This window comes from Herpetosiphon giganteus, from assembly GCF_016907925.1.
Taxonomy (GTDB): domain Bacteria; phylum Chloroflexota; class Chloroflexia; order Chloroflexales; family Herpetosiphonaceae; genus Herpetosiphon; species Herpetosiphon giganteus.
This window is the reverse complement of the sequence record NZ_JAFBCZ010000013.1, coordinates 115,344-161,649: the sequence shown is the minus strand read 5'-3', so window position 1 is coordinate 161,649 and position 46,306 is coordinate 115,344. Positions and strand designations below refer to the sequence as shown.

The window sequence follows — 46,306 nt, the reverse complement described above, 5'->3', positions numbered from 1 at the left end:
TAGAATTCCTCGGATCACTGGCTGCTGACACGTCCAGTATACGCGGATTCTCTGCCGTTTGTACATCGCATCGATTAACTACCTACCCTTGTAAGGAGAGGGGGCTGGGGGGTGAGGGCATGTCCTTGGTTTTCAATCCAATGAATGAGTAATATAGCCTTTTGACTTTTGACTTTTGCCCTTTGACTTTTGCCTCATCCTTCATCCTTCATCATTTCGCTGGGTGTTGGCTGAATAAAGCGTTGCTGCACATTCTTGCGGGTGAGGCCGATGCCTGCAATCGAGCAAAGCAAGCTGATCAAGACTAAAACAAGCACGAGGCGCAAGGCCCATGGGTTGGGCGGGGTTTTGGCTTCGCTTGGCTGGCTATGACGTGGGGGAAACAACACTTTGGGCGGGGCTAGCAAGCGCAATAATTCAGCGCGGGCTGCATCGCCAAGCTCGCCGCTTGGGTCGGCAAACGATACTTGCTCAAAATGGGCTTTGGCTTGTTCACGATCGTTTAATTCGGCATACAATCGCCCACGCTCAACCAGCGCCGCCAAATCAGCCTGATCGGCAGCGAGTAATTGATTCAAAATCCGGATTGCGCTGGCATAATCGCCACGCAAGCGGGCAGATTGGGCAGTTTCGAGCTTCATCATTTAAAAAAGCGCTGTGGTTTTTAGCCACAGCGCTGCTTGTAAGCAAACGAGCAATTAGAATTCGATCAAGGTGCGCAAGGTATCGACTGAGCTGCGAACCAACTCTGCTGATTTGGCCATCAAAGCCTTTTCGTCGTCGCTCAATGGCAATTCGAGAATCTTTTCTACGCCACCAGCGCCCAAGACCACTGGCACGCCGAAGTAGAGATCGTTGATGCCATATTCGCCTTCGAGGTAGGCTGCTGCTGGCAAAACGCGTTTCTTATCCTTCAAGATGGCTTCAACCATTTGGACGGTTGCAGCTGCTGGAGCATAGTAGGCTGAGCCAGTTTTGAGCAAGGAAACGATTTCGCCGCCGCCCTTTTTGGTGCGTTCGACAATTTCGTTCAAGCGTTCGGCGCTGATGAATTCGGTTACTGGAATGCCCGAAACTGTGGTGTAGCGTGGCAATGGAACCATTTCATCGCCGTGGCCGCCCATCAACATGGCTTGAATGTCTTCAACTGAAACATTCAATTCTTGGGCCAAGAAGGTGCGATAGCGCGCTGCATCCAACACGCCGCCTTGACCCATCACCCGTTCTTTGGGGAAGCCTGAGGCAACCCGGGCGAGGTAGGTCATCGTGTCCATTGGGTTGTTGACTACAATGATGCAAGCGTTTGGTGAGGTTTTGGCCACTTTTTCGATATTCGATTTGGTAATTTCAGCGTTGATTTTGAGCAAATCTTCGCGGGTCATGCCAGGTTTGCGGGGCGCACCTGAGGTCAAAATCACCACATCTGAATCGGTGGTTTCTTCATAGCTGTTGGTGCCGATTACGCTAACATCAAAGCCTTCGACTGGCCCTGATTGGAGTAAATCCAAGCCCTTGCCTTGAGGAATGCCCTCAACAATATCGACTAAAACAACATCGGCGAGTTCCTTGCTTGCCAACCAGTGTGCACAGGTTGAGCCAACGAACCCAGCGCCGATGATGGTTACTTTCTTACGATTAGCCACACATGCCTCCAAATATAAAGCTGTGGTTACGATTCAAGTGTCGGAGATGCGTCTACGACCCATCTCTCACGCTTGCTCCTTAACCGATTTTTTATTTAACCACGAAGGACACGAAGCGCACGAAGGTTTATTTGGCACAGATTTTTAGATTGATCATTTGGATTAAAGATCCTGATCCCTAACCTCCGACCCCTGATCCCGATTCGTGTTCTTCGCGCTCTTCGCGGTTATGGGTATTTATGCTTCAAGTGTTGCGAGCACGCTGCCTGCTTCGATGCTCTTGCCGACCTCGCCATTCAGTGTAGCAATTGTCCCAGCTCGTGGCGTTGCGATTTCGTTCTCCATCTTCATTGCTTCGACGACAAACACCACTTGACCGGCCTCGACGGTTGCGCCGACGCTGGTTTTAATCGCCACAATTGTACCTTGAATTGGGCAAATCACTGCATTCGGATCGCTCGCTACTTCGCGCTTTTTGTTGGCGCTCCGTCGCGTTGGCGCGGCGGCCTTGGTGTTGGCAACTGGCGCATTCAAGCCTTCGCCAGCAACTCGCACTGTAAAGCGCCGTCCGTTGACCTCGACCGCCAATTCGCGGCTTGGTTGCTCAGCGGCTGACTCGGCAGCGCTTGGCGTTGCGCTTGGCAATTGCTTGAGTTTTGCTTCCAAATAGCGTGGAATAAAGCTCACCGTCACATCGCCATGCTCAAAGGCTGGCTCGGCCAAAGCCAATTTATGAAACGGAATCACCGTAGTAATGCCTTCGATGGTGTAATCGTTGAGCGCACGCCGCATCCGTTGCAAGGCCTCGCTGCGGGTTGCACCCCACGTCACCAATTTGGCCAGCATCGAATCATAATATGGCGGAATGACTGTGCCTTGCTCAACCCCAGCATCAACCCGCACGCCATAGCCTTTTGGCTCGCTGTAGGTGCTAATCGTGCCAAGCGCAGGCCGAAAACCAGCTACCGCATCTTCGGCATTGATTCGGCATTGAATTGAGTGGCCGCGCAACTGAATTTCTTCTTGGCTGAACCAGAGCTTTTCGCCTTGAGCGATCCGAATTTGGGCTTGCACCAAATCGATGCCCGTCACCATTTCGGTCACAGTATGCTCAACTTGAATCCGCGTGTTCATTTCGAGGAAATAAAATTGGCCATCGGGAGCAAGCAAAAACTCCAATGTACCAGCGCCAACATACTTGGTTTCGCGGCACAAACGCAAGGCGCATTCGCCCATGGCGCTACGCAATTCAGGTGAAACTGCTGGCGAAGGCGTTTCTTCAATCAATTTTTGGTGACGACGTTGCACCGAGCAATCGCGTTCGCCGAGATAGACCACATTGCCATATTGGTCAGCTAGCACTTGAATTTCAATGTGGCGGGGATCAAGCACATATTTTTCAACAAATAATTCGCCATTTTTGAAGGCTGCTTCGGCCTCACGGCGCGCGCTTTCAAAGGCAAATTCAACTTCTTCGGCGCTATAGGCGACTTTCAAGCCGCGCCCGCCGCCGCCTGCACTGGCCTTGATGGCAATCGGGTAGCCATATTCTTCGCCAAGGCGCAAGGCTTCGGCAACAGTTTCGACCGCTTCGGTTGTGCCTGGCACGAGCGGCACATGGGCGCGCAAAGCCACTTGACGAGCGTGAATCTTCCCGCCCATCAAATCCATGGCATCAGCGGTTGGCCCAATAAAGGCAATTCCCGCTGCATCGCAGTTGCGCACAAAATCGGTATTTTCCGAGAGAAAGCCGTAGCCAGGGTGAACCGCGCCAGCGCCACTGCGCCGCGCCACATCGAGGATGGTTTCGGTTTGCAAATAACTTTGAACTGCTGGCGGGGGGCCGATCAAAAACGCATCGTCAGCATAACGAACGTGGAGCGCATCGCGATCCGCTTCTGAATAGACGGCGACGGTGCGTAAACCTAATTCCTTGCATGCCCGCATCACGCGCAGGGCAATCTCGCCACGATTGGCGACCAGCACTGTATCGAAACTCATATGCCGTTGCAACTCCATTGTGCTATGGCAAGTCTTTAATCATTGCCGTATGCGAAATTAGAGCCCCGTAATGCCGTAAAAACCGCCAGCTGCGCGGCGGCGCAGGCGTTCGATGGTGGCCCAGCGTGGTTGAATTCCAGTGCGCGCTGGGCGTAGGCCTTGGCGTGAAAGTTTGGCTGAGGCATGCCACGTATTAGCCGCGATTGCAATCGCAGGCTCGGCTTCGGCAGCGGCCAAAACGCTCACGACGGCCACACTGAGTGCCGCTAGTTCTTCATCGCTAGGCATTGTTGCGCTTGTCACAATCATCTTCATAGGGCTATTATACTGCACTCGGCGGACGCTGCCAATATACATCCAATGGCACAGGCTTTGCGTTGAAGTAATCAGAGCAAGTAAAAAATAGCGAAATAAGGAGTCTCTGATGAACAGCAAAGTTTTGCGCTTTGCCAATGTTGCGGCGATTATTTCCACAATTATTGTCAACGCTTTGGCCAATATCCTGCCGTTCAATGGCCTTGATACTGGCTCGATCTCCGATGGCTTTCCGGTGCGCTTTGTACCTGCTGGCTATGTGTTCAGCATTTGGGGCTTGATTTATTTGGGCCTCAGCGCGTTTGCAATCTACCAAGCGCTGCCCAAGCAGGCCAATAATCCTGCTGTGGCCAAAATTGGCTGGTGGTTTGTGGCTTCGTGTGCGTTTAATTGTAGTTGGCTTTTTGCCTGGCACTATTTGCAATTCCCCCTCACAATCGTATTAATCGTTGGCTTGCTGGTGTCGTTGATTACGATTTACCGCCGTTTGAGCAGCCTGCGCGCCAATGCTAGCACCGCTGATCGCTGGTTGATTCACACGCCGTTTTCTATCTATTTGGGTTGGGCAACGGTCGCAACCATCGCCAATGCCACAATTGCGCTTTATGATGCTGGCTGGCGCGGCGGCCCGCTCAGCGATTCAGTTTGGACAGTGATTTTGCTGGCAATTGGGGTCTGTTTGGCAGCCTTCATCACCTTGCGCCAACGCGACGTTGCCTATGATGCAGTATTGTTGTGGGCATTCATCGGGATTGCGGTCAAACAAGCAGATTTTCCGGTGGTGATGGGTGCTGCAATTGTTGCGGCTATGGCAATTGCGGTGTTGATTGTGCTAGCGGTGATTCGTAAATTGCCAACGCAAGGTCGTAAAGCACTGGCCTAATTGAAACCACGAAGAACACGAAGAGCACGAAGAAATCTTTGCATGAAGATCCTTCGTGCTCTTTGCGATCTTAGCGGTTCCTAGCTCTTTGGCAAATCCAAATCGCTGAGCCGCACGGTTTTGCGGGTGCCAAATTTGATTGTTTTTTGGCCTGCTGAGGTCATTTGACCATTCTGTTGCAAGTTTTCGATTTCTTGCTGCATGGTTTGGGCGAGGTCGGTTTCGCCTTGATTGAGCAAGCGCGTAACCGCGCCTTGCAACTTTTGGGTGGCCGCGCCAATGTTGCCCTCGGCCAAATCTTCTAAGGCGCGGGTTTGTAGCTTGTGGGCGCTGACTTTTTCGACAATGTTCATCACTTGCGGCACGACGGCAGTTGCTTGAGTTGGGTCGGCCACAAAATTCAACATCACATCGTAGCGGGCTTTTTCGCCCACAATTTGCATTTGGGGAATATCGTAATTGACTTCGATTTGGCCCAGCCGATATTGGCCAGCCTGCTTGGGATCAACCAGCATTTCGATCAACACCATGCGATGTTCGTCTTTGGAAACGTCGCCAAGGCTCACGCCAACCGCCCGATCGCTAATTGGGCGATAGGCTAATTGCTGAATTAATGGCGTTACCTGCCAGAGCGCCCGTGGCTCAACGCCCTGCACGAAGCGCAAGGTCAAAGCGGCGTTTTGCACCACTGCCGATTGGGCTTGCTGCACCGCACCTTGGAAGAACGACGCAATATCGTTGGGATTGCTGAAATACTCGGCGACCCCGCCCGAACGATTGGCCATTTCGATCAACAGATCTTCGTTCCAATCGTCGCCAACCCCAAGCGCGGTTAGGGGCACGTTGGCCTTGCCAATTTCTTCGGCCAAGCGCAAACAATCGCGTTCGCCCTCGGTTTGGCCGTCGGTCAGCAAAATAATGCGGCTAATCGTATTGGCATTTTGGCTACGGCGCACTTCGTTTAAGGCTGCTTCAAGCGCAGGCGCGATTTTCGTGCCGCCTGCATCCTTGATTTTGCCAACTTCTGCTTGAAGCGCGGCCACGTTATGCACTGGCTGGGCACTGATAATGGTTTCGCGGCGATGATCGAAAATCACCACCGAAACAATATCTTGTGGACCCATCAGGCCCAAGGCACGTTGGGTGGCTTCGCGCACACAGCGCATTTTATCGCCCTTCATCGAGCCGCTATGGTCGAGCACGAAGCCCACATTGACCGGCATTTGAACGTGGGCAACCGCTGGCGTTGCCGTAATATCCAGCAGCAAATAGACAACCTGCTGGGTTGGGAGCGCTGGCAACGCCGGACGAGCCAACGTACCAGTCAATTGAACTTCACCAGCCATGGTGATCTCCTTATAGAGAACAGAGAACAAAGAGCATAGAACATAGATTAATGGTTTATTGGATGCATGCCCTCACCCCCAGCCCCTCTCCCACTGGACGCGGGCGAGGGGAGTACGAATCGTGTGGTTCCCCCTCGCCCGTCGAACGGGAGAGGGGGCTAGGGCATCACACTATCGTTAACGTAATCAACCAATACACATAGGCATACGTTTAATATGTTCTATGCTCTATGCTCTTTGTTCTGCTTTAATCTTCGAGTTTTTGGGTCAGTTTGCGGGTGGCGTAGCGCAGGGCTTTTTGATCGGCAGCATCAATTTGGCCACCAGCCTCAAGCTGTTGGGCGCTTTGCTCCATCGTTTGGGCCAACTCGGTTTCGCCCAAATCGAGCAAGCGCGTTGCTGCAGCCCGCAGTTTTTGGGTTGCGCTGCCAATATTGCCCGCCTCGGCCTCGGAAAGTGCCCGCGTTTGCAATTTGAAGGCGGTAACTTTTTCGACCGTGTTCATAATTGGCGGATTAACCACGCTGGCCTTGGGATCGATGCTGAAGCTCAATGGAATGTCGATTTTGAGCTTGGCTTCTTTGATGCCCAGCACTGGCGCATCGTATTGCAATTCTGCTTGGGCGATGCGAAATGTGCCTGCTTCACGCTCTGGCAGCATCAAATCGACCAAGACGCTTGCGCCGTCGCCAGCGATTTCGCCGATACTGACGGTAACTTCGCGCTCGCCAATTGGCTTATAACCAAGGTTCGAGATGCTTGGCTGCACACGATAGACCGCTCGTGGTGTGACCCCGGGCAACAAGCGCAGCAACAAACGCGCATTGACCACGGTGGTGGTTTGGGCGCTTTGCAAGGTTTGTTGGAAATATTTGCCAATTTGGCTGGGGTCGGCAATATAATCCGATTCACCGTTAGATGCGGCGGCCAAATCGTCGAGCAAAGCTTCGTTCCATTCGGTGCCCAAGCCCAGCGCTGTGATTGAAACGCCGAGGTCGCCAATTTGCTTGGCAATCGCGCGGCAGGTATCTTCGTCGCCCCAAGTTTGGCCGTCGGTCAAGAGCAAAACCCGCCCAACCCGATCGGCGGTTTGGAATTTTTGCAACTCGGCGAGGCCTGCTTGCAAGCCCAACGACATTGCCGTGCCACCTTGTTCGCTGATCGATTCGATCGCGTTTTGCAAGGCTGGCAGATCGTCGGCCAAACGGGCTGGCACCAACACTTCGAGCGCATCATCAAACAGCACAATGCTGACCGCATCGATTGGCCGCAAATTGGCCACGATTTCGCGCACAGCTTCGCGCAAATGTTGAATTTTATCGCCAGCCATTGAGCCAGAGCGATCAAGCACCAAACAGAAATTGAGTGGCGGAGCCGCTTGGACAGTTGGCACATGCTCGGGCTTGGCCTGAATCAAAACATAATTTACTTGGCTTGTGCCGCTTGGCAATGGCTCGCGGCTCCAAACTGCTGAAAGTGCTACAGGTTCAGTCATTATTTGGTCCTCAACTTAGTGTTCTACGCTTGGAATGCTATCAAAACGTACCACGACCACGCTAATGTTATCTTCGCCGCCGCCAGCATTGCCCGCTTCAATCAAGGCATCGCAAAGGTCGGCGGGGTTGGCATGTTCAGCGAATAGCTCGGCCATTTTGGGGTCGCGCACCATCTCCCACATCCCGTCGGAGCAGAGAAACAGCGCATCGTTTGGCTGCAATTGCACCTCAAAGGTGTCGGTGCCAGGGTCGCCGCTATCGCCAAGCGATTTGAGAATTGCATTGCGTTGCGGGTGATTGTAAATATCATCAGGATCAAGCTGGCCAATATCAATCAGGCGTTGCACCAACGAGTGATCTTTGCTGATGCGCTGCAATTTGCCATCGCGATAGAGATAGGTGCGGCTATCGCCAACATTGCCCACAATCGCCCGATCGCCGACCACAACGGCCATCGTCAGGGTTGTGCCCATGTCGTTTTTGCGGCGCACGCTTTCTTCATAAACCGCTTGATTGGCTTGAAACGCCGCTTGTTTGACCAAATCGGCCAAATGTTTGCTCGAAACTGGGCCATTGTGCAATTGCGGGTCAAGCAAAGTTGTGACAAGCGTTTGGGCCGTAGTTGTGATGGCCAGACCGCTGGCAACCTCGCCGCCTTCGTGCCCGCCCATGCCATCAGCCACCACATACAAGCCAACATTGACTGGTTTGGCATCCCAGTTCAGGCGCAAATCCCAGGTCAGCACGCTATCTTCGTTGTGGTCGCGAATCATGCCAACATCGGTGGCATAGCCTGTGCGCACCCGCAAGCTGATTGGCGTGGCTTGTTCGGCCAATAAGGTTTCGAGAGCTTGGGCCAAAATGCTGGCATCGTTGATGCGTTTGGCCCGCAGATCGCTCAAAATTGTGGCAAACCCGCTATCGAGCGGCGAAGGATTGTTGGCATCGTCGAGGCGACGGGTATGGCGCTGAATGCCAGCCATTTTTTCGAGCACTAAGCCCAATTGCTCAACATCATCAAGCTGATCTTCTTTGCCTTGCGAGCGGCGAATTGCGCCAGCATCAGCGAGCTTAATTTCGCGCTTGTTGGTCAAGGCCAAATCGGCCAAGGTTACTTGGCCCAAGGCTAAACCATTGCGGTGCAAATAGGCCAACGCGCGCGAAACCTGAATTCCAATCTCAATGGCATCGGTTTGATCAACAAAGGTATTTGGCTCGCTGAGTAAGGTATCGAAGCGCACAAGGCTGGTGCCATCGGGCAGCACCGCAAAGCGTGAATCTTCGCCCACAAAAACCTCGCGCACAGTTGGCAGCACCGAGCGAGCGGGATCGTCTGGTAAATCATCGAGCAAGGCTGCGCCTATTGGCTGGGCGGCGGGAGTTTCTTGCAACAGAGCAGTTTGTTCTTCGACCTGCGACCCACACTCCTCGCAAAACTGATCGTTCGCTTGCAGGGCCGCCCCACAGCGAGCGCAATGATCCCATGGTTCCAGCAGCGCAACCCGATAAACGCGCAGGGTTGGCGTATCGGTCAACAAGGCGGTTACCCGATACACATCCTTCAAAATCGTGCCAATTGCAAAAGGTTCGTTCTCCTCTGAAAGGTTGGCAGGATTGAGGGGTTGGGTTCCACCAGTCATTGGTTCAGTCGGCTCAGACACAGGTCAACTCCTCTGAATAGGTCTAGAACAACAAAAAATTCCTTGTTCTTGGACGAATAAGCTTATCCGAATGTTTCTGATTATCGTTCTTCTGTCAATCTTCTGGTTGCATAGCGCAAGATTTTGGTTTGCTCAGGGTCAATTTGGCCAGTTTCTTGGAGTGTTTGTTGGGCTGCGGCGGCTTGTTCGGCCAATTCATGCTCGCCTAAATCGACTAATCGAGTTACTGCCGCTTGCAATTGGCGAGTCGCTCCCGCTTGATCACCTTGGGCTGCTTGCTCAAGCGCTTTGTTTTGCAAGCGCCATGCCGTCACCCGCTCCAAAATTGCCACAATCTCTGGGTTGAGCGCTTGGTCAGCCCGTGGATGATATTCGATCACAACATCACGATTGATTGGCTCCAAGCTTTGGCCTTGCGGATCGTCGGCCTGCAACGAAAGCCGCAACAAGCGATAAATATTTGGCACATGGTTAGGGATGCGCAGTTCGAGCAGCCAAGCTGCTTTGGCTCGTTGTTCGATTGAGCCTAAGCTTAAACTCCCCGATCCAGCCTCGAACTCGGGAATTGGCACGTCGCCCAAGGCTGGCCGAATGCGCAAAATCCGTCTGATTTGCACATCGTGGGCCAAACGTAAATCAAGCCGCGCCTTTTGGGCAATAATTGCATGCGCTCGGCCAAATTCAAGGTCAAGCAAATTGGGCAAGTCGCTGGGGTCGGTGATAAAGCTCGATTGACCGCCGCTCTGATCAGCAAAACTCATCAACAATTGCTCTTGAAACTCGACTCCCAAGCCAATTGTCGAGACGGGAATTGAACGGGCTGCCAGATGACGGGCATAGGCCAACGCTTGCTCATCATCTTCAACAAAGCCATCGGTGAGCAGCACAATTCGTTGCGAAAGGCCAGTGCTGGGCATGCTATCGAGCAGCTCAATCGTGTTGCGCAAGCCTGGAGCCAACCGCGTGCTGCGCCCAAGATCGCCACGTTCGAGGATGGCGACCGCGCCTTCAAGCCGCACCACATCGCTTGGCGATTTGGCTTTGAGCACGGCATGGGCTTTTTCAGCAAAGCCAATAATCGTAAGCTGATCATCGGCATTCAGCCGCTCAGCAGCTCCGCGCACTGCTTGACCAAGCCAACGGCTGGGGCTTTGTGCTCGTCGCCGCACTTCATCCATCAAATCGTCGCGAATTTTCCAAACTGGCACGCCATCGAGCATCACTTCGTGGGCGGCTCCACGGCGCATTAATTCGCGAAACAGCGTGCTATCGGCAATTGGCACGCGCATCGAAGGCGAACAATCGACCAACAAGACACAATGCACCGGAATGCGTTGATTGGCCTTGCCTTGGCCAAGCACTTCGGCCAACACATACAACACTTGCTCGCCGGTGTTGGCGGGTACGCTACTGCGCGAAAGGGTGAGCCTGAGATCTAAGCTCGTCATAGGCTTACTCGATTTCTAAACATTGCCGAAGCTTGGCAAAATCTGCTGGATCGCCACTGGTCAGCCATTCGATGCTGCCTGCTTCGCTTTGGGAATTAAGCAGATCATCGGCGGCCAGCAGGCGTTGGGTTTGGCGCGCCACTGCTGCCCCAGTATCAAGCAAGGCAATGTTTGGCCCAGCAACCTCGGCAATCAAGGGGCGCAAAAATGGATAATGGGTGCAGCCCAACACAATCGTATCAGCGCCTGCCTTGAGCAATGGCTCAACATAGCGCGCCACAGCATCGCGCGTTGTGGCACTTTGCAATTCGCCAGCTTCAATTAATTCAACTAAGCCAGGGCATGCCTGTGGCACAACCTGAACATCGCCTGCATAACGGGCAATCAAGCGCTGAAATCGTTCACCTGCGACCGTGGCTTGGGTGGCCATCACGCCAACTACGCCTGTTTTGGTTTGGGCAATTGCTGGTTTAATGCCTGGCTCCATGCCGACAAAGCGAATACTAAACTGTTCGCGTAAATAATCAACGGCATGCAGGGTTGCAGTGTTGCAGGCTACGACAATAATTTTAACCTCGCGTTCGAGCAAAATATGAGTAACGCGCTCGGCCAAGGCCACAATTTCGGCGTGCGAACGCCCGCCATACGGGCAATTGCCAGTGTCAGCGTAATAGATAATATGTTCATTTGGCAAGAGCGCGCGCACATCGCGCAAGGTCGATAAGCCGCCAACACCTGAATCGAACATGCCAATTGGTCGCTGTTTCATGCCTGAATCGCCTCGTTGCGGTTGGCGCGGGCAGCCTCAACAAAGGCCGAAAAAATCGCTTGCCAGCGCAAATCTTCGCCGAGCACCAGTTCTTCTGGGTGGCATTGCACGCCGACAACCCAAGGCCGTTGCGGATCTTCGACTGCTTCGATCAGGCCATCATCCGACCAACCAACTGCTTGCAGCTCAGCACCTAAATCTTTGACTCCTTGGTGGTGCATGGTGTTGACCGCAAACGGCGTTGTGCCAAGCAATTCGGCCAATTTAGAATCGTCGCTGAGGCGCAGTTCGTGGGCTGGCAAATCGCGTTGTTGGCGTGCAAACGACTCGTCGTGGTTGAGCTTGGGCTGGTACTGCGAGGGTAAATCTTGGTAGAGCGTGCCGCCATAGGCCACATTCAACAACTGAAAACCGCGACAAATTGCAAAAACTGGCTTGTGATAGTGCTTGGCCCACGCCAACAGCTGCATCTCAACCCGATCTTGCTCGCGGTTGACCGTCCCAAGCGCTGGGTGTGGCTCTTCGCTATAGTAGGCTGGGTCGAGATCAACGCCGCCTGCGAATAATAATCCATCGACAGCCTGAAACGCCGCAAATAACGCCGCCTCTTGCTCCACCAACGGAATCAAAAGCGGCACGCCACCAGCAGCCTCAACTGCGCGAATATAGGTTTGGTTGTTGCCATGAGCGAGAGGGTAGGGATGAGGACGGGCATAGGTTGCGCACGGTATCCCAATAATCGGCAAGCGTGATGGCATAGGACACTCCTTGATTGTGTTGCTCTTGCCATTCTAGCACGACCGCAAAAAAGCTGACGATTATGGGACGCTGATAACCAGATTACGCCCGGAGTTTTTGGCCCGATATAAGGCTTGATCGGCCTGGTCGTGCAGCGTATGCGCATCCCAATTGTTGTTGAGGGTCGCCACGCCAATGCTTACCGTAATATGGCCTTGGCCAAAAAGATGCTCGGCAGTGCAGGTGCGCAGGCGTTCGGCCAATAACACTGCGCCTTCTTGGTCGGTTTTCGGCAGAATGATGGTAAATTCTTCGCCGCCATTGCGCGAAACAATATCAACATCACGCACATTATCGCAAACCAAGCGTGCGAAATCACGTAACAATACATTACCAACCAAGTGGCCATATTTATCGTTATATTGCTTGAAATAATCAATCTCCAAGGCTAATAATGATAATGGATACTCATAACGATAGGATAAGGCAACTTCACGATCAAGCATGGTGATGAAATGGCGTTGATTAAATAAACCAGTCAAGCCATCAGTTATTGCTAATTGCTGCGTAATTGTATACAGATGCGCATTTTCAATTGCAATTGCCGCCTGCGTTGCAAAAATTTCGAGCACTTGCACCGATTCAAACGATGGCTTGCGCCGATCGCGCGGGTCATCAACTGAGAGAATGCTAATTAAATTATTATCTGAATCGTACAACGGCACAAACAACGCATCATCTTGATGCCATTCATGCGGTCTTCGTTCGCCCAAATCAGCGCGATAGGTATCATCGCTGTTGCCCCAAATTGCTGTATAGCTGGTATGGCTGTGGGGAATATAATAGGAGCGACTAATGCGAAATTCCTCGCGCATCACGCTGCGATACCAATTAATTTCTACTAATTGATCACGTAATTCAAACCAGCGTTCATCGGGCACACCAGCCACTGCTCGCCGCCGCATAAAGCTTGGTCGTTCTTGATCGACTAAACTGAGCAAGGCAATATTAAAACCTAAGCTGGCTTGAATCGCCCGCACAATTTCGGGCAGCAAATCATTTAAATTGAGGTTGGCGCTTAATGCTTGGCTAATGCGTAACACTTCATTGAGTTGTTGTGATCGTTGCGCCAACAAAGCTTGTTGTTCAACTGCCTGTTGATGAATATGGGCATTATGAATCGAAAGCGCTGCATGATCAGCAATTTGGCTGACAAAACGGGTTGTATCCTGATTAAATGTACCAACCCGATCACTTTCCAGAATCATCACGCCTAAAACTTTGCCACTATGGACAATTGGCACCGTCATTTGGCTTAATGTGGTTGGTCGTGAATTAACATAATAGCCAGAATTGCGAATATCAGCAGTCCAATCGGGCTGGCCAGTGCGGGCAACTAAGCCAGCAATCCCGCGATCAATTGGCCAGCCCTCGAATTGAAAGCGCCGAATTTCAGCAGGATAGCCCTGAATCGCCCGAATATACAAGCGTTGCTGCTCGGGATCAAGCAAACACACCATGCCAGCCTCAGCGTGCATGATTGGCTGAATGCGGTCGAGCAATCGGTTGAGAATCGTATCGACATCGAGGGTTTCGTTTAAATCGCGGATGGTTGCTTCGAGGGTTTCGAGTTGAGCCACGCGAGCTTGGAGCTGTTGATCAACCGCTGCAAAGCGTTTGGCGTGGGCAATTGCCACCGCTGCCTGATCAGCGATCATACTCAAAATTTGTTCGTCGTGGGAAGAATAGGCCTCAACTCGTTCGACTGATTGAACGCTAATGACCCCAAGGACCTGCTCGCCAAGCACAATTGGAACCCCTAAAAATGATTGCACAGGCTGGCCAACAATAATCGGCGCAACCGTAGCATTGTGATCATGGTCGTTAATGCGGAGAGGCCGCCGATGCTGCAAAATCCATTCGGTGAGGCCATCGGCATAGGGTCGTGAGGGCCACGAAACCCGTTGGCCGTTTTCGACCGCCAAGGCAAACTCAATCAATTGCAACTCAGGCGAGTATAACGCCAAATAAAACTGGCGGGTATCCATTAATCGCGATGTTTGACTATAAATCTCCTCAAGCACCGTATCCAATTCCAAGGCTTGATTAATCGCATGGCGAATCTCGTGGAGCGCATGCAACTCGGTAATCATGCGTCGAATTCGCAAAGGATTGGCTTGAAAGTGAGTTCGTTGCCGCGAAGAAAGCCGTAGCACGGGTCGTCGCTTGGTCATGTCGCGTCCAGGTCGTTTTGTGCGATTAGTAAACACCGTTGTGGCCTATTATAACAGCTTGATTTTCTGCTTGTCTATGAATGTCCATCGGCGATCGCAGCTCTTCTCATGGCTGTATTGTAGCCTACCATGCAAGTGCCTAAGCTGCTTGGCTTGGCAGCGTTACGTGGCTAAAGCAGGCTTCATACCACTGGTTGCGGCCCAAAAATCGGCAACGATTGGCTTTTGACCAAGTGTAGTAGCACTATTGATTAAAGCTTTTAATTACTATGGCCTATTGTACACTAGGTCACGTAGTACATTCGCGTGCTTAAGACAGTACCAAAGTCATAACCCATGTGGTGAGTTTGCTTGCTGACATAGGGCCGCTCTAGTAGCCAAATAAATCGTGGTATACTGCCCGACGTATGAGTACTGATGGTTCTACAACCGAAGATGACCCACAGCAAGCGGAATTACCTCTGATTGGCTAGACCAGTGAGCGGGAATTCCCGCTCGTTGTGTGTTTGCCACATGGAGGTGTCCGATGACCAAAATCCTCGATATTCGGCCAACCTTAGATGACGTGCGGGCTGCGCTCGATGCTGGCGCAATCGACCAAGCAAGTCAACTGGTTGCCAACCTACACGCTGCCGATGCAGCAGCGATCCTCGATGAACTCGAATCCGATGAGCTGTACGAAGTGTTTGCCCGCCTCAACCTTGAGCATGGTGCAGATGTTTTAATTGAGCTTGATACCGATTCGCAAGTGGAGCTTGCCGAAACCCTCACCAGCGATCAGCTTTCCGATTTGCTTGAGCAAATGGAGCCAGATGATGCAGCTGATGTCTTGGTTGAGCTAGAGCCAGCCCAAATTGCCGCCACCCTGGCCGCGATGGACCCAGAAGATTCTGACGATGTACGTCAACTGATGGCGCACGACGAGGAGAGCGCCGGCGGTTTGATGACCCCGCATGTCGTGACCTTGCGCGATCGATTAAGCACCCAACAGGCAATCGAATTGCTGCGTGGTTTGCAGCCAGAAGATGAGTCGGTCTACTATTTGTATGTGGTCGATGCCAACGATGCCTTGGTTGGCGTGGTCAGTTTGCGCTCGTTGGTCATGGCTCCGGCCCAAACCCAGCTCAGCGATATTATGGATCGTAACGTGATTACCGCCAGCGTTGAAACCGACCAAGAAGAATGTGCGCGCTTGCTTGCTCGTTACGACTTGTTGGCCTTGCCCGTGGTTGATGCGCAACGGCGGATTGTCGGGGCGGTTACTGCCGACGATATTATCGACGTAATCGAAGAAGAAGCTACAGAAGATATGTATCGTTTGGCCAACCTGCCGCAAGACGAAGATGTTGAAGATTCGTTGTTTCGCTCATCGCGGCGGCGCTTATTTTGGTTGTTTGTCAATTTGCCAACGGCCATTTTGGCGGCTTGGGTGGTGAGCAACTTCGATGGTACGGTCGAAAAAGTGACGGCGCTGGTGCCATTTATGCCAATTATCGCTGGCATGGGCGGTAACGCAGGCATTCAGACCTTGACCTTGATTGTGCGTTCGATTGCGTTGGGCGAAGTGGCAACTGGCCAAGGATTTCGCGCCTTAGGCCGCGAGGTTGGCATTGGAGCAATTAATGGGGTTGCATTTGGTAGTGCAATTGGCCTGCTTGGCTGGTTGTGGCAGGGCAATCCAATGTTGGGAGTGGTTGCAGGCTGTGCGATGTTGCTGAATTTGGTATCGGCGGCAATTGCTGGTACGGTTGTGCCTTTGACGCTGAAGCTGTTTCGGGTTGACCCAGCTTTGGCCTCGGGTGTGATTGTGACCACCGTGACCGATGTAACTGGCTATAGCTGCTTGCTTGGCTTAGCTACAATCTTAATTCGCTATTTAATCTAGGAGCGTCTATGCCTACTGATAACGACCCGCCAGACCAGTAGAACGGCACGAGTTGCAAGATCAATTGCCTCGTGCCGTTCGTGTTTTTAGGGCCTTATTGGGTTGGCACTAAGAACTGCGCCGAACACCACCCCTCAACTTGGGTCTGAACCTCGCGGACTTGGAACCACAAAATTCCATCAATATTTTGCTCGGAGAGCTTGGTTAATTGAGTTCCCTCAGGCATCGTTTTCACGATATTGCCACCAGGCTGATCGCGTAGGAACAAGCCATCGACACCAGTGCCAGTGACCGCAAAGACTGGGCCTTCGCTGGGAATTGTTCCGTTATCGGGCGGAATCAAGCCCTCTGGAGTGGGTGATGGCCCAACGACAATTTCCGAAGTTGGTTGGTTAGGCAGATTCAAGCCTTGGTTGCCATTGGGATCTTCAGTTTTGCCAGGCCGATTCGAATATAAGATGAAGATGATCAGCACAATCACCACAACCGTGGCGATTACGACATAGCGATAGCCACCTTTGCTGAGCCACGAGGCGACACCTTGGGTATTGAATGTGTCGATTGGGCTAGTGCGGCTGGTGTTAACGCGGCGGCGCTCTGAGCGCCAATCATTGTTAACCATGCCTTGCCACGACTGATCATCTTTGCGTAACTCGGCTGGGTCAATCCGACGGGTAGGGGCGGTTGGGCTGGTTTCGTCATCTTGACGGTCATAGGGACGAAAGCGGTTTTGGCTCATCGCCGTCATCCTTTCATCGCTGCAACTACTCTAGGTCGCTTTTCTAGTGCCTATTATCAATGAAGTTTGGTGTTTGGGCAAGAAGCAGCATACTATAAGGATGCAGGTAAAAGGCAAAGGTCAAAAGGCAAAGGTCAAAAGGCAAAAACTTACGGCCAATAGAATAGCCATCACTTCTCTGCGCCTCTGCGTTAAAAAATAAGCTATTGACCACAGTCAAATGCCGATAGCCTATAGCCTTCAGCCTATAGCCTTAGCTTGGTACTCTTCGTGCTCTTCGTGGTTAAAAACTTAAATAGGAGCAACCATCATGCGGTATCGCAAACTAGGCCGAACTGGACTCAAAGTTTCTGAATTGTGTTTGGGCACAATGACCTTTGGCTGGAGTGTCGAGGAGCCAGAATCGTTTGCCATTATGAGCCAAGCGCTTGATGCGGGCATTAACTTCTTCGATACTGCCGATGTCTATTCGCGTTGGGACCCGCGCTCGTATGCAGGCAAAACTGAGGAAATCATCGGGCGCTGGCTGGCCGAAGATGCAAGTCGGCGCGATAAAGTTGTGTTGGCAACCAAAGTGCGCGGCCAAATGGGCGACCAACCAAACGACCAAGGGCTTTCGCGCAAGCACATTATTGCGGCGGTCGATGCTAGCTTGCGACGTTTGCAAACCGATTACATCGATCTCTACCAAACCCACTTTCCCGATGGCGAAGTGCCAATCGAAGAAACCCTGCGCGCGCTTGATGACTTGGTGCGAGCTGGCAAAGTGCGCTACATTGGCTGCTCGAATTACCGCGCATGGCAATTGATGGAAGCCCTTTGGACCAGCGATAAACTGAATCTCGCCCGCTACGATTCGTTGCAACCGCATTATCATTTGCTCAATCGCGAAGAATTTGAGCGCGAACTGCAACCAGTGTGTTTGAAATATGGCGTTGGCGTAATAGTCTATAGCCCATTGGCTGGCGGCTTGTTGACTGGCAAGTTTCGGCGGGGGCAGCCAATTCCTGAGGGCACGCGGGTTGCTGAACGTGGTCGTGACGACAAACGCTTAGGCGAGCCACTATGGAAATTGATCGATCAGCTCGAAGTGTTAGCCGAAAAGCATCAGAAAACCATTCCCCAACTGGCAGTTGCTTGGGTCACTGGCGCACCAGCAATTACCTCGGCAATTATTGGCGCAACCAGCAGCGCCCAACTGCAAGACACCTTGGGCGCTGCCGAATTTGAACTAAGTGCCGAAGATCGGGCAACTTTAGACAACCTAAGTGCTTGGGAGAACGTCTAAGTAGCATTCGGATGGCCGACGTGGCTGCATCGTAAGCTTGGTTTTTACTGAGAACCGTTGCCAAGGCGTAGGGGCAATGATACAATACCACGGGCAACTACATCGCATCTTCCATTTCGAAGGAGTCTGATCGCGATGAACTCTCCCGTACTCGTCCTCAACCATAATTACGAGCCACTCAATATCTGCTCTGCACGCCGTGCCTTGATGCTTGTGTTGGGTGGTAAAGCCGAAGTGTTGGAACACAACCACGCCGTGTTGCACACGACCAACGACACGATTGCTTGTCCGTCGGTCATACGATTGGGCCATATGATTCGTCGTCCCTTGCCAAACGTCAAGCTTTCTCGCCGTGAAATTTTCCGTCGCGATCACTACACCTGCCAATACTGCAACCGGATCAGTGCTGATCTCACGCTTGACCATGTGTTGCCCCGTCACCGCGGCGGCGCACATAGCTGGGAAAATCTGGTAAGCGCCTGCCGCACGTGCAATCATCGTAAGGGTGGGCGTACTCCTGAGGAGGCACGAATGCGCTTAATTCGGCCACCCTTTCGCCCGTTTGCAAGCCCATACTATTTAATCGAACGCCGGATGCATGGGCTCGGTCTTGAAGAATGGCGTAAATTTCTGCCTGCGTCCTTTCAAACAGTGGAGGACGATCAATAAGGAGTTTTGGTATGTTACAGCGCATTGCAGTGGTCGATGATTCGAGTGAATTTCAACAGTTAATTGATGTGATGTTGCAATACCTTGGAATTCGCGAAATTCACCACTGGGCTTCGAGCCTCGAAGCGTTGCCAAAATTGATCCAAAATCCGCCAGAACTCCTGATTCTTGATGTGATGATGTCGGGGATGGATGGGTTGAATGTGTGGCGTGAGTTACGAGCTCAGCCCACCACCAAAAGCTTGCCAGTGATCGTCTGCACTGCCGCAATTAATAGTATTGTGCATCAAGAAGCCCAGCTCAATGCTGACCCATTAACCGTGATTTTACCCAAACCATTTACGCTTGATGAATTGCGCCATGCGATGAGTCGGGTCGCGCCACTTTGGCAAGTGGTGGTCTAACGACAAAAAGCCGTAGTTAATTTGGCCTAAAAATGCGAATTAGCGCACTGTAATGCTGTTTCTGCTTGCATAGCATCGGTGGGTACGCTATAATACTTTCGCATTTTACGCCATTATTCTTTAGCAATTCGCCCAAATCCACGATCGTCATTCAGTGATCGACACGGATTATCAGATGCGCTGGATGCACAGCGCAGGGAGGAGCGGCATGGCTCTCACCACGATCCAAGCACTCTACGATGAAGCACGGTCTGCTCTCGAAACAGGGAAGGAGGAGCGTGCCATAGGTGCGAGTGAGCATCTGCTTGAATCGTTTCCCTATTATCTTGAAGCGTACCGTATCCTCGGCGAATCGTATCTCAACCGCCAAGATTTAGCCAAAGCCGTCGAAGCTTTTGAACGGGTCTTACGTTCTGACCCCGAAAATATCCCTGTCCATGTTGGCTTGGGGGTAACCTACGAGCGCCAAGGCAATCTCGCAGCGGCTATCCGCGAATTTGAGCAAGCTTTTGAAATTAAGCCCGATTTGCCCGAGTTGCGTTCGCAAGTCTTGCGTTTGTATACCGAAGCATGGGGCAGCGAAAACGCTCGCATTCTGCTGAAAAAAGCGGGCCTTGGGCGCATGTACGTGCGCGGACGACGCTTCGATAAGGCGATTCAAGAATTTAACGATGTTCTGGCCGATGATCCCAAACGGGTTGATATTGCAGTTGCGCTCGCCGAAGCACTCTGGCGCAATGGCCAAGAGGCCGAGGCCGCCGAAGTCGCCAGCGATATTCTGCGCGACTATCCCGATATGCTCAAAGCCAATCTGATTTTGGGCTATCACCTGTTGTCCGCCGGCGATCCCAAGGGCCGTACGTTGTGGCAACATGCCCAGCAACTCGACCCCAGCCAAGGCGTGGCCTATGCCTTGTTCGATGGAATGCTCCCCCCAGTTGAAGCCCCCGATACCAAAATTGAAGCCTTTGACGAAGCTGCTTGGAAGGCCAAAAAGGCCGATAAAGAACGACTTGCCCGCGAAGCAGTCGAACAAGCTGAACGCGCTGAACGCGAGCGTTTGGCCGCCGAACAAGCAAGCAAAGCGCCTGCCGCCTCATGGCTGGCCGAAGTCGAAGCCGAACCAGTCGCGGTTGGGGTTGCTGCCCACGGCGATGACGATTTCTTGCGCAGTTTGTTGTTTGGCGATTTTGGGGCCGCGCCTGCTAGCCCACCCGCCCAAACCACCAGCGCCGAACCAGCCTACGATGTCGATTTCAATCTCGACGATTTGGGCTTGGATATTCAACCATTCTCGCTTGATGAGGTCGATGAAACCGACCCATTCAGCAACAAAGCCCCAACTCCTGCCATCGAACCAGTGCTTACGCCAGTTATGCCCGAACCAGAACCCGTGGCGGCGAATACTACTGATCCTGATGATTTTGAGTTGCCAAGCGATCTCACGCCATTCAGTTTTGGCGATTGGGACGAAAGCGACATCGATGATATTCCAGGCATTGGCTCGGATACTGGTAAGCTGCCAGAACAATTGCAGCCATTCTCCTTGGAAAACTTCGACGATGTGCAACCTGAAACCAATACCAAAGCCCAAGATGATGATGTCGTGCTGCCAAATACGCTCAAGCCGTTCTCACTCGATGAACTGAGTTTCGACGAAATCGACACGCCATCAGAGCCAAGCATGCCATTTAGCCGTGATTTACCGCGCTATCCCGATAGCGAGGAAGAATCAACCGGCTTTAGCTGGCAACAACCACGCTCACGCTCACGCTCGATCTTTGGCGCACAACCTGAGCCAGAGTTCAATCAAGACGAAGCCGATGATGCTGGCATCTTCAATCGCATGGTGATCAAGAAGCAAACTCAAACTTTGCCACCATTGGTCGAGCCAGTCTACGATCCAAGCGATTCAGACGATGAAGCGATGAACTTCTTCTCGAATGATAACGTCGATTTGCGCAATTATGATGAGCATGATTTGCACACGGCAGATACCGAGCCTGCAATCACGCCATTTTCATTAACTGATTTGGGCTTAGATGCAGGCGAAATTGCCGATTACAACGCAATGGGCAACCTCGACCAACCGCAAATCCAAGCCGATGAAGAATTGGAAATCAAACCATTCTCGTTGGCTGAGCTTGGGCTGAGCGACGATGAGATTGCGCAGTTGCAAGCCAGCGACGATAGCGCCTTGCCAACCGATCCAACCAACGACGAATCAGGCTTAACCCCGTTCTCGTTGAATGAATTTGGCTTCGATGCTCCCGCCGCTAGCGATGAACAAGCATTTAGCTTCGATGAGCCAAATATCACCCCATTCTCGCTTGACGATTTGGGGCTTGATGCTGATGAGCAAGCGCTCTACTCAGGCGAGTTCAACCAAACCCCTGTGGCTGAACCTACGCCAAAGGTTGAAGAAGAGCCAAATATGACTCCCTTCTCCTTGACCGATTTGGGCCTCGATGCTGACGAAATTGCGCAATTCGAAGCCATGAATCAAGCTCCAGCCGCCGATGATGAATTCAATTTCGATGGCGGTTTGCAGCCGTTCTCACTCGATGATTTGGGCTTCGATCAAGAGCCACAAGCCTACGAGGAGCCAGTGCGCGAGCTAAGCGATAGCTCACAACCGTTCTCGTTGAATGATATTGGCTTGTCGGCTGAAGAAATTGCTGCCATCGAGCAAGCTGGCCAAAATCAAAGTGATGACCCAATTTTCGATAACCTGTTGGGCATTGGTCAACACCAAGGCTATGTCGATTTGACCGACATCATCAATCAATTTGATGATCCAGAATCGCAAACCGAGGAAATCGACCGCATCGCGTTGGCCTTACACGATAATGGCATCCAAATTCGCGATGGCGATGAAGTTATCAATATGGACGAGGAGTTCTCTGGTGACGAGGCCGATGGCTACGAAACCGAAGAACCACTTGCCAACTTCATTGCTGGCGATTTCGATCAGCCTGTGAGCTACAACCAACAATCAACTGATTTGGAGCCAGAAATGACTCCGTTCTCGTTGACTGACCTTGGCTTGAGCGCCGAAGAAATTGCGGAACTCAATGGCGAAAGCAGCGAAACCGCCGCAGAGCCAGCGCCATTCTCGTTCGATAATTTCGAATTGGATACGCCAACGACCAACGAAGCCGAGCCAGAAATGACTCCTTTCTCGTTGACCGATTTGGGCTTGAGCGCGGAAGAAATCGCCATGTTGAATGGCGAAACGGCAGAAACACCAGCCGAACCAGCACCATTCTCGTTCGATAATTTCGAATTGGATACGCCAACGACCAACGAAGCTGAGCCAGAAATGACTCCGTTCTCGTTGACGGATTTGGGCTTGAGCGCCGAAGAAATTGCGGAACTCAACGGCGAAAGCAGCGAAACTACTGCTGAAGAGCCAGCGCCATTCTCGTTCGATAACTTCGAATTGGATACGCCAACGACCAACGAAGCCGAGCCAGAAATGACTCCGTTCTCGTTGACCGATTTGGGCTTGAGTGCCGAAGAAATTGCGGAACTCAACGGCGACACAGCAGAAACGCCAGCCGAACCAGCACCATTCGCATTCGATAACTTCGAATTGGATACGCCAACGACGAACGAAGCCGAGCCAGAAATGACTCCGTTCTCGTTGACGGATTTGGGCTTGAGCGCTGAAGAAATTGCGATGCTCAACGGCGAAAGCAGTGAAACTACTGCTGAAGATCCAGCGCCATTCTCGTTCGATAATTTTGAACTGGATACGCCAACGACGAACGAAGCCGAGCCAGAAATGACTCCGTTCTCGTTGACGGATTTGGGCTTGAGCGCTGAAGAAATTGCGATGTTGAACGGCGACACGGCAGAAACGCCAGCCGAACCAGCACCATTCTCGTTCGATAACTTCGAATTGGATACGCCAGCGACGAACGAAGCCGAGCCAGAAATGACTCCATTCTCGTTGACGGATTTGGGCTTGAGCGCTGAAGAAATTGCGATGTTGAACGGCGACACGGCAGAAACGCCAGCCGAACCAGCACCATTCTCGTTCGATAACTTCGAATTGGATACGCCAACGACCAACGAAGCCGAGCCAGAAATGACTCCGTTCTCGTTGACGGATTTGGGCTTGAGCGCTGAAGAAATTGCGATGTTGAACGGTGACACGGCAGCAACGCCAGCCGCCGAGCCAGCGCCATTCTCGTTCGATAACTTCGAATTGGATACGCCAACGACGAACGAAGCCGAGCCAGAAATGACTCCGTTCTCGTTGACGGATTTGGGCTTGAGCGCCGAAGAAATTGCGATGTTGAACGGCGACACGGCAGAAACGCCAGCCGCCGAGCCAGCACCATTTTCATTCGACAATTTCGAACTGGATACGCCAACGACGAACGAAGCCGAGCCAGAAATGACTCCATTCTCGTTGAGCGACCTTGGCTTGAGCGATGAAGAAATCGCAATGTTGAATGGCGAAAGCAGCCAGCCTGCTGCCGAAGAGCCATCGCGCTTTGGGTTTGATAACTTTGAGTTTGAAGCACCAAGCAACACTACAACCAACGAAACCGAGCCAGAAATGACTCCGTTCTCGTTGAGCGACCTTGGCTTGAGCGACGACGAAATCGCCAGCTTGGAAGGCACTCCGAGCGAGCCTACAACTGAAATCGAAGCCGACGAGCCAGATATGTCGCCGTTTACCTTCGACCAATTGGGGCTAACCGATGAAGAAATTGCCGCCTTGGAAGGCACCGATGCGCCAGCAGTTGAAACAACGAGCGAGCTAGAGCCAGATCTCACGCCATTCTCGTTGGCCGACCTTGGCTTGAACGAAGAAGAAATTGCTTCCTTGCAACAAGGCGACGACGATCGCAGCTTGAAGCTTAGCGAAGAAGAATTGATGGGCATCGATTTTGCCTTGCCAAGCGCCGAGCCAGAACCAGAGCCAGAGCCAGTCGTTGCTGAAGTTCCCGCCGAGCCAGAGATGACCCCATTCTCGTGGGAAGATCTTGGCTTGAGTGAGGATGAAATTGCCTCGATTGAAGCTCCGGTCGAGCCAGTCGTTGAGGCTGCGCCAGCGGTAATTGCACCGGTTATCGTGCCAACTCAGCCAATTATTGCTGAAACGCCTGCACCAAAAGCTGAGCCAGAACCAGAGACCAAACGCGCACCGTTGTATCCAGTTTCGCCTCGACCACGCGAAGAAGATCAACGGCCACGCGATCGTTTATACAATGTCTCGCCACGGCCTGAGCCAAAACCAGTGACGGAAACGCCAGCGGTCGAAGCCCAGCCAGTGGTTGCCCAAACACCGCAGCCTAGCGCCAGCCCAGCTGTAACCAGCGGCAGTGCAGGTGGCGATGGTCCCGACTTTAGCGAATACTATCAACAACTCGAAGCTGATCCAAGCAACCATGGCTTGCGAATGGCCTTGGCGCGCATGATCAGCCAAACCGCCTCGGTCGATCAGGCATTGACCGAATACAAACGGCTGATTAAACAAAATCAACTGATGGATCAAGTAGTTGATGATTTGCAAGATCTGATTGAGTCGCACGATGACCCAGGCTTGCTCCAACGGCTGCACCGTGCCTTAGGTGATGCCTATTCTAAGCAAGGACGCTGGCGTGAAGCGATGGATGAGTATGGCTGGGTGCTAAATAAACCACGTCGTTAATGCACCAAGCGACTGAAGAAAGGCTAGACCGTATGCGTCATATCGTTGAGGACTTAATTCGGGTTGAAGGGGTTATCGGCAGCCTATTGGTAGGCCGCGATGGCTTGGTTATCGCCAGCACCTTGATCGAAGATGAAGATGCTGAAGTATTGGGCGCGATGTCGGCAGCAGTGTTTGGCGAAATTGATAAAGCAACCAAGCGCATTGGCATTGGCACGCTGGTTGATGCAATTATTGATGCAAAAGATGGTTCGATTCTGCTGCTCGAAGCGCGTGATGTCATCTTGGCAGTTGTAACTCAACGCATGGTCAACCTTGGCTTAGTCAAGATTGAAATGCGCCGCGCTGCCAAAAATATTAGTAAGGCTGTGCCAATCTAGGCCGAATTGCTTGCTTATTGCTCAGCGAGTCACCGTAGCTGGTGGCTCGCTTTTTTATGCCGCGCTGCAAGTATGCTACAATGCCCACGATCGGATCAACGATCCTTATTTTTTTGATTAATAATGCATAATGGAGGCATTTCCCTGTGGAAAAGTCATTGATCATCTTAAAGCCTGATGCAGTTCAACGTGGCTTGATTGGCCCAATTTTGACCCGCTTGGAAGCTCGCGGCTTGAAATTCATCGGCATCAAGTTGTCGCAAATCAGCGGCGATTTGGCTCACAAGCACTACGGCGTTCACGAAGGCAAGCCTTTCTTCGCTGGCTTGGTTTCGTACATTACCTCAGGCCCAGTGCTGATTGTGGCTGTTGAAGGCAAAGATGTGATCGAAATTGTGCGCTCAACCGTTGGCGCGACCAATCCCGTCAAGGCTGCTCCTGGCACCATCCGCGGTGATTTTGGCGTAAATATCGGGCGCAACTTGATCCACGCCTCAGATTCACCTGAAAATGGCGAAAACGAAGTGGCGCTGTTCTTCAACAGCGAAGAATTGATTCGCTCAGAACGCTCAGTCGATCAATGGATTACCGAGTAATCTGATTTGCTTGATTGGCCTTGGGATGTTTCGGCATCCCAAGGTTTTTTTATGTTAATCAAGCCTCGCTTGGTGTTTTTCGTAGTTGCGATGCAAGGGGGGCAGGTGCTGAAGATCGGTCATGCTAGTCAAGAGCCGATAGCCCAGAGCCATATCCCTTTTTGATTTTTGATTTTTGACTTCTGATTTTTGATTTTTGATTTGGAATTCATCCCTCATCCCTCGTTTCACCACCCTTCCGTCCCGCCTCAAGGCGGGAGACGCAGGGGTTTTTGGACGAGGGGTCGGGGGTCAGGGGCTGGGGATCAGGATCCTGTGCTGTGCTGTGCCACCCTATGTTGCCAACCCCAATGATTTTCCGATAGCCGATAGCCAAGAGCCTTCTCCCCTTCGTGCTCTTCGCGTTCTTCGTAGTTGCGATGCGAGAGGTCGGTTGTCAGGGTGGTTTGTCTGTGTAAACCGCCTCGTGCCAGCCCTAAACCTACAGCCTGATCCCTGAACCCTCATCCTTCATCCCTCATCCTTCTATTTAATCTCGACCCGATCGAGCTGAAAACCGAGTAGGCGCAAGGGATCAGATGCCCGCGAACTAACCCGCGTCGCTAAATCTTCGGGGCCGCTGACAAAGGTGCTGCTAGCAAATTCAAGCAAGAGATCGCTACCTTGAGGCTGGGCTGGCAACGGAATTTCCAACCACTGCCAATCTGGGCTAAGTTGATAATTGTCGATTAATTGGCCATTCAAGCTGACGCTAATCCGCGTTGGCTGCCAATCGTTGGTGAAGCCATTCAGGTGCAGACGTAACGTTTGGGCTTGGCCATTCGCTGCTTGGGGCAAGCGCAACGCCGAGGCTTGGCTACTCCAACGAAAATCTGGCGAATTGTGCTCGCTTTGATAAAACCCGCGCACATAGCCATAATCCAAGCCGCTGCCAAGATCGATCGTCGTGGTCGGCACAACGGTCAAATAATCCCAAGCCCAATCCAAATCGTTGATAATTTCGACATCGCGGAAGTTGAAACGAGCCAGCGCTTGGGCAATTTGGCCTTGACGTTGCAATAAATTGCCTTCAAGCATCAAAATGCGCGCCGATTGAATTGGGTTATTTTTGGGATTTGCCTGTTGGTAGAAGGCCAAAGCTGCCGCTGGTTTGCCCTCGGCTTCGAGCAATTGACCATTGATTAAGGCCAAACAGCGCCGCCCAGTATAGGCGCTGATGCTGGTGTTTTCGCTGCGACCTTCCGCATCGATTTGGTCGTGCAAGGTTCGTGCTGCTGCTAAATCGTCAGCTTGCAGCAAACCGCGAATTTCTTGGCATTGGTTGGCTTGTTGAACTCCGGCAAAGCCCAAGCGCACATCTTGCCAAACGCTGCGCACGCCCACCGCTTCCGGCAAATAGAGATACGATGGCAACACGATCAGCCAAATCAGCCCTGCACTGGCCCAAGCGTAGCGCTGTTGGCGAATACTGGCCCAAGCCTCGCGCCATTGCACCACGCCACACGCAGCATAAATCATGATGAACGGGAGCAGTGGTTGGCGAAAACGAGCAATCGCAAAAATTAACGAGCCAACAATAATGTTATAGCCAAGCCAGCCAAGCACCAAGCCTTTGCCAGCAAGCGGCTGTTTGCGCCACAAACCAAGCACCGCCAAGCCCACAATCACAACATACACAGTATCGTCGAGCAACAAACCAAGCAGATGTGGCACTGGCACGCGACCATCAACATAGCCATCGGTCAGGTGTTCGGCGCTATCAAAACGCACCTGCAAAATATCCAATAATTCGAGCACCGTTTTGCTGATGAAGCGTTGTGGATATTCGCCCAACCATTCAAAGCCTTGAGCATAAGCCTGATTTTGGCGGGCTGCCTGCGAGCCTTGGCAAACTAGCCCATTGCCGCCACACAAAATTTCGGCGAGGCGCGTGCCATTGCGGCCTTCAGGCGTGGCAATTTGCGCACCAAGGGCAAAATTATAGCCCCCAGTCGTATCGACCAAAATTAAGCCATCGCCATTGCTCCAGCGATTGGTTGCAAAGGCCGTCCACGGCAAGACAATCACGCAAACGCTGAGCGTAAAGCCGAGCACAGGTTTTATTGTGGCTTGCCAGCGTGGGCGTTGGTCGTGCCAAATTTGCCAAGCAATCCACAGCGCTGGCAGTGGTAGCCAAGTTAAAATAATTGCCCGCGTTAATGCAGCCAAGCCAAAGCCAACTCCTGCCAACAGCAAATCACGCCAATGGCGCGTGCTGGCCCAGCGCAGCAAGAACAAATTAGCAGCCAAAAAGATGCTCAAAAACAGGGTTTCTGAAAGCATAAAATAGCTAAATGCTGCAAACGAATAGCCGAGCGCCATCAACCAGCCAGCAATCAAGCTGACTCGTGCTTGCTGTTCGGCTGGGGCTAGGCGTTTGGCGATGCGCATGGTTAGCCAAACGCTTAGAACACTGAGCAAGGCTTGGCTGAGCCGTGGTGCCCAGAGTGCACTATTGCCGAAGAGTTTAATATGTGCCGCCAAAAAGCTAATGTAGAGCGGTGGTCGCGTCCAGATCCAGCCATCGAAAAACTGAAATTCGCGACCTTGAGCCAGCCAAATCGCTGCGCCCCAGTATTCGCCTTCGTCGCTAATCCAATCTTTATAGGGTAGCAGCCACCACGTTGCGAGGCGCAAACCAAGCGCCGCCAGCAAAATGATCAGCGTATGCAGAGTGTATCGTTTCATCGTGTGAAATAGACCATCGAAGATCGTCTATGGCTAAATTGCATTTCAAGGCTGCAAGCGTAGACGAGTTGGCTAAAATATGCAAATTATTTATGCACGAAGTACACAAAGGGTAGATTTTTCGTTCGATAACATGTGTCTGTAATTCAGGCATCGACTAAATATGCAAATAGGAGTTTTTGGCTATAGGCTTTGGGCTGAAAGATTATGAGGCTAACAGCTTTCGATAGCCAATAGCCTCTCACTCAACCTATTTCGTTTTACATATGATTTCATCCTTCATAATTCATCCTTCATCCTTTTCTACCGCTTGTCATAGCTTAGACTAGTGCTTTTGGGAGTCAGCAAACCTTACCATGCAAGCGCTTGACATCTGCGTAGGCTATGCTATGCTGTTTAGAACAAACGTGCTACGACGTATGGAGATGATATATTACGAATGGGGAACCGAGTATGCAAGCAAGACAACAGCTAAAATATGCCTTAGTTGAATACACCACCAACAAAAATTTTTGCAATGTTTACGATGCGATGGGCATTGAACGGCTTGAATGGGAAGTTGTGAGCTACGATCGCACGCGGCGCGTGCATCTTGATCGGGCCAATGCCTACTTGCCGATTTTGCGTTGCAAATTGTTGGTGCATCATACCTTAACTGGCAAGGCATTTGAGCCTGGTTGGAAGCTTGAGGTATTTGGTGGCTCAGTTCGCGACGATGGCATCGAAAGTCGTTTGTTCAAGGTCGAATGCGATCCTGGAGCCGATCAAAAGTTTGCGCGCTTTCCAATGCGCTTATCGATTACAATCGGGCCTGGCAAACAAACCGCCACTGGTGGGATTGCCCCTGATGGCAAGCCAACAACCCAACTGGCAATGCGCTTTCCTGCCGACGATTGGCTCGGCATTTGCCTCGAAATTCGCGACTTTTTGCAGCAGCATCAAGCCCAACTCGAAAGCTACCGCAAAAATCTGCAACGTGAGCGCCAAGAACAACGCCGCAAAGATATTCCTGCTCACAGCGCTGCTGCTTGAGCATCGATATAAATATGACGAGTTTTTACGTTAAAACGGAGGATCTACCACAATGGCCAAGGATTTAAACAAAGTTCAATTGACCGGACGCTTGGGCGCAGACCCTGAAATGCGTTTTACGCCCCAAGGTACCGCTGTCACAACCTTTCGGGTTGCCTCAAACCGCACTTGGAAAACCGCCGAGGGCGAACAACGCGAAGATACCGAATGGTTTTCAATTGTAGCTTGGAACAAACTTGCCGAAATTTGTAACCAATATTTGAATAAAGGCACGCGGGTCTATGTCGAAGGCCGTTCGCAAACTCGCTCATGGGTTGAAGAACAAAGCGGCCAGACGCGCTATAAAACCGAAATCGTCGCCAACGATATGATTATTCTCGATGGCCGCCGTGAAGGTGTTGCCTATAACGCCGAAGACCCAGAAGAAGAATGGGCAAGCGCTCCTGAGCCAGCTCCGGTTGCACGCCAGGCAGCCCGTCCAGCGCAACCAGCGCGCACCAACGGCAATGGCAATGGTAATGGTGCGAGCAGCCCAGCCAAAGCTCCTGCCCGTAGCGCTGCCCCAGCCGCAACCCAAACTCGGCCAGCTTCCCGCAAGCCAGTCGTCACCGACGAAGACGATTTGCCATTCTAAATTGGCTCGTAGGGCATAACGACAAACACCATCATTCACAACGAATGGTGGTGTTTGTTTAAGCTCTATACAATCTGCACAAAGCTATTCACATATTTAACAATTGACAGCTATGCTAGCGCTTGCATGAGTTGCCACACTATGCCATAATTCAGCCTGAGATTGTGCAAATTGCTAGTGAGACGATTTTTAACCGAATCGTCGCCAAGTTTAGGTATCGATTGTGGCAACCCTGTATGAAATTTGGCGGCTGGCCTTACCGCCGACAACTAGCCTGCGGGCTGGCGAGGCCAACACTCTTGCAGTCCGTGCGGTTGTGCTGGCCCGCCCAACCCAACCAGCCCTGCCCGATCTTGCTGGCTCTGAAGTTGTGCTGGTCAGTACAACTGTCTTAGATTCGTTGCGCCTTTCGTTAGCGCGCTTGATTGAGCGTTTGCATGGGACTTCAGTTTTGGCTGTCGGCCTAACTGGAATGGTCGATGAGCGGGCTGTGGCAGCGGCAGAGATTGCCAACATCACCTTGTTTGAATTGCCACACAACGCCGATTTGCGCATGGTGCAGCGCGAAAGTGAACGCTTGCTCTCCGACCCCGAAGCTCAATACGAGCGCCGCGCGGCGCAATTGTATAGTGCCTTAACCATGAATGGCCTAAATGAGGGTCGAACTCCCTTGTTGCGGATGCTTGAGCTTTGGACTGGCCATAGCGTGGTTTTTCCTGCTGATGCTGGCATGCCAACCACCGTGCCCGTGCTGCTTGATGGCCATCGGGTTGGTTTTCTTGGCAGCATTGGCAGCCATCCTTGGGATGCTGGCGCGCTGGAACAAGGCTCTGCTGCCTTATCATTATTGCTCGATAAAGAACGGGCCATTGAAGCTACCGAGGATCGGTTGCGCGGCAGCGTGCTTGAAGCCTTGCTCGCTGGCATTCCCTTGGATCTGCCTGGCCAGCGCCGCGCTGCTGAACAGGGCATTTTGCTCGATTCGGCCTATGCCTTGGCTGCGTTACGGCCCCAAGATGTAGCCCAAATCGAGCGGGTGATGGCGGCGGTACGGCGGGCTTGTGACCGTTTGCGCTACCCAGCGTTTATTGCCGATCACGATGGCGTAATTGTCTTGGCCATGCCGATCGATAGCCTCGACAACCCAGAACAGCGCTTGCGCGAGGTGCATACTGCCTTGCATGAAGCTAGTTGGGTGCTTGATGGCGGCTTTGGCATTGCCTCGGAAAATGGCGCTTGGTCGGGGGCTTGGGCTGAAGCAATTGGCGCATTACGGCTTGGCCGCGAGCTTTTAGGCGCTGGGGTGCTGGCAGGTGGCGCTGAATTGGGCGTTTATCGGCTACTACTGAGCGTGGCAGACTCTGCTCGTGCTAGAATGTTTTATGATCGGACGATTGGCCCACTAGCTGCTCACGATGCCAAACAAGATGGCGATTTGTTGTATACCCTACAAATGTTTTTTGCCTATCTTGGCAACCATAGTCAGGCAGCAGCAGCTTTGCATATTCACCGCAATACCCTACTCTATCGGCTTGGTCGCATCGAAAATATTGCATCGCATCATCTCGACCGTGCCCCAGATCGGCTGGCGCTCCAATTGGGCTTGGCCCTGCATCGGATCTATCAGAGCCAAAAGCCTGATCTAAAAAAAGCGTAGAATAGAGGACAATCGAAGGAGCAGACGCTATCGTGGCGATAGCGTCCAACATTGTTGTACTCGACACACGATTGTTCGGAGGTATGTATGCGGCTCTGGCGTAAAACAGTGGTACGGGCAACGCTCTTATTCAGCGAATCTGGCGTGATGGTTGAAGCCTATGATGAATTTATGTTTAGCGAAACCTCACCGCCGCTTGTGGTTGGCAAATATCGTGAAATTGCTGCGCCGCGTGGTGCCGCCGTCTTTGCGATTCAATTTACCCATGTGATTACCGACATTTTTCAGTCACTCCAAACCTTTAAATTGCAATACTACATGCCGCAACAACCAAACTCGTTTCTCGAAGATTATCTGAGCGGCCCGGGCGCTGATGCCGATTTATCGTTGCGCGCAGTTGCTACCGGAGCCGATTCGCTCAATCGCGATCAAAAACGGGTTATTTGCACCCTTTTGTCGAAAAGTGATCCCCAAGCATGGGAACGTTCACGCGAGTTTCGCCAACTGTTAGAAAAGTAGGTGCTCGATGCCTTTTGATTGTGCTGGCCTGCGCCCAAGCCAAATTGACAATGGCTCAAGATTTCACCATAATGGTGCAAGATTCACTCATTGGACAATGGTTTAAACGTTATGGCGCAACCAATAGATTTGCTGGTTTTGGCAGTATCACGGGTGAAAAAAGGCGTGGCCCTCGCAGGTATGAGTACCGAAGCCCATCCCGTCACTGGTCGGGTGTGGCTCGATATTGTGCGTGCTGATGGCCCGCTGCAACTCAGTGATATTACGTTTGCTGATGGTTCGTTGATTAAGCCTGGTGATGTGGTGCGTTGGGAAGGCCTCGAGCCGCATCCGCAACCGCCATTTGTTGAGCAATGGGCGCTAACTGCTGCAAGTAGCAAAAGCTTGCTGCGACATATTACGCCCGAGCGCTACGCCAAATTTCTGCCTGAACATCTTGACCAAGATCCAGCCGCTGTCTTCGAACGTCGCGAACGCTCGTTGTGCTTGATTCAAGCTCACGAAGTGCATGCGATGTTTGAGCGCGAAGAAAAACGCTTCAAAAGCTATATCTTGTTTGATTTGGCTGGCTTGGAAAGCGTCGATGAAACGCCAGTGACCGATGTGGCGTGGCGGGCCTTTGGCCAGCAATGGATGCAATCGGAAGATGTCGATGAACTCGCCTTCGATCCCGATGATTTGCAGGCTCGCTTTGGGCCAATTTATCTGGTGATTGGAATTCATGGCAATAGTTTATTGGTGCGTGGCGTGCACACAGTGCCAGCCTATGCGGCGAGGATCGACCCAAATCGGCTCTAAGGGAGGGGCATGATGGCGCTTAAGCCGTTTCGCCTAGGTCAATCGACGATTGTGCCATTGCCGTTGGCTGATGTTTGGGAAATTGCCGCCCAAACCAGCCAAATTAATCACGCTGTTGGCTTGCCCCCTATCACCTATAGCGAACGCACCCGCAGCGATGGGGTGCGCGAGATGATCGGCAATGCTCGCCAATATGGCCTGCCAGTCCAATGGGTCGAGTATCCGTTTGAATGGGTTTATCAACAGCAACTTTGGGTCGAACGGGTTTTTGAGCATTTCCCACCCCTCGATCGCTTGATTGGCGGTACGATTCTCACACCGCATACCTCAATTAGTACCGAAGTCGAAACCTTTGTGCAGGTTTTTCCCAAGCAGTTGCTGGGCTATCCAATTGGTTGGTTTATTGCCAACCAGATGATTGTTGGTCAAGCGGCTTTTTTTCGTTCAGTCGCCAAAAAGCCCAATGCCAGCAACTATTTTCCTCCAGCCCGCAAAGTTCGTGCCAATCGCACGGTGCTGCAAGAATTGCGCAACCGCATGCGCGATTTGCCCTGCGATCAGCAATTGATCGATCGTTTGTTTCAATTAATTCAGACCCAACGCGATGAAGATGTAGCAACGATGCGGCCATTTGTTTTAGCTGATGCTTGGGGCGCTGAACGCTTGAGCGTGCTGCGGGTCTTTTTATATGCCACCTGGACGGGTTTGCTCGATATGAATTGGGATGTGTTGTGTCCTAATTGTCGAGTTGCGCGCGAACCCACGCCGCACTTGCGCGATCTCACTGCGAGCGCTCACTGCGAAGTCTGCAATATTAATTACGATGTGAATTTCGATGAGTATGTGGAATTGCGTTTTTCAGTTAGCCCCAAAGTCCGCAGCGCCAGCGGCACAACCTTCTGTGCGCTTGGCTCGCCTGCCTTGAATGAGCATATTGTGGCCCAAGCGCGGCTTAAGCCTAACGAACAGCGCGAGGTCACGATGCGGCTTGGGGCTGGCGGCTATCGTATGCGCATGTTGGGGATTGAGCAACGCTGCACGATTCAGGCCCAGCCTACTGGCGCAACCAGTGCCCAAATCAACCTCACCAACGCTGGCCCCAACCAAACTGAGCTACATTTAGCAACGGAAGCTGTTGTTTTGAGCCTGCATAACACGACTGCACACGAGCAATTGCTGATTATCGAGCATGATGCTTGGGGCTTTGGGCGAGTTAGTGCCTCATTGGTTTCGACCTTGGCTGAATTTCGCTCATTGTTCTCGTCGGAAGTGTTGGCTCCTGGCTTGGGCTTGGGGATTAAAAATCTCACAATTTTATTCAGCGATATTAAAAATTCAACCCCGATGTACGAAGAACATGGCGATTCGTTGGCCTATGCGATGGTGCGCGACCATTTTGGCGTGTTGTTTCAGGCTATCGAGCAGCATAATGGCTCAATTGTCAAAACGATTGGCGATGCCGTGATGGCGGTGTTTGCGAATCCCGCCGATGGAGTTGCCGCAGCCTTGGCGATTCACCAGAATATGCAACAGGCCAACCAAGCGCGGCCCGATCGCCCGCCAATTGTGATTAAGATTGGCTTGCATACAGGCACCTGCATTGCGGTTAATGCCAACGAAGTGCTCGATTATTTTGGTACAACCGTGAATGCTGCGGCGCGCGCCCAAGGGCTTAGCGTTGGCGATGATGTCATTTTAACTGCCGATGTGATGGAATCGGCTGGTGTGCGGGCCATGCTCAGCCAAAACGATGTCTTGAGTGAGCACTTTACCCACAATTTTAAAGGCATTTCGCAAATTTTTACGCTCTATCGGCTTACGCCCAATCGATGATACCGTTTTGATCCACGAAGGACACGAAGAGCACGAAGGGGAGAAACCGCGAAGAACGCGAAGAGCGCGAAGATTTATTTTTTAGCCACGAATCTATAGTCTTAGCCTTTGACAATGCGCTACTATTAAATAGATGTTCAAAGGGAACTATAGTCTACTATAGTTCCCTTTGACACTAATCTCGTACTTAGATAAGGTTATTTATCATTGTTTTTATTTAGGGACTCAAGGGTAACCTGAAGAGATTTCCCTATTTGGCCCAACACTATTGTAAGAACTCCATAGCCCCATAAAGCATCTTGTTGCAGATATAGGAAAATGATGAAACAAACAAGCATACACACAACAGCACACTTAAATGCCGTCAACTTCAAATATGAATTGTCCGTAATAGACAACCTCCATTGTTTGTAAATAAGTATCCGACCAACCAATCGAGCTTGGAATTAGTCACTCATCCACATAAACGATGGAGTTTGACTATTCCTTTTTTATTCTCACAAAGGCTATTGGCTCTTTGGAGGCTTAAAGCGGGAAAATGGACAAAACTTCATAAAAACTCCTATGGATATAACAGTAATAAATTTACTGCTGCCTAACAGTATACAACATGTTATTGCCATATCAATACGTAGATGTTATACTATACGTTTCAGTATTTGACGAAACTGAGAAAAAGTTATACCATGAAATTGCTCCGCCCTGAGGAGTTTAAAACGAGACTGTTGACTATTCCTTTTTTATTCTCACAACAATAAAAAAGATATTCAACTAAAATAGAAGAGCTTGCCATCAAGGCAAGCTTTTTCTATTTAATCTAATTTTTTGAATATTTCTATCAAGATGCATAGATTGATAGTATGTTCATTCAGAAAAAGTTTCAATTATCTGATTTCTAGCTTTTATTTTTCTCCCCACTACACTACTTATTCTTTATGCTCTATGCTCTATGTTTTTCTAACTATTCGGATCGGTATAACGGCTCCATGTGCCATCGTTGGTCATGACCCAAATCCGGGCGGGGCGACCTTCGAGCGCAGGCGAGTGCAACATCAGCCCATTGGGGAAATATTGCACCACACCAGTGATTGGATATTCGGGGCTGTTGGCCCAGCCAAGCGCCTCGCGAATGCCGCCAAGCGTATGCCAAAGCGTCCCAAAACCACGAATTGGCTCCAATTTGCCAGCTGGTGCGGTTTCGCGTGGTTCGTCATAGGAAGGGTCGTTGGGATTGGCAAAGCCTTGCCACGCGCCGCTGGCGGCAGGGCTGTAGTAGACATAAATTTGGTCGCTCGTGCCAACCCAATACATCATGCCACCATCAAAATATTGAATTGAGGCCGTGCTTGCTGCTTCGCCAGTGGTTGGGCAGCCCAAGGCTTCGGCAACGCTTGGATTATTGCGCCAGAGACTGCCAAAGCCACCTTGCAATGGCCCAAGACAGAGGCTAATCGACGTTGGCGCGAGCGTTGCGGTTGGCAGATTATTGGTTGGTGGAGTGGTTGGCTCACTGGTTGGCGCGACTGGCAGCGCTTGCGTCACAGCTGGTCGGTTTGTGACTTGGGCAACTTGGCTTGGTGCTTCGCTGGCTGCGGTTGGGCTTGGTGCGCTGGCCTCAACGGTGGCCGTGCTGCTGATAACCAGCGTCGGCGTAGCAGTTTGGTTCATTTGCCCAGCCATGGCTGTCTGCGTTACTCCATTTTGAGCAACTTGGGTTCGAAATTGCTCCCGTTCGGCGGCTTCGGTGGCCAGAGTTTGGCGCGCTTCTTGGCGATTATCCAAAACTGTATCGGTGACAAACATCAGCACGCCAGTGATGATCGTGCCAATTAGCAACAGAATTGGCCAGGTTGCTGGACGTTTGCGCCGCGTTGTTGTTGATGGTTTGGTGCTCGTAGCTTGAGCCTTGGCCACAATTTGCTCGGCTGCAACGCTTGGAATAACCACGGCCTGCTTGGCTCCAGGTGGTGGCGTGGTGGCAACGCCAGTCGGCGCTCCAATTGCTTCATTCAAGGAGCGGGCAAATAAGCCAGCTGATTTGGTCCGCTCGGCAGGATTTTTGGCCAGCGCCGCACTCAGCACTGCATCGATCGATGGCGGCACATGCGGGTTGCGCAATGAAGCAGCTTCGGGAACTCGCGAAAGATGGGCCAGCAAAATATCGGTGGTCGAGCCATCAAAAGGCCGCACGCCAGTGAGCATGCGATAGGCCATGACGGCGAGCGAATAAATATCAGCGCGCGCATCAACTGGGCCAATTTTGCTGTCGATCTGCTCTGGAGCCATATAATCGGGCGTGCCAATCATCACGCCGGTCGAAGTAAGCCCAGGCGTATCAAGCGATTTGGCAATCCCAAAGTCGGTCAAAATAACCTGGTTATTGTCATCGAGCATCACATTGCCCGGCTTAATATCGCGATGCACCACGCCGCGACCGTGGGCATAATCCAAGGCGCTGGCAACTTGGCGCACAATTTCGCCCACTTGTTCAGGCGACATCGAGCTATCGATTAATAATGTATCTTGCAGCGAGCGCCCGCTAAGCAACTTCATGGCGATATAGACCACGCCATCTGATTCGCCAACATCATAAATTGGCACAATGTTGGTATGCTCCAAGCGAGCAGCCAAAATAGCTTCACGCCGAAAACGCTCCACCAAGTCGGCATCAGCAACATATTGGGCATACAACACTTTGAGCGCAATTGGGCGGCGTAAAATCGTATCGTCGGCCTCAAATACTGCGGCCATGCCGCCACGCCCAAGAATGCGCGTAATTTTATAGCGCCCAAGTTGCTTGCCAATTAAATCTTCGATGCGCATGCTTCCTCCAGCCACCGCTGTTTAGAATGAGCCATTGTTGCCAACCGTGGTTAGAACCGCCAATGTTTGTTCAGCGCAGCGTTGCCATGTCCATTGTTTAGCCCATACAAGGCCGCGCTCACGCAAATCGTGGCGTTGAACTGGGTTTTGCCAAAGGCTCACAATCGCTGCGGCAATCGCTTCGGTTTGGGTTGGCTCGACCAACAATGCTGCATTGCCAGCAACTTCGGGCAAACTGCTGACCTTGCTGGTGATAACGGGCACGCCGCTGGCCATTGCTTCCAACACCGTCATGCCAAAGCCCTCGTACAACGATGGCAACAGATAGATTGTCGCACCACTGAGCAGGGCTGGTAAATCGTTATCGTCCACATAGCCTAAAAAGGCCACATGCTCGCTGATTCCTAACTGTTGGGCTTGTTTGGTGATTTGCTCGGTCAGCCAGCCAGTTTTGCCGCCGAGGGCCAAGATCGGCAAATCAGGGCATTGTTGGCGGGCTTGAGCATAGGCTTCGATCAAGCGCAGCAGATTTTTGCGTGGTTGAATGGTGCTGATAAACAACAAATATTCGCCATGCAAGCCATATTTGGCGGCTGTGGCCTTGCTTTGTTCGGCTGGATGCTGGTGAAAACGCTCGTGCACGCCGTGATAGACCACGCTAATTTTTGCGGCGGGAATGCCGGTGTAGTGCAATAAATCGCGTTTGGTAGCCTCGGAGATCGCGATAATTTGGCTGGCCATGCGGGTGCTCCACAAGGTTGAGTAGCGCAAATACAACCGCTGGCGGGCTGGATGTGATTCTGGATGATGTTCGTAGCCCAAATCGTGAATCGTGACGACGCTTCGGCGCGGCGGCAAACTTGGCAACACATGGGCTGGCACAAACGCCACATCAGGGCGATCGATTTGCCATGTTGGGCCAAGCCGCAGGTGCGTCCACAAGCGTGGCGCAGGAATTGGCTTAATCCGCCAATTGCGGCCCAGTGCTGGCAACGCTGCGGGGAATTGATTGAAATACAAACAATAATCGTTGCTGCGATCGATTTGCGCCAACGCACGCACTAACTCGGTGGTATATGATTCGGTGCCAGTGCGCTGCCCAACCGCCAAGCGACTAGCATCAATTGCAATCTGCATACAGCCCTATTTCTCGCCAAAACTAGCTTAGGCATTGTAGCATATCGCATCTGCGCCTGTTCTGTTAAATACAAAAGCGATTAATGCTTGCACAGCGTTAATCGCTTGATCCACGAAGGATACGAAGGTTGGAAACCACGAAGGACGCGAAGAGCGCGAAGGTTAAGTTTTTTTGCCACAGATTTTTAGAATTATGCTCTATGTTCTATGTGTAATGGTACATTGGATTAACGACGCCCTGATCCCCTCACCCCAACTCCTCTCCCACGTGGCGGGCGAGGGGCTTTAATCCCATGGTTCTTGCGCAATACGTCGGTAAAAACCAGTGCCCCCCTCGCCCGCGTTCAGTGGGAGAGGGGCTGGGGGTGAGGGAATGAACCATGGTTGCTAACCTAATGAACCATTACATCTATGCTCTATGTTCTTAAACTTCCTCCCTCATACTTCATCCTTCATCCTTCCGTTTCCTCCCTCATCCTTCATACTTCATAATTTCGTGCTAGCCTCCGCAGCGCATATTGACATATTCGAGCCATTCGCTGAGGCTCATTGGTTTGGGTAAATCGGCGGTTGAGAGCGATTGACCTTGAGCATACAGCTCGCCATAACGATCGGTGATGAACCAGCCGCCTTTGGCCTCGCCCAAAAATTGGGCTAGCACCTTGGATTCAGGATCGTGGAGCACGGTCAAGCCTTCGGTTGGCGGCAAGGCTTCGGCAGAAATAACCAAGGCTTTTTGCTCGTGCGACCAGCGTTGGGCTGCCGTGCTGAGATTGGCCAAATAAGTGGGATTAAGGCCATCGTTGGCGGGCAAAAATACAATTACCAAAGCGGCTTTGCCTCGCAGATCGCCACGGCTGAAGCGTTCGCCCATGGCGGTTTGAAGCGTAAAGTTCGGTACGATAGTGCCTGCTTGCAGAGTTTGCATCGCTCGTTCCTCAATTGATCGTTGACTTGCTGCTCAATTCATTGCATAAAGTGTACCGTGTTTGAACGTTGTGCTGCGTGTTGGTTTAATCATCTTTGTGAAAGATTTAACAACCTTTATAGCACACAATTGAGGTCTAGGCAACTGTGCCGAGCAAATTGGCGAGCATTTCTTGTTCGTTAGGATTGGCTTGGCGCTCGAGGGCTTGCTTGATCAGGCGGCTTTTGTTGGGAGCTGCATCTTTGCCCCAAAACAGGCGCGCTACGCCGGCATAGCTGCGCAAGCGTTTGTGTTCGATGCTACATGCGCTACGAAAAAGCCCGTGCTCAAGCAATTGCTCGGGGCGATTGAGATATTGCAGCAACAGTTGCGCCAAATCATAACGATTGTAACTTTGGCTTGGGCTTTGAGCTAGCGCAATCAAGGGCTGCTCGGTGGCGACTGGTAAATTGGTGACCTTGCTGGGCGCAGCTTCAAGCGCTGGCAGCTCGGTTTGGCGGGTTGGCAACAGGCTGAGTAATTGTTGGCGTTGGGTTTTATCGATGAATGTGGTGCGCACGGTCAAGGCATTGCGGCCTTGAACACAGCTAAACACGCCTGCGCCAGCTGGTGGGCTAGGCAAGCGCGATGGTGGCAAGGCGCTACTGGGAAAGGCTTTGGTTGGCAAGGTCGTATTTGGCTCATCTGCATCATCGCGTGGCTGATAGCCTGCCACTGCCAAGCTAATTTGTGAACGAAAGCGCGTGCTCAAATTGCTAAATGTTTGAGTCGCAATGATATAGCGAATGCCAGCGGCGCGGCCACTGGTCAACTCGCTGTTAAGCCATTGTTCTAATTGTTTGGCTCCCAGGGCTTGCTCAAGCAAAGTCAATTCGCTAATAAATACCACCAGTAAGGGCAGATCGTGGCCTTGATATTCTTCCCAGCGCTCGCATTCGGCGGCTTTGAGGATTTTTTGGCGCTGCAAGCGTTGCTCGGTTAGCCAAGTTAATGCAGGCGCTAATTCATGTTCGGCCTCGGCGAATAACGCGACATGGGCTTTTTCGCGCCAGCCGAGCCACGACAAACCAGCTTTGCCATCGACCAAGGCTAATTGCAAGTGCTCAGCAGGATTGGTGAGACACAGATAGAGCAAGGCGGTGCGCACCCAGCCATCTTTGCCACAGCCAGTAGCGCCACTCACTTGAATATGGGTAAAATCGTCGATCAGCGAGCCATGAACCAACGAAACCACGCCCTGAACGCTACGCCAACCCAAAGGCAACACAAAGCGTTTCTCGCTTTGGCGCAGTTCGTGAGCCAGCACCCGCAAATCATCTGGTGGATTGAGCAAAGCCGTGCCAGCGTTGGGCAAGGTGCGCGCATCAAGCGCTGTTGCCAAGGGCATAAATTGGCTAATCTTGGTTGGTTCAGGCTGAATTGAGCGTTGTTGGGCTTGCCACAGCCGAAATTCACGCCAATCGCGGCCAAAGCGTTGGCGAAACATCAAGGCTACTAAGGCCATGGCCAATATTAATGCCCCAATTTGTACTGCTTCAGCATCCAAGCCCAACCACCTTTATCCAGATTCAGCTTCTAAAAATTGGTCCCATTTTGCTGATTAAAACTCTTGCTAAAATAGAACCTTTGTGCTATTATGGTGATGTTGATTGTTGATCCGACACGCCAACATTCAACGCAGCCTCCGATAGCTTTCTTGGTCTGGTCTCGAACAAACTACACCTATCCATAGCTTTTTAGCATGGGTAGGTGTGGTTTTTAATAGCTAGGCGTACTGGTTCATTGCGTTAACCAAGACCTGATCCCCTCACCCCAGCCCCTCTCCCACGGAGCGGGCGAGGGGTTTTAACACCCTGATTCTACCATCATGTGTTGGTATATACAGGTCGGCTCCCCTCGCCCGCGTTCCGTGGGAGAGGGCACACCACTCGTTGTCAATCTAATAAGCCATTATAGCTATGCTCTATGTTCTATGCTCTATGTTCTCTGATAGCTTTAGCGCCACAAACGACCCAGCTCGCCAACTGCGGCGCGGGCCAAGCGTTCGGGCCAAAATGCACACAGCGCTGCAATCACGACACTAAAAATCCAGAGCCATGCGCTAGAGAGCGGCAATTGTTGGTTGCTTAGCCAGCGCACACAGCCAATCACACTCGTAATTAAATCTAAGCCACCAACCAAGGCAAACACCGCCAGCACATGTTGGTTGATGGCGCGACGCGGCCAACATGCCACTTCAATGGCTGTGATGATGATTGGAATAAACCATTGGGCAGTGCCAAGCGCGGCTAAATTCAGGCCTAGCCCTGCCAAAAATGCCAAGGTAAACTGTGCCCCAATCCACCAGATTAATACTGCCAAGCCAAAAATGCTGAGATAGGCCAAGGTGCTTAGCCAGCGCTCGTACATGCCCATTGGCGCAGCGCGACGTGGCAAGTTGGCAATTGGGCTGCTGGGCACAGACTCATTGACCAATTCCTGCAAGAAATTGGCTGTTGATCGGGGTGTGGTTGCAGTCGGCATCAATGGCATCGACTTAGAATCTTTCATGCTTCGCCTCGCAGCCTGAACACAGTTTTTAACCTCAAGCGTAGCACATTTGGCGCATAAAAAATAGCCCATTTTGCTGGCCTGCAAACGGGCTAAAATACAGCAAGATTCTGGCTCAGGGCTGAGCTTCGACCCAAAAAACATGCAAGGTTTTTCCGCGCAACATGCCGACTAAACTCAGTTGGCCGTAGCGAATGTTGCCTCGCTGATTTGGCAATTGTTGAATGAGTGGCGATTGGCTGGGAATTTGCGCAACTGTGATTTGGGCTGCATTGGCTGTGGGAACGCCGCCGCTGCCAACTTCCTCGACCAACAAGGCTGCTTGATCTTTGAGCAAGAGCGTGCCGTGGAGCCGCAACACTTGGTTGTTGTAGACAGCGAGATTCTGGTTTAGCTCGCCAAGGCTGATGTTGGTTGGCTCAATTGGTTTAACCGTGATTGGCTCAAGTTCAGTTGGGCTTTTGAGCACACCATTGATGCGTAATACAGTAACATTGCTGGTAATTGCCAAGGTTTGCGCTGGGATGGCCAGCACTGGCTGGTAGGCAATTGGTTCGGCTCCAAGCTCAAGTGAGCCAGCCAAAATCGTGTTCGATTGGCTGATCAGCGCGGGTGCAAGGATAGTGATTGTGCTATTGGCCCCAATGCCATCAAGCTCGTTGAGCAGCAAAATTTGGTTGGCTTGGTTGGGCGCGACTGGTGGCAATGGTGGAGCACTCGCCCCGCAACTGCTCAAACCAATGGTCAACATCATCAGCCAGAGTGGCCAAAAACGCATGCAATCCTCCAAAAAATAAGGCTATCGGCTGCTGGCGATTGTACCATTTGATCCACGAAGGCCACGAAGGCCACGAAGCGCACGAAGGACGGAAACCGCGAAGGCCGCGAAGATCGCGAAGATGGGGTTTTGGCTATTGGCTTTGGGCTATGGCAACAGCAATCAAACAATCATTCGTGCAATTCGTGCAATTCGTGGTTAATTAGCTTTTGCCTTCTGACTTTTGCCTTCATCCCTCATAATTCATCCTTTGCCCAATACTCACACTCTAGTACCGCCGAATGTCATGGGGTCTGATTAGGAGTAAGGCACTATGGTTAATTGCGGCTAGGATCAGCATAATAATTTTAATGTTTTTTTGATCAATCGCGGAGGTGAAGTGGTGTTTGTGAATATCCAACTTCCTTTTACATCGAAACTTAACCCTCACCTAGAAGCCGTGTATGCTGAACACAGCCAATGGATGAGCCAATATACCCATGGCTTTAAAGGCCAAGCGAGCTTATATCAGCGGCAGCGCTTGCCACATTTGTTGGCGCGGGTCTATCCGCATGCCTGTGCTGAGCGCTTTCGCTTAATTCTCGATTGGGGCAGTTGGCTGTTTTTGCAAGATCAATGGTTTCGGTCGTTGACTAGCCAGCCGGAATTTGTTGCGAGCCTTACCAACGATCTGCTGCATATTTTCAATGGCGCAACGCCGCGTTATGCTCACGAGCCATTAATTGCCATGTTTGCCGATTGGAGCCAGCGCATGGCTAGCGTAACCTCGCATCAATGGCGCGAACGCTTTGGCCAAACCTTGAGCACCTATCTGCACGATTGGGTGTACGATGTGTATTGCATTACCTACCAGCCTTCGATCAATAAACAACTCACGATTGAGTTGCATCAACGGATTGGCGCTGCCACTAGCACGCTAGATTTTGTAGATTTTGCCCAAGCTGAACTCTTGCCACCCTCGGTTAAGTACGATGCAACCTTCCAACATTTGGGCGAAATTACCAATAATGTGGTGTGTTGGATGCACGATATTGCTTCTGTTGAGCGCGATTTGACCGCCGTGGAGCCGCAAAATATTGCCGTGCTGGTCAAAGAGCGCGAGCATTGCACTTGGAGTCGGGCAATCGAGCGGATTGAGCAGATGTGCTATACCGAGGTTGCTACCTTTGAACGGATTGTCGCTGAACGCCCACATTATGCTGAATTTGAATTAGATGTTAACGACTATATCGAAAATCTGCGGGCTTGGATGCAAGGCACAATTGATTGGTTGCGGATTGATTTAACATCGGTTAGTCAGCAAGCAAATGTGTTGCTGGCGGCCTAAATTGAGGCTTAAGCACGATAGTTTTTTGATTGGGCTTCGAGTATCCTCACTAAGCATACGCTAGCTTAGTGAGGGTGTTGTATGCGCGTCGAACGATATACTTCAGTTGACAAATTCTTAACCGATCACCGCGAATTTCTGTTGCAGCACGAGGCCGAGAATAATTTACCGCTTGGCTTGAGTATGCGCATTCAGAATGGCTGGATGCCTGCAAATGCACCTTTTTTGGCGGCGATTCGCGATGAGCAAGGCACGGTTGGCGTGGCAGTGATGACCTCACCGCATGCATTGACAATTTCGGCCTTGCGCGATGCCAGTTTAGCCAACCAAGCGGCTGAGGCCTTAGCTAATTACTTGGTTAGCCAGAACATTACACCATCTGGGGTATTTAGTGCGACTGCAACAACCACCGCTTTCTGCGCGGCTTGGCAAGCTAAAACTGGTAGACGACCGCTGTTGAGTATGCATGAACGCGTTTATACGTTGACCGAAGTTATTCCACCAACCCCGGTTGCTGGTTCGCTCAAACAGGCAACCATTGCCGATGTTGAATGGCTGGCTGAATGGCTGGCCGCGTTTCATGCCGAAGCCGTACCCAACGAGCCTGCCTGGGATAGTCGGGCAGTAGCCGAGCGCCAAATTGCGACTGGTAGCGCTTGGTATTGGGAAGTTGACGGCAAGCCTGTTTCTTCACTTGCTTCAAGCCGCCCAACCATCAATGGCATTTGCATTGGCGCTGTTTCCACGCCACCGCAATTTCGCAGTCGAGGCTACGCCAGTAATGCAGTGGCCGCGTTAAGCCAGCATCTGTTGGATCAAGGCTTTCGCTTTTGTATGCTCTTTACTGATTTAAGCAACCCAACCTCGAATAAAATCTATCAAGCTGTTGGCTTTAAGCCTTTATGCGATATTGATCAGTATCGTTTTGAGGATTGATGATGTATCAAGTACCACCAAGCTCGCCGTATATGCCCTGCCCGCGTTGCCATTACACCATGCCCACCAAAGTAACCATGAGTTGGTGGGGCGGTGTTGTTGGGCCAAAAATGACCAATTTGGTCAAATGCCCGCAGTGCAAATTGCAATACAACGGCAAAACCGGAGCTAGCGTCAAGACCTTTATTGCAATGTATATGGGAATTTGGATGATTTTAACTTTAGTGGTTTTAGCAGTATTGTTCTTTGCTCAAGGGTAAATCGGGAAGAATTTTTGCGTTGCTCCCTCACCCCCCAACCCCCTCGCCCACTGAACGCGGGCGAGGGGGAGCCGACCTTTGTTTCCCAACGAATTGTCCAAGGACCACGGCATGAAAAGCCCCTCGCTCACCGCAGTGGGCGAGGGGTTGGGGTGATGGAATCTTAACAACCTACCCTTGAAAGGTTGGGGTAAGGGGAAACGT

36 protein-coding genes are annotated in these 46,306 nt (G+C 51.6%); 17 read left to right on the top strand and 19 right to left on the bottom strand.

The genetic code is table 11. From position 1 onward, the window contains the following. Positions 1-194: 194 nt before the first annotated feature. The 4 genes from JOD20_RS13805 to JOD20_RS13790 all read right to left on the bottom strand — a co-directional run bounded on the left by JOD20_RS13805 (position 195) and on the right by JOD20_RS13790 (position 3,947). Positions 195-644, bottom strand: coding sequence for a tetratricopeptide repeat protein (locus tag JOD20_RS13805; protein WP_204755824.1), 450 nt, complete (start codon positions 642-644; stop codon positions 195-197). A gap of 54 nt (positions 645-698) precedes the next feature. Continuing rightward, the gene (gene mdh, locus JOD20_RS13800) at positions 699-1,643 is read right to left on the bottom strand and encodes a malate dehydrogenase (protein ID WP_204755823.1); all 945 of its coding nucleotides are present in this window, start codon (positions 1,641-1,643) and stop codon (positions 699-701) included. A 237-nt stretch (positions 1,644-1,880) separates the two neighbouring features. Further along, entirely contained in the window at positions 1,881-3,644 is a 1,764-nt protein-coding gene (accC, locus tag JOD20_RS13795) for an acetyl-CoA carboxylase biotin carboxylase subunit (protein ID WP_204755822.1), read from the bottom strand. A gap of 57 nt (positions 3,645-3,701) precedes the next feature. Continuing rightward, positions 3,702-3,947, bottom strand: coding sequence for a hypothetical protein (locus JOD20_RS13790; protein WP_204755821.1), 246 nt, complete (start codon positions 3,945-3,947; stop codon positions 3,702-3,704). A 121-nt stretch (positions 3,948-4,068) separates the two neighbouring features. Here JOD20_RS13790 and JOD20_RS13785 point away from each other — a divergent pair, with 121 nt between their 5' ends. Further along, entirely contained in the window at positions 4,069-4,842 is a 774-nt protein-coding gene (locus tag JOD20_RS13785) for a tryptophan-rich sensory protein (protein WP_204755820.1), read from the top strand. Between the two features lie 80 nt (positions 4,843-4,922). On the opposite strand, the gene JOD20_RS13780 is transcribed toward JOD20_RS13785, so the two are convergent. The 7 genes from JOD20_RS13780 to JOD20_RS13750 form a co-directional block, all read right to left on the bottom strand. Continuing rightward, positions 4,923-6,188, bottom strand: a complete 1,266-nt coding sequence (locus tag JOD20_RS13780; protein ID WP_204755819.1) for a vWA domain-containing protein — start codon at positions 6,186-6,188, stop codon at positions 4,923-4,925. A gap of 247 nt (positions 6,189-6,435) precedes the next feature. Then, the gene (locus tag JOD20_RS13775) at positions 6,436-7,683 is read right to left on the bottom strand and encodes a vWA domain-containing protein (protein WP_204755818.1); all 1,248 of its coding nucleotides are present in this window, start codon (positions 7,681-7,683) and stop codon (positions 6,436-6,438) included. A gap of 15 nt (positions 7,684-7,698) precedes the next feature. After that, the gene (locus JOD20_RS26885) at positions 7,699-9,345 is read right to left on the bottom strand and encodes a protein phosphatase 2C domain-containing protein (RefSeq protein WP_204755817.1); all 1,647 of its coding nucleotides are present in this window, start codon (positions 9,343-9,345) and stop codon (positions 7,699-7,701) included. A gap of 80 nt (positions 9,346-9,425) precedes the next feature. Further along, positions 9,426-10,793, bottom strand: a complete 1,368-nt coding sequence (locus tag JOD20_RS13765; protein ID WP_204755816.1) for a VWA domain-containing protein — start codon at positions 10,791-10,793, stop codon at positions 9,426-9,428. 4 nt (positions 10,794-10,797) lie between these two features. Continuing rightward, on the bottom strand, positions 10,798-11,562 hold the full coding sequence (gene murI / locus JOD20_RS13760; RefSeq protein WP_204755815.1) for a glutamate racemase: 765 nt from the start codon (positions 11,560-11,562) through the stop codon (positions 10,798-10,800). Beyond that, a complete protein-coding gene (locus JOD20_RS13755) occupies positions 11,559-12,320 on the bottom strand; it encodes a gamma-glutamyl-gamma-aminobutyrate hydrolase family protein (RefSeq protein ID WP_204755814.1) in 762 nt (253 codons plus the stop codon). The genes murI and JOD20_RS13755 overlap by 4 nt, the downstream gene beginning before the upstream one ends. 60 nt (positions 12,321-12,380) lie before the next feature. Then, positions 12,381-14,534 (bottom strand): diguanylate cyclase, encoded by a 2,154-nt coding sequence (locus JOD20_RS13750; RefSeq protein WP_204755813.1) that lies wholly within the window; start codon positions 14,532-14,534, stop codon positions 12,381-12,383. 526 nt (positions 14,535-15,060) lie between these two features. Here JOD20_RS13750 and mgtE point away from each other — a divergent pair. Further along, positions 15,061-16,419, top strand: a complete 1,359-nt coding sequence (gene mgtE / locus JOD20_RS13745) for a magnesium transporter (protein WP_204755812.1) — start codon at positions 15,061-15,063, stop codon at positions 16,417-16,419. 94 nt (positions 16,420-16,513) lie between these two features. Here mgtE and JOD20_RS13740 read toward each other — a convergent pair whose 3' ends face one another. Further along, positions 16,514-17,158: an SH3 domain-containing protein gene (locus tag JOD20_RS13740; RefSeq protein WP_204755811.1), complete on the bottom strand. Its 645-nt coding sequence runs from the start codon at positions 17,156-17,158 to the stop codon at positions 16,514-16,516. A gap of 310 nt (positions 17,159-17,468) precedes the next feature. Here JOD20_RS13740 and JOD20_RS13735 point away from each other — a divergent pair, with 310 nt between their 5' ends. The 6 genes from JOD20_RS13735 to ndk all read left to right on the top strand — a co-directional run bounded on the left by JOD20_RS13735 (position 17,469) and on the right by ndk (position 26,163). Further along, entirely contained in the window at positions 17,469-18,446 is a 978-nt protein-coding gene (locus JOD20_RS13735; RefSeq protein WP_204755810.1) for an aldo/keto reductase, read from the top strand. A gap of 135 nt (positions 18,447-18,581) precedes the next feature. After that, the gene (locus JOD20_RS13730) at positions 18,582-19,115 is read left to right on the top strand and encodes an HNH endonuclease (RefSeq protein ID WP_054534795.1); all 534 of its coding nucleotides are present in this window, start codon (positions 18,582-18,584) and stop codon (positions 19,113-19,115) included. Positions 19,116-19,126: 11 nt separating this feature from the next. Continuing rightward, the gene (locus tag JOD20_RS13725) at positions 19,127-19,519 is read left to right on the top strand and encodes a response regulator (protein ID WP_204755809.1); all 393 of its coding nucleotides are present in this window, start codon (positions 19,127-19,129) and stop codon (positions 19,517-19,519) included. A 208-nt stretch (positions 19,520-19,727) separates the two neighbouring features. Beyond that, positions 19,728-25,187: a tetratricopeptide repeat protein gene (locus tag JOD20_RS13720; protein ID WP_204755808.1), complete on the top strand. Its 5,460-nt coding sequence runs from the start codon at positions 19,728-19,730 to the stop codon at positions 25,185-25,187. Positions 25,188-25,219: 32 nt separating this feature from the next. Beyond that, positions 25,220-25,567 (top strand): roadblock/LC7 domain-containing protein, encoded by a 348-nt coding sequence (locus tag JOD20_RS13715; protein WP_054534792.1) that lies wholly within the window; start codon positions 25,220-25,222, stop codon positions 25,565-25,567. Between the two features lie 146 nt (positions 25,568-25,713). Further along, entirely contained in the window at positions 25,714-26,163 is a 450-nt protein-coding gene (ndk, locus tag JOD20_RS13710; RefSeq protein WP_054534791.1) for a nucleoside-diphosphate kinase, read from the top strand. A 525-nt stretch (positions 26,164-26,688) separates the two neighbouring features. Here the strand turns inward: ndk and JOD20_RS13705 are convergent. Further along, on the bottom strand, positions 26,689-28,890 hold the full coding sequence (locus tag JOD20_RS13705) for a glycosyltransferase family 39 protein (protein WP_204755807.1): 2,202 nt from the start codon (positions 28,888-28,890) through the stop codon (positions 26,689-26,691). Positions 28,891-29,343: 453 nt separating this feature from the next. Here JOD20_RS13705 and JOD20_RS13700 point away from each other — a divergent pair, with 453 nt between their 5' ends. From JOD20_RS13700 to JOD20_RS13675, 6 genes are all read left to right on the top strand, one after another. Beyond that, positions 29,344-29,922 (top strand): hypothetical protein, encoded by a 579-nt coding sequence (locus JOD20_RS13700; RefSeq protein ID WP_204755806.1) that lies wholly within the window; start codon positions 29,344-29,346, stop codon positions 29,920-29,922. A 52-nt stretch (positions 29,923-29,974) separates the two neighbouring features. Then, positions 29,975-30,556, top strand: coding sequence for a single-stranded DNA-binding protein (locus JOD20_RS13695; RefSeq protein WP_204755805.1), 582 nt, complete (start codon positions 29,975-29,977; stop codon positions 30,554-30,556). A 223-nt stretch (positions 30,557-30,779) separates the two neighbouring features. Continuing rightward, complete coding sequence (locus JOD20_RS13690) at positions 30,780-32,213, top strand: helix-turn-helix domain-containing protein (RefSeq protein ID WP_054534787.1); 1,434 nt, start codon at positions 30,780-30,782, stop codon at positions 32,211-32,213. 87 nt (positions 32,214-32,300) lie between these two features. Beyond that, positions 32,301-32,732 (top strand): hypothetical protein, encoded by a 432-nt coding sequence (locus tag JOD20_RS13685; protein WP_204755804.1) that lies wholly within the window; start codon positions 32,301-32,303, stop codon positions 32,730-32,732. Between the two features lie 111 nt (positions 32,733-32,843). After that, positions 32,844-33,530: a dual OB domain-containing protein gene (locus JOD20_RS13680; protein WP_204755803.1), complete on the top strand. Its 687-nt coding sequence runs from the start codon at positions 32,844-32,846 to the stop codon at positions 33,528-33,530. 9 nt (positions 33,531-33,539) lie between these two features. Continuing rightward, positions 33,540-35,363 carry an adenylate/guanylate cyclase domain-containing protein gene (locus JOD20_RS13675; RefSeq protein WP_204755802.1) on the top strand — a complete coding sequence of 608 codons (1,824 nt, stop codon included), beginning with the start codon at positions 33,540-33,542 and terminating at the stop codon, positions 35,361-35,363. 957 nt (positions 35,364-36,320) lie between these two features. Here JOD20_RS13675 and JOD20_RS13670 read toward each other — a convergent pair. From JOD20_RS13670 to JOD20_RS13645, 6 genes are all read right to left on the bottom strand, one after another. Then, positions 36,321-38,186 carry a serine/threonine-protein kinase gene (locus JOD20_RS13670; protein ID WP_204755801.1) on the bottom strand — a complete coding sequence of 622 codons (1,866 nt, stop codon included), beginning with the start codon at positions 38,184-38,186 and terminating at the stop codon, positions 36,321-36,323. A gap of 21 nt (positions 38,187-38,207) precedes the next feature. Beyond that, positions 38,208-39,323 carry a glycosyltransferase family 4 protein gene (locus JOD20_RS13665; protein ID WP_204755800.1) on the bottom strand — a complete coding sequence of 372 codons (1,116 nt, stop codon included), beginning with the start codon at positions 39,321-39,323 and terminating at the stop codon, positions 38,208-38,210. A gap of 499 nt (positions 39,324-39,822) precedes the next feature. Then, entirely contained in the window at positions 39,823-40,251 is a 429-nt protein-coding gene (locus JOD20_RS13660; protein WP_204755799.1) for a thioredoxin domain-containing protein, read from the bottom strand. Positions 40,252-40,387: 136 nt separating this feature from the next. Continuing rightward, on the bottom strand, positions 40,388-41,797 hold the full coding sequence (locus JOD20_RS13655; RefSeq protein WP_204755798.1) for an FtsK/SpoIIIE domain-containing protein: 1,410 nt from the start codon (positions 41,795-41,797) through the stop codon (positions 40,388-40,390). 449 nt (positions 41,798-42,246) lie between these two features. Then, entirely contained in the window at positions 42,247-42,801 is a 555-nt protein-coding gene (locus tag JOD20_RS13650; RefSeq protein WP_204755797.1) for a hypothetical protein, read from the bottom strand. Between the two features lie 115 nt (positions 42,802-42,916). Next, positions 42,917-43,579: a hypothetical protein gene (locus JOD20_RS13645; protein WP_204755796.1), complete on the bottom strand. Its 663-nt coding sequence runs from the start codon at positions 43,577-43,579 to the stop codon at positions 42,917-42,919. Positions 43,580-43,967: 388 nt separating this feature from the next. Between JOD20_RS13645 and JOD20_RS13640 the strand changes: the two genes are divergently transcribed. The 3 genes from JOD20_RS13640 to JOD20_RS13630 all read left to right on the top strand — a co-directional run bounded on the left by JOD20_RS13640 (position 43,968) and on the right by JOD20_RS13630 (position 46,102). Next, positions 43,968-44,906, top strand: a complete 939-nt coding sequence (locus JOD20_RS13640; protein ID WP_204755795.1) for a terpene synthase family protein — start codon at positions 43,968-43,970, stop codon at positions 44,904-44,906. A gap of 81 nt (positions 44,907-44,987) precedes the next feature. Beyond that, positions 44,988-45,842 (top strand): GNAT family N-acetyltransferase, encoded by an 855-nt coding sequence (locus JOD20_RS13635; RefSeq protein WP_204755794.1) that lies wholly within the window; start codon positions 44,988-44,990, stop codon positions 45,840-45,842. After that, complete coding sequence (locus tag JOD20_RS13630) at positions 45,842-46,102, top strand: hypothetical protein (protein WP_204755793.1); 261 nt, start codon at positions 45,842-45,844, stop codon at positions 46,100-46,102. Before JOD20_RS13635 ends, JOD20_RS13630 begins: the two co-directional genes overlap by 1 nt. Positions 46,103-46,306 lie beyond the last annotated feature (204 nt).

Excerpts from the sequence above, each read along its gene's own strand:
- JOD20_RS13755 (WP_204755814.1), bottom strand. The coding sequence starts at position 12,320 with ATGCCATCACGCTTGCCGATTATTGGGATACCGTGCGCAACCTATGCC.
- JOD20_RS13785 (WP_204755820.1), top strand. The coding sequence starts at position 4,069 with ATGAACAGCAAAGTTTTGCGCTTTGCCAATGTTGCGGCGATTATTTCC.
- JOD20_RS13805 (WP_204755824.1), bottom strand. The coding sequence starts at position 644 with ATGATGAAGCTCGAAACTGCCCAATCTGCCCGCTTGCGTGGCGATTAT.
- JOD20_RS13775 (WP_204755818.1), bottom strand. The coding sequence starts at position 7,683 with ATGACTGAACCTGTAGCACTTTCAGCAGTTTGGAGCCGCGAGCCATTG.
- JOD20_RS13680 (WP_204755803.1), top strand. The coding sequence starts at position 32,844 with ATGGCGCAACCAATAGATTTGCTGGTTTTGGCAGTATCACGGGTGAAA.
- JOD20_RS13695 (WP_204755805.1), top strand. The coding sequence starts at position 29,975 with ATGGCCAAGGATTTAAACAAAGTTCAATTGACCGGACGCTTGGGCGCA.
- JOD20_RS13780 (WP_204755819.1), bottom strand. The coding sequence starts at position 6,188 with ATGGCTGGTGAAGTTCAATTGACTGGTACGTTGGCTCGTCCGGCGTTG.
- JOD20_RS13635 (WP_204755794.1), top strand. The coding sequence starts at position 44,988 with ATGCGCGTCGAACGATATACTTCAGTTGACAAATTCTTAACCGATCAC.
- mgtE (WP_204755812.1), top strand. The coding sequence starts at position 15,061 with ATGACCAAAATCCTCGATATTCGGCCAACCTTAGATGACGTGCGGGCT.
- JOD20_RS13700 (WP_204755806.1), top strand. The coding sequence starts at position 29,344 with ATGCAAGCAAGACAACAGCTAAAATATGCCTTAGTTGAATACACCACC.
- JOD20_RS13720 (WP_204755808.1), top strand. The coding sequence starts at position 19,728 with ATGGCTCTCACCACGATCCAAGCACTCTACGATGAAGCACGGTCTGCT.
- JOD20_RS13675 (WP_204755802.1), top strand. The coding sequence starts at position 33,540 with ATGATGGCGCTTAAGCCGTTTCGCCTAGGTCAATCGACGATTGTGCCA.
- JOD20_RS13630 (WP_204755793.1), top strand. The coding sequence starts at position 45,842 with ATGATGTATCAAGTACCACCAAGCTCGCCGTATATGCCCTGCCCGCGT.
- JOD20_RS13645 (WP_204755796.1), bottom strand. The coding sequence starts at position 43,579 with ATGCGTTTTTGGCCACTCTGGCTGATGATGTTGACCATTGGTTTGAGC.
- JOD20_RS13660 (WP_204755799.1), bottom strand. The coding sequence starts at position 40,251 with ATGCAAACTCTGCAAGCAGGCACTATCGTACCGAACTTTACGCTTCAA.
- JOD20_RS13705 (WP_204755807.1), bottom strand. The coding sequence starts at position 28,890 with ATGAAACGATACACTCTGCATACGCTGATCATTTTGCTGGCGGCGCTT.
- accC (WP_204755822.1), bottom strand. The coding sequence starts at position 3,644 with ATGAGTTTCGATACAGTGCTGGTCGCCAATCGTGGCGAGATTGCCCTG.
- JOD20_RS13685 (WP_204755804.1), top strand. The coding sequence starts at position 32,301 with ATGCGGCTCTGGCGTAAAACAGTGGTACGGGCAACGCTCTTATTCAGC.
- murI (WP_204755815.1), bottom strand. The coding sequence starts at position 11,562 with ATGAAACAGCGACCAATTGGCATGTTCGATTCAGGTGTTGGCGGCTTA.
- JOD20_RS13670 (WP_204755801.1), bottom strand. The coding sequence starts at position 38,186 with ATGCGCATCGAAGATTTAATTGGCAAGCAACTTGGGCGCTATAAAATT.
- JOD20_RS13730 (WP_054534795.1), top strand. The coding sequence starts at position 18,582 with ATGAACTCTCCCGTACTCGTCCTCAACCATAATTACGAGCCACTCAAT.
- JOD20_RS13665 (WP_204755800.1), bottom strand. The coding sequence starts at position 39,323 with ATGCAGATTGCAATTGATGCTAGTCGCTTGGCGGTTGGGCAGCGCACT.
- JOD20_RS13750 (WP_204755813.1), bottom strand. The coding sequence starts at position 14,534 with ATGACCAAGCGACGACCCGTGCTACGGCTTTCTTCGCGGCAACGAACT.
- JOD20_RS13715 (WP_054534792.1), top strand. The coding sequence starts at position 25,220 with ATGCGTCATATCGTTGAGGACTTAATTCGGGTTGAAGGGGTTATCGGC.
- JOD20_RS13725 (WP_204755809.1), top strand. The coding sequence starts at position 19,127 with ATGTTACAGCGCATTGCAGTGGTCGATGATTCGAGTGAATTTCAACAG.
- JOD20_RS13740 (WP_204755811.1), bottom strand. The coding sequence starts at position 17,158 with ATGAGCCAAAACCGCTTTCGTCCCTATGACCGTCAAGATGACGAAACC.
- JOD20_RS13650 (WP_204755797.1), bottom strand. The coding sequence starts at position 42,801 with ATGAAAGATTCTAAGTCGATGCCATTGATGCCGACTGCAACCACACCC.
- JOD20_RS13735 (WP_204755810.1), top strand. The coding sequence starts at position 17,469 with ATGCGGTATCGCAAACTAGGCCGAACTGGACTCAAAGTTTCTGAATTG.
- JOD20_RS13765 (WP_204755816.1), bottom strand. The coding sequence starts at position 10,793 with ATGACGAGCTTAGATCTCAGGCTCACCCTTTCGCGCAGTAGCGTACCC.